Here is a 55,830-nt window from a genome sequence, read left to right on the forward strand (position 1 = left end):
CCGTCGACCTCTTGCATGCCATGCAAGCGCTCTCCCAGCTGAGCTATAGCCCCGTGCGTCAGGACGGGGCGCATATTAGGTTCGACCCGCTCCCCTGTCAACAGTATTTTTCAACGGAAGTGAATTTTTTTTGCCAGCAGAACAAACACTTAGGCAAACCGGCCGTTGATCGGGGTTTTCTCCGGGGCTGGGAGCAACGTTTTTTGTAGGAGCGGCTTCGGCCACGATCGCGCCCGCTCAAAAGCATCGCGGCTGAAGCCGCTCCTACAGGTCAGCGCATCAGCCGCATTGTCTCTTTCCCCCTGCGCAAGCTCTTGTATTCCTTGCATTTGTTAACCAACAGCAGGCTAGAATTGCGGCCTCACGCGCACGGATGCGCTCTCAGTCACGTTGTCGAGAGTTTCCATGCGCCTGCTGTTCGCCCTGCTGTTCATCGCCGTGCCTGTGCATTTCGCCCAGGCCGACGCCCCCCGCACCTTCGTCGAAGCCAAGAAGATCGCCTGGAAGCTATATGCCGAGCGACCGGTCGAGTTCTATTGCGGCTGCACCTACAAGGGCAATCGCGTCGATCTGGACAGCTGTGGCTACGAGCCGCGCAAGAACGCACAACGTGCCGGGCGCATCGAGTGGGAACACGTGGTACCGGCCTGGGTAATCGGCCACCAGCGCCAGTGCTGGCAGGACGGCGGGCGCAAGAACTGCACTGCCAACGACCCGGTGTTCAGCCGCGCCGAGGCCGACCTGCACAATCTGGTGCCGTCCATTGGCGAGGTGAACAGCGACCGCAGCAACTACGGCTTCGGCATGCTTACCCAGAAACCCCATCAGTACGGTGCCTGTCCGTTTGTGGTGGATTTCAAGCAGCGCACCGCCATGCCACCGGAGTCCACCCGGGGCGCCATCGCACGCATCTACCTGTACATGAGCGAGCGATACCACCTGCGCCTGTCGCGCCAGGATCAGCGCCTGTACGACATCTGGAACCGCCAGTATCCGGTGAGCGAATGGGAACAGTGGCGCAACCGCAAGATTGCCTGCGTGCAGGGCAACGCCAATCCCTATGTGGGCGAGGTGGACCTGTCCAGCTGCACACCGCTCGCCCGCCGCTGAGTTCGCCGCCGGGACAATTGTGATCGGCCAGGGCAGCAGGTAATGTCGGCGCCCTGACCGGGAGTCCCACATGATCTATCTGCTTGTCGTCACCCTGCTCTGGGCGGTTTCCTTCAACCTGATCGGCGCCTTCCTGGCCGGTCAGGTCGACAGCTATTTCGCGGTCCTGACCCGGGTGGTCCTGGCCGGCCTGGTGTTCCTGCCGCTCACCCGCTGGCGCGGCGTGCCGCCACCGTTCATCCGCGGCGTGATGCTGGTCGGCGCGCTGCAGTTCGGCATCACCTACCTCTGCCTGTACCTGAGCTTCAACGTCCTGACGGTGCCGGAGGTGCTGCTGTTCACCGTGCTCACGCCGCTGCACGTGACGCTGATCGACGACGCCCTGAACCGACGCTTCAATGGCTGGGCGCTGCTGGCCGCCGCCCTGGCGGTATTCGGTGCGGCACTGATCCGCTATGACGACGTCAGCGGCGATTTCCTGCTCGGCTTCTTCCTGCTGCAGATCGCCAACTTCACCTTCGCCACCGGCCAGGTGCTGTACAAGCGCCTGGTGGCCCGCCATCCCTGCGACGTGCCGCTGTTCCGGCGCTTCGGCTACTTCTTCCTCGGTGCGCTGATCATCGTGTTGCCGGCCTGGCTCCTGCTGGGCAATCCGCAGCGCCTGCCGACCACCGATGTGCAATGGGGCGTACTGGTGTGGATGGGCCTGCTGGCCACCGCGCTGGGCCAGTTCTGGTGGAACAAGGGCGCCACCCAGGTGGACGCCGGCACCCTGGCGGTGATGAACAACCTCAGCGTACCGGTGGGACTGCTGATCAACCTGCTCGTCTGGAACACCGAAGAAGACCTGCTGCGCCTGACGGTCGGCGGCCTGATCATCGTTGGCTCGCTGTGGGTGAACCGGCTGGGCCGCAAATCTGGAATGGCGGCGGCACAGCGCGCCTGACGGCCCGCACGGTGGGTCGATAAAGCGCGCCCCCTACCCCGGACGCATCCGTAGGGTGGACAACGTTTTTCTCGTCCACCACCGCGCCGGCACGGCGCGCCTCGCGGCACGCACGGTGGGTCGATGAAGCGCGACCCACCCTACGATCTGCGCCTGGCGCGGGCTCGCCAGACGGCGGCCGGAAAAACGCCGACCGCCCTACGACTCTCATTTCAGCTCGAAGGCATCCGCATCCCGCCAGGCCGGAAAGCGTTCGCGAAAGCGCGCCAACTTGTCCGCGTTCAGGCTGATCTGGAACACGCCGTCGCCCTCCTCCGCGTCCAGCAGGCTATCGCCGAGAAAATCCAGCACCTGGCTGTCGCCACTGTAGGGATAGCCATGCCCATCGGTGCCGACGCGGTTCACCGCCGCCACGTAGCAGAGGTTCTCGATGGCCCGCGCGGGCAGCAGGCGGTTCCAGGCGTTGCGCCGGGCCGCCGGCCAGTTGGCGGTGTAAAGCAAGAGATCGGTGCCCTGGGGATCGCGGCTCCACACCGGGAAGCGCAGGTCGTAGCAGATCAGCGGGCGCACCCGCCAACCCTTCAGCTCGAACAGCGCCTGCTCGCCACCCGGGGCGAAATGCTCGTGCTCGCCGGCCATGCGGAACAGGTGGCGCTTGTCGTAATGGCGCACCTGGCCATCCGGCTGCGCCCACAGCAGGCGGTTGCGGTAGCTGCCATCGGCCGCCTGGACAATCAGCGTGCCGGTGACCACCGCCTGCAGCCGCTCGGCCTGCTCCCGCAGCCAGGCATGGGTGGCGCCCTCCTCCGCTTCGGCCAGCGTCGCCGACTCCATGGAGAAGCCGGTGGTGAACATCTCCGGCAGGATGACCAGATCGGCACCGCGCGCCTGCTCCAGCAACTGCGCGAAGCGCTCACGGTTCGCCGGCGCGTCATGCCAGACCAGATCGGTCTGCACCAGGGCCAGGCGCAGGTCGGGTTTGTCACTCATGTCGAATCCTCACAACCATCGGTTCATACGGCACACAGCTTCTCGGCCGCCTGGCGCAGGGTTTCCTCGCGCTTGGCGAAGCAGAAGCGCACCAGGCGCAGATCCGCCGGCGGCGTCTGGTAGAACACCGACACTGGAATGCAGGCCACCCCGTGTTCGCGGGTCAGCCACTGGCTCATCGCCACATCATCCAGGTCCGGGCGAATCGCCGAATAGTCGGCCAGCTGGAAATAGGTGCTCGGCGTCGGCGTGAAGCGCAGGCGCGATTCGGCCAGCAGCCCGCAGAACAGGTCACGCTTGGCCTGGTAGAAATCCGGCAGCTCGTCGACATGCTGCGGATAGGCGGCCATGTAGTCGGCCAGCGCCCATTGCAGCGGCGTGACGCCGGTGAAGCTCACGTACTGGTGCACCTTGCGCAGCTCGGCGGTCAGCGCCGGCGGCGCTACCACATAGCCGGTCTTCCAGCCGGTGACGTGGTAGGTCTTGCCGAAGGAGCTGACCACTAAGGCGCGTGCATACAGCTCGTCGTGACGCAGCAGGCTGGCATGCTCGCGGCCGTCGAACACCAGGTGCTCGTAGACCTCGTCGCTGAGCAGGTAGATGTCCTCGCGACCGCGCAGCAGGCTGGCCAGGCGTTCCAGGTCGGCGCGTTCCAGCAGCGCACCGCTGGGATTGTGCGGGCTGTTGAGGATGATCAGCCGGGTGCGCGGCGTCAGTGCGTCCTGCAGGCGCTGCCAGTCGATGGCAAAGTCCGGCAGGCTGAGCGGCAGATGGACGCAGCGCCCGCCGGCCAGCTGCACCGAGGGCTCGTAACTGTCGTAGCAGGGATCGAAGACGATCACCTCGTCGCCGGGGCTCACCAGCGCCTGGATGGCACAGAAGATCGCCTGGGTCGCGCCGGGGGTGATGGTGATTTCGGTATCGGCATTGGCTTGGCGGCCGTACAGACGCGCCACCTTGGCCGCTACCCGCTCGCGCAGGGCCGGCAGGCCGGTCATCGGCGCGTACTGGTTGTGGCCGGCCATCACGTGGCGGCCGACCGCCTCGCGCAGCGCATCCGGCCCGTCGAAATCGGGGAAGCCCTGGGACAGGTTGATCGCCCCGACCTGCGTGGCAAGCTGGGACATGGTGGTGAAGATGGTGGTGCCGACGTGGGGCAGCTTGCTGTGGATCATGGGCTTCGACGCCAGGGAAACGGGGCGTCGAGCATAGAAGCGGGAAGCGGGAGGGTGCAAGCGGGAGGCATCTGCGAGGAACTCGTGGGAGCGAATTCATTCGCGAGCTTTTTGGAGCGGCCGGCTAGCTAGCTGAACCTGAATGAAAAGCTCGCGGACAAGTCCGCTCCCACCAAAGAACCGCACCGAAGCCGCTACTTCTTCTTGCGCTTCTTCTCGGCCTTCTTGTGGTGGGCCATCAGGCGGCGCTTCTTGTTCACCTGCCGGTCGGTGAGCTTGTTCTTCTTGCCCTCGAAGGGGTTTTCGCCGCCCTTGTACTCGATGCGGATCGGCGTACCCACCAGTTTGAGCACCTTGCGGAAGGTGTTTTCCAGGTAACGGGTGTAGGACTTGGGCACCGCTTCCACCTGGTTGCCGTGGATGACGATCAGTGGCGGGTTGGCGCCGCCCAGGTGGGCGTAGCGCAGCTTGATGCGGTGACCGTTGACCAGCGGCGGCTGATGCACCTGCACCGCGTCGGCGAGGATGTTGGTCAACCGGTTGGTGGGCCAACGGGTCACCGCCGAGTGGAAGGCGGCCTGCACGGATTTGTACAGATTGCCCACCCCGGTGCCATGCAGCGCGGAGATGAAGTGGATGTCGGCAAAGTCGACGAAGAACAGCCGGCGCTCCAGCTCTTTCTTCACGTAGTCGCGCTCGGAAGGCTCCATGCCGTCCCACTTGTTGAGCGCGATGACCAGCGCGCGGCCTGTTTCCAATACGAATCCCAGCAGGTTGAGGTCATGCTCGACCACGCCCTCGCGGGCATCCATCACGAACACCACCACGTTGGCGTCCTGGATGGCCTGCAGGGTCTTGACCACCGAGAACTTCTCGATAGCCTCGAAGATCTTGCCGCGCCGGCGCACGCCGGCGGTGTCGATCAGCGTGTACTTCTCGTCGTCACGCTCGAAGGGGATGTAGATGCTGTCCCGCGTGGTGCCGGCCTGGTCGTAGACCACCACCCGCTCCTCGCCGAGCATGCGGTTGACCAGGGTGGACTTGCCGACGTTGGGCCGGCCGATGATGGCGATCTTGATGCCATCCTTCTCGCTCGGGCCGGGAATGCGCGATGCCTCCTCGCCCTCGGCGACCTCTTCCTGCGCAACCGCTTCCAGCGCCTCGGCGTCTTCGTCCTTGGGGAACACACCCAGCACTTCTTCCAGCATCGGGTGAATGCCGCGGCCATGGGCTGCGGCAATCGGCAGTGCATCGCCCAGGCCCAGCGGGCTGAACTCGGCGCGCGCCAGATCGGGGTCGACGGTATCGACCTTGTTGGCAATCAGGAAGCTGCGTTTGTTGCGCTTGCGCAGGTGCTCGGCGATCAGCTCGTCCGCGGCGGTCAGTCCGGCGCGGGAGTCGACCAGGAACAGCACGGCGTCGGCTTCTTCGATGGCCAGCAGCGACTGCTCGGCCATCTTGGCGTCGATGCCTTCCTCGTCACCGGTAATGCCGCCGGTGTCGACGACGATATAGGTGCGGCCCTGCCACTTGGCCTCGCCGTACTGGCGATCACGGGTCAGGCCGGCGAATTCGGCGACGATGGCGTTGCGGGACTTGGTCAGGCGGTTGAACAGAGTCGACTTGCCCACGTTGGGGCGGCCGACCAGGGCAATTACGGGAACCATGCGGCTCTCCACTTTAAAAAATCAGAAAACACGAAGGCCGCTGCCCAGGCAGCGGCCGATCATTCGCAGCGACGACGCGCGGGTTCGCGCCCGGTCGCTATTCGATGGTCAGCGCCATCAGCTTGCCGCCATCGCCATAGACATACAGCCAGCCACCCACGGCGATCGGTCGGGCGCGCAGGCCGTCGCTGTCGACGCGGGTGCGGGCGACGAAGCGGCCATCCACCTGGCTGATCAGGTGCAGGTAACCCTCGTAGTCACCGAGCGCCACGTAGCTGGAAAACACCTCCGGGGCCGACAGCTGGCGACGGGCCAACTGGTCGTTGCTCCACAGCGCGGTGGTGGAGCGCTCGTCGATCCCCTCCACCGTGCCGTTGGCCTGGCTGAGGTATACGCTGCCGAAGCCCTGGGCAACACCGACCGAACTGGACGCTTCGCGCTGCCAGAGCACCCGGCCGCTGTTCAGGTCCAGCGCCGCCAGGCGCCCCTGGTAGCTGACCACGTACAAGGTGCTGCCGGAGACCAGCAACCCGCCGTCGATGTCGACGATACGCTCCAGTTCGGAACGCCCCTGGGGAACCGCAATCCGCTGCTCCCAGACCGGCAGACCACGACGCGCGTCAACGGCGATCACCTTGCCGGTGGACAAGCCGGCGATGGCCAACTGGTTGGTCAGCAGTGGCGCACCGGTGCCACGCAGGGTCAGTACCGCCGGCGAACTCTCGTAGATCCAGCGCTGCATGCCAGTCGTGGCATCCAGGCCGATCAGGCGATCGTCCTGGGTCTGCACCACCACCACGTCGCCGTTGGTGGCCGGAGCGGCCAGCACCTCGCTGGTGGCCTTGGCCTGCCAGCGTTGCTCGCCGCTGTCGGCGTCCAGGGCGATCACTTCGCCCTTCAGCGTACCGACCAGCACCAGGCCGAAGCCGGCGCCCACGCCGCCGGACACCGGCAGCTTGAGCTTCTTCTTCCACAGCACCTTGCCGGTCAGGCGATCCATGGCCTGCACCAGGCCGTCGGCGTCGGCGGCGAAGATGCGTTCGCCATCCACCGCCGGCACCAGACGATTGAAGAGGTCCCCCTGGCCGTCGCCAATCGAGCGGCTCCATTCCTTGCGCAGCTTGAGCTCCGCCGTGAAGTCCGGCAGATCGGCCGGCGGCAGCTCCTTCTTGCTCGAACTGCCGCAACCGGCCAGTACGGCCATGCTGAACAGCAGCGCCCAGGTCCAGGGGGTTCTCACGTCAGGCGTCTCCGTTGGCCAGGTCGTCCAGCTTGATCTGCAGGGTACCGGCGGCACCGTTGACCGGCAGCGCTTCCTTGGCCTTGGTATAGGCGGCGAAGGCCTCCTGCTTGCGGCCCAGTTGCAGCAGCAGGTCGCCACGCACTTCCTCACGGCCAGCCAGGTAGGCGGCATCGACCTTGCCATCCAGCAGGGCCAGACCTTCCTCGCCCTTGCCTTGAGCGCTCAGCACGCGGGCCAGGCGCTGACGGGCCAGCTCTTCCAGGTCGGCGCTGGCGGGTTTGTCCAGCACGGTACGCAGCTCGGCCGCGGCTTCGTCCAGCTGACCGGCCTCGACCGCCACCTTGGCGACGAACAGGCTGCCGAACTGGGCATAGTGCGTACCGCCGAAGTCGTTCTTCAGCTGGGCAGCCAGCTCGGCGACCCGCGCGGTGTCAGGCTTTTCACTGCCGAGCGCGGTTTCCACCAGTTGCTGATAGACCACCGAGGCGCCCTGCGCCTTGTTGGTCTGATGGTTCTGCCAGGCCTGCCAGCCAAATACCACGGCCAGGGCCAGCAGCCCGCCAGTAACCAGCGGCATGCCGTTGCGGCTCCACCACTCCTTCAGACGGGCGATCTGTTCGTCTTCGGTCATGCTCACACCGATTCTCCTTATGTGTCTCAGGCGCGCAGTTGCAGCGACGCGGCCAGGTGGCCGGCCAGTGCATCCCAGCCAATGCTCTGTTGTTCGCTGTCATCGCGCAGCGGCTTGACGCCCACCACGCGCTGCGCCAGTTCGTCCTCGCCCAGGATCAGGGCGAAATGCGCGCCGCTCTTGTCGGCCTTCTTGAACTGGCTCTTGAAGCTGCCGGCGCCGGCATTCACCAGTACGCGCAGGCCCGGCAGGGTATCACGCAAGCGCTCCGAGAGCTGCAGCGCGGCCAGCTCCGCCGCTTCGCCGAAGGCGCAGATATAGGCATGGGGCGCGCGCGACAGTTCCGCCGGCACCAGGCCGAGGGTTTCCAGCAGCAGGATCAGGCGTTCCACGCCCATGGCGAAACCGACACCCGGCGTCGGCTTGCCGCCGAACTGGGCGACCAGGCCGTCATAACGGCCACCGGCGCATACGGTGCCCTGGGCGCCCAGCTTGTCGGTGACCCACTCGAATACCGTGCGGCCGTAGTAATCCAGGCCACGCACCAGCTTGGGATTGATCTCGTAGGCGATGCCCACGGCGTCCAGGCGCGCCTTCAGACCTTCGAAGTGCGCGCGCGACTCGTCATCCAGGTAGTCCGCCAGGGTCGGCGCATCGGCCAGCAGGGCCTGGGTCTGGGCGTTCTTGCTGTCGAGGATGCGCAGCGGGTTGGTGGTCAGGCGACGCTGGCTGTCCTCGTCGAGCTGCTCGAAGCGCGCCTTGAGGTACTCGACCAGCGCGTCGCGGTAGCGGGCGCGGTCTTCGCTGGAACCCAGGCTGTTGAGCTGCAGGGTCACGGCATCGGCCATGCCCAGCTGCTTCCACAGGCGGGCAGTGAGGATGATCAGCTCGGCGTCGATGTCCGGACCCGGCTGATTGAACACTTCCACGCCGATCTGGTGGAACTGGCGGTAGCGTCCCTTCTGCGGCTTCTCGTAGCGGAACATCGGCCCCATGTACCAGAGCTTCTGCACCTGGCCGCCGCCGGACAGGCCATGCTCGAGCACGGCGCGCACGCAGCCGGCGGTGCCTTCCGGACGCAGGGTGAGGGATTCCTCGTTGCGATCCAGGAAGGTGTACATCTCCTTGTCCACCACGTCGGTGCCTTCGCCGATGCCGCGGGCGAACAGCTCGGTGTACTCGACGATGGGCAGGCGGATCTCGCTGTAGCCGTAGCTGTCCAGCAGCTCGGCGAAGGTGCCTTCCAGGTATCGCCACGCCGGGGTCTGCGCCGGCAGGATGTCGTTCATGCCACGGATGGCTTGCAGGGTCTTGCTCACGAAAATTCCTTAACTACTTCAGCTGCGCGCGATCACGGCGGCGTCGGCCGCCTGCTTTTCGGCGGCCTTGCGACGGATGAGCTGTTCCAGCTCGTCCACCAGATTGTCATTGGTCAGCTTCTGCGCCGGCTTGCCGTCGATGTAGACCAGATTGGGCGTGCCACCGGTGAGGCCGATGTGGGCCTCCTTGGCTTCGCCAGGCCCGTTCACCACGCAGCCGATCACCGCCACGTCCAGCGGCACCAGCAGGTCCTCGACGCGCTGCTCCAGCTCGTTCATGGTCTTCACCACATCGAAGTTCTGCCGCGAGCAGCTCGGGCAGGCGATGAAGTTGATGCCACGCGAGCGCAGGCGCAGGGACTTGAGGATGTCGAAGCCGACCTTGATCTCCTCCACCGGATCGGCGGCCAGGGAGATGCGGATGGTGTCGCCGATGCCTTCGGCCAGCAGCATGCCCAGACCGACTGCGGACTTCACGGTACCGGAGCGCAGGCCACCGGCCTCGGTGATGCCCAGGTGCAGCGGTTGGGTGATCTGCCTGGCGAGCAGGCGGTAGGCCTCCACGGCCATGAACACATCGGAGGCCTTGACACTGACCTTGAAGTCCTGGAAGTCCAGGCGGTCCAGGTGCTCCACATGGCGCAACGCGGATTCCAGCAGTGCTTGCGGGGTCGGCTCGCCGTATTTCTTCTGCAGGTCCTTCTCCAGCGAGCCGGCGTTGACGCCGATGCGGATCGGGATGCCCTTGTCGCGGGCGGCATCCACCACGGCGCGTACGCGGTCTTCGCGACCGATGTTGCCCGGGTTGATGCGCAGGCAGTCGACGCCCAGCTCAGCCACCCGCAGGGCGATCTGGTAGTCGAAGTGGATGTCGGCCACCAGCGGCACCTTGACCTGCTGCTTGATGCGCCCGAAGGCCTCGGCGGCGTCCATGTCCGGCACCGAGACGCGCACGATGTCGGCGCCGGCAGCTTCCAGGCGCTGGATCTGCGCCACGGTGGCGGCCACGTCGTGGGTGTCGGTGTTGGTCATGCTCTGCACCGCGATGGGTGCATCGCCGCCGACCGGGACCGAGCCGACCCAGATCTTGCGGGACACTCGGCGTTTGATGGGGGATTCGCTATGCATGGTGCTCGGCTCTATTCGCCCAGGCGCAGGTTGGCGGTCTGGGAACGGCGACCGCTGAGGTCGACAGGCTCCCCGTTGTAGGTGATCTGCGCGCCCTGCACGAAGCCCAGGCGCACCTGCATGGGTGCCGGGGCGCTCAGGTCCAGGCTTTCGCCCTTCTTCTTCAGCTGCGCGACATGCACCTTGCCGTTGGCATCGGTGACCTGCACCCAGCAATCTTCGATGAAGCTGATCTGCAGGCGACCTTCACCAGCGGCCGGCACGGGAGCAGCCACTGCGGCTTCGGCGGGCTCGCTGGGAGTGGGTTGCGCGACCATGGGCGTCTCGCCAGCAGCAGTGACACCCTCACCCTCCGGCAGGGCGGGCGGTGGCTCCAGCAGATCGATCGGCACCTGGGCCGCCTGTACGGCCTGATCCTCGGGTTCATCCAGAGTCAGCACCTCGGTGGAACCGTCGGCGGTGTCCACCTCGACGCGTTCGATCGGCGCGGTCGTGCGCGCCGGCGGCTCGCCGTAGCGTTCCTGCCACCAGAGCACGCCGATGCCGACCGCTACCAGCGACAGTGCGAACAGGCCGCCGCGCAGCACGTTGTGCGACAGGCGCGCCGGCTCCTGCACCTTGCTCAACCCCTGCGGCGTACTGGCCGCCGGCTGGGTGCCGGTGAACTGATCGAACTCGTGGGCCAGCTCGGTGGCATCCAGGCCCAGCAACTTCGCATAGGAACGGATATAGCCACGCGCGAAGGTGGCACCGGGCAGCTTGTCGAACAGGCCGTCCTCGATGTAACGCACGGCATCCTCGGAGAGGTGCAACTGCAGGGCCACTTCGGCCCTCGACCAGTGCCGGGCTTCCCGGGACTGGCGCAGGCGTTCGCCCGGGTTGACCGGAGTCGTCATCGCGGATTCGCTGTTCGACGTGTTCATTTGTACTCCGACAGGTAGAGCTGATATTCCCGCGATGCGGGGTACAGGCGTTTGAGTTGCAGGCCGTAGCTGGCGGCCTGGCCGGCGTTGCCGAACACCCTGGCCAGGCGAATGCCGAGCAGCAGACTACGGGCATTCTGCTCCGAGAGGCCAGTGAAACGCTCGTAATAGTTACGCGCGGCCACATAGTCCTTGCGGTTGTAGGACAACTCGGCCATCGAGAGCAAGGCCTGCGGGCGATTGGCATTCAGGCGCAGGGCGCGTTGGAAGTGCTCGGCGGCCTGGTCGTCGCGCTTGAGCGCCTGGGCGGTCAGCCCCAGGTTCTCGAATACGCGCGAACGCTCTCCGTAGAGCGTGTCCTCGCTGGCCTGGCGATAACGCTCATAGGCCTGCTCGTAGCGCTTCTGCTCGTACAGAAAGGTGCCGTAGTTGTTGAGGATGCGGGCATCCTTCGGACGCACGGCCAAGGCCTTGCGGTAGTGCTGGTCGGCCAGCGCCGGTTCCATCTGGGTCTGGAACACCAGGGCAAGGGCGGCATGGGCATCGGCGTGGTTCGGGTCGATCTCCAGCGCCTTGCTCAACGGTTCCTTGGCGCGCTCGCTGGCGCCCTTCTGCAGGTAGCCGATGCCCAGCTGGATATAGGCGTCGCGAGCCTGCTCGCGGCCCTGGGGGGTACTCAGCGGATTCATGCCGCTGGTGTGAGACATGCAGCCGGCCAGCAGGCCAGTCAGACAGATCATGGTCGCAAGGCGCAGACTCATGCGATGGCAACTCCCTTCAGATACGGCGGTCGGTTGCCGGCGCCTCACCCTTCGGCATTCAACTGGCGCACGGCAATGTAGCGTTCGCTGCGTCGGGTACGGTCCTGGACCTGCCCCACCAGCTGGCCGCACGCAGCGTCGATGTCGTCGCCCCGAGTGGTGCGCACGGTGACGTTGTAGCCGGCCTGCTGGAGAAGATCCTGGAAACGGCGGATGGCGTTGTTGCTCGGCCGCTCATAACCGGAATGCGGGAAGGGATTGAAGGGAATCAGGTTGATCTTGCAAGGCATGTCGGCGAGCAGCGCGATCATCTGCTCGGCGTGTTCGGGCTGATCGTTGACACCCTGGAGCAGGGTGTATTCGACCGTCAGGTAGCGCTTCTCGCCCAGCTTGTCGATGTAGCGTCGGCAGGCGGCCAGCACCACATCCAGCGGGTACTTCTTGTTGATCGGCACCAACTGGTTGCGCAGTTCGTCGTTGGGCGCGTGCAGCGACAGGGCCAGGGCCACGTCCGTCACTTCACCCAGCTTGTCGATCATCGGCGCCACGCCGGAGGTGGACAGCGTCACCTTGCGCTTGGAAATGCCGTAGCCGAGGTCGTCCATCATGATGCTCATGGCGGCGACCACATTGTCGAAGTTCAGCAGCGGCTCGCCCATGCCCATCATCACCACGTTGGTGATGGCGCGGTCGATCTTCGCCGGCACGGTGCCGAACGACTTGTTGGCGATCCACACCTGGCCGATGATCTCGGCGGCGGTCAGGTCGCTGTTGAATCCTTGCTTGCCGGTGGAGCAGAAGCTGCAATCCAGCGCGCAGCCGGCCTGGGAGGACACACACAGGGTGCCGCGCCCGTTCGCCGGGATGTATACGGTCTCGACGCAGCTGCCGGACGCCACGCGCACTACCCACTTGCGGGTGCCGTCGCTGGAAATGTCCTGGCTGACGATCTCGGGACCGCGAATCTCGGCACAGGCCCTGAGCTTTTCGCGCAGGGCCTTGCCGAGATTGGTCATGGCGTCGAAGTCATCGACGCCAAAGTGGTGAATCCACTTCATGACCTGGCCGGCCCGGAAGCGCTTCTCGCCGATGGACTCGAAGAACTGTTCCAGTTGCGGCTGGGTCAGGCCCAGCAGGTTCACGAGGCCGGTTTGAGCAGTCATGGATTCACCTATCTACCCGCTCGCTTAGCGAATGCGGTCGCACAGCTCGGTGGTGGAGAAGAAGTACGCGATTTCGCGGGCAGCGGAGGCTTCCGAGTCGGAACCGTGCACGGCGTTCTCGTCGATGGAAACGGCGAAGTCAGCACGGATGGTGCCGGCAGCAGCTTCCTTCGGGTTGGTGGCGCCCATCAGCTCGCGGTTCTTGGCAACGGCGTTTTCGCCTTCCAGCACCTGAACGATGACCGGACCGGAGGTCATGAAGGCAACCAGATCCTTGAAGAAGCCGCGCTCCTTGTGCTCGGCGTAGAAGCCGGCGGCTTCGCGCTCGGACAGCTGCACCATCTTGGAGGCGACGACGCGCAGGCCGGCCTTTTCGAAACGGGTGGTGATTTCACCGATGACGTTCTTGGCGACGGCATCCGGCTTGATGATGGAGAAGGTACGTTGAACGGCCATGGGATCACTCCAGAAGGCGGGGTTGGATGAAGCGGAAAAATGAAGGCGCACGATTATACGGATGAAGGCAGTCGCAGGCTATACGCGGTGCGGAGGCACCTGCCTGTGGGAGCGCATTCATTCGCGAGCGTTCAGATGGCCGGCCAGGGTGCAGTCTGTCCGGAAAAGCTCGCGGACAAGCCCGCTCCCACGGCGGAAACCGGCTCGATCAGTCGCGCTCTTCGATCCAGGCGGCCTGGATGGCTTCCAGCACCTTTTCGCCGGCACGCCCCGGCTCGTCGTCGAACTCGGGCAGCTCGGTCACCCAGCGATGCAGGTCGACGAAGTTCACGTAACGCGGGTCCACATCCGGCCTGGTTTCGGCCAGTTGAATGGCGATCTCCAGCACATCCACCCATTTCAGACTCATGGCTCAGTGTCCTTCCGAAACCTGGTTGATGGTGTACTTGGGAATCTCGACCACCAGGTCCTGGTTGTCCACCACGGCCTGGCAGGACAGGCGCGAGGTCGGCTCCAGACCCCAGGCCTTGTCGAGCATGTCGTCCTCCAGCTCGTCGGAGGCTTCAAGCGAGTTGAAGCCCTCGCGGATGACCACGTGACAGGTGGTGCAGGCACAGGATTTCTCGCAGGCGTGCTCGATCTCGATGCCGTTGCGCAGCGCCGCGTCCAGCACGGTTTCGCCTGGACTGGCCTCGATCACGGCGCCCTCGGGGCAATGTTCTGCGTGGGGCAGGAAAATGATCTGCGGCATGCGGTTATTCCTCGATATCGGTCAGGCTGCGCCCGGCCAGGGCCGCCTTCACGGAGGCATCCATGCGGCGCGCGGCAAAGGCGTCGGTGATTTGGGTCAGGCGTTTGGTCTGCTGTTCGATGGCGGCCAGGTCGCTGCTGTCCAGCAACCCTTGCAGGCGCTCCATCTCGGCGTCGATGACCAGGCGTTCGTCGGCATCCAGCAGGCGCTCGCCATCGGCCTGCAGGGCGGCCTGCACGGCCTCGATCAGGCGCCGCGCATCGACCTGGGCCTCGCGCAGCGCACGGGCCGCCATGTCGTCGCCGGCGTGTTCGAAGGAGTCCTTGAGCATGCGGGCAATCTCGCCATCGGTCAGCCCGTAGGACGGCTTGACCTGGATGCTCGCCTCGACCCCGGAGCTCAGCTCACGGGCGGACACGCTCAGCAGACCGTCGGCATCCACCTGGAAGGTCACGCGGATCTTTGCCGCGCCGGCCACCATGGGCGGAATGCCACGCAGCTCGAAGCGCGCCAGCGAGCGGCCGTCGCGCACCAGCTCGCGCTCGCCCTGCAGCACATGGATCATCATGGCCGTCTGGCCATCCTTGTACGTAGTGAACTCCTGGGCACGCGCCACCGGGATGGTGGTGTTGCGCGGAATCACCTTCTCCATCAGCCCACCCATGGTTTCCAGGCCGAGCGACAGCGGAATCACGTCCAGCAGCAGCAGCTCATCGCCGCCACGCTTGTTGCCAGCCAGCACATCAGCCTGGATGGCGGCACCCACGGCCACCACCTGGTCGGGATCGATATCGGTCAGCGGCTGGCGGCCGAACAGCTCGCCAACCGCCTCGCGCACGCGCGGCACGCGGGTAGACCCGCCGACCATGACCACGGCGGTGACGTCCTCGATGTCCAGCTCGGCATCGCGCACCGCGCGCCGGCAAGCCTTCAGGCTGCGCGCCAGCAATGGGTCGATCAGCGCGTTGAAGGTGTCGCGGCTCAGCTCGCCGCGCCACCCTTCGTGTTCCAGCGCGACGCTATCCTTGGCGCTCAAGGCTTCCTTGGCGGCGCAGGCCACACGCAACAGGCGGCGCTGGGCGCCCGGGTCCAGGTCGCTGGACAGGCCGGCCTGCTCGATGATCCAGCCGGCAATGGCATGGTCGAAGTCGTCGCCGCCCAGCGCGCTGTCGCCGCCGGTGGCCAGCACTTCGAAGACGCCGCGCGACAGGCGCAGGATGGAAATGTCGAAGGTACCGCCGCCCAGGTCGTAGATTGCGACGACACCTTCCGCCTGCTGATCCAGACCATAGGCCACGGCTGCCGCAGTGGGCTCGTTGAGCAGGCGCAGCACGGTGAGTCCGGCCAGCCGCGCGGCGTCCTTGGTCGCCTGCCGCTGGGCGTCGTCGAAATAGGCCGGCACGGTGATCACCGCACCCACCAGCTCGCCACCCAGGGATTCCTCACCGCGCTGGCGCAGCACGCGCAGGATATCCGCCGAGACTTCCACCGGGCTTTTCGGCCCCTGGACGGTCTCGATGAACGGCATGTGCGACTCGCCCTCGGAAAAACGGTAGGGCAACTGCTCGCCCAGCTGCTTGACGTCCTCGATACCGCGTCCCATAAGGCGCTTGACCGACATCACGGTGTTGAACGGATCGCTGGCCGCCGCGGCGCGGGCGTCATGGCCCACCTCGACGCGATCGGCGTGGTAACGCACCGCCGAGGGCAGCAAAAGCCGGCCTTCGGCGTCCGGCAAGGGTTCGGCGCGACCGCTGCGTACGCTGGCCACGAGGGAATTGGTAGTGCCCAGATCAATGCCCACCGCCAGGCGGCGCTGATGCGGTTGCGGGGTTTGTCCGGGTTCGGCGATCTGCAGTAAAACCATGCTTGCCTGCGTATCGAGGACCGCGCCAGTGCGCGGCCGGGTTAATCGTCGAGGCGCTCTTCCAGCTCGCGCACCTCATGGGAGAGCTTGTCGAGGAACTGCATGCGGCGTACCAGGCGCTCGGCCTGCTCGCGCTGCGCATTGTCGTTCCAGCAGGCGGCGAACTGGTCTTCCAGTTGCTGCTGTGCCTGCTTCAGGCGCTGCTTGAAGGTGGCCACACCGGCCAGGTCCAGGCTGTCGCTCAGGTCTTCCAGCTCTTCACGCCAGTGCATCTGCTGCAACAGGAACTGGGGGTCCTGCACAGTGGCTTCCAGCGGCAGCTCATGCCCGTCCAGCGCCAGCAGGTAACGCGCCCGGCGCGGCGCACTGCGCAGCACCTGGTACGCCTCGTTCAGCGCCGCGGAACGCTCAAGCGCCTGGCGCTGCTCGCGCTCGCCGGCATCGGCGAAACGGTCGGGATGGACCGCGCGGGCCAGTTCCCGATAGCGCGCGGCCAGCTCCTGCTGGTCGATGCGAAAGTCCGGCTGCAGCTCGAACAGGGCGAAGTGGCAGGGCGTACCCATGCTCACCTCAGACACTGAAGCTTTCGCCGCAGCCGCATTCGCCACGCACGTTGGGGTTGTTGAACTTGAAGCCTTCGTTCAGGCCTTCTTTGGTGAAGTCCAGCTCGGTGCCATCCAGGTAGACCAGGCTCTTCGGGTCGATGATGACGCGCACGCCATGGCTCTCGAACACCTGATCCTCGGGCTTCAGTTCGTCGACGAACTCCAGCACGTACGCCAGGCCGGAACAACCGGTGGTACGCACCCCCAGGCGGATGCCCACGCCCTTGCCGCGCCCATCCAGGGAACGCTGCACGTGGCGGGCCGCCGCTTCAGTCATGCTGATCGCCATGGCAACCTCCTCAGAGCAGACCCTTCTTGTGCTTGTAGTCGCGCACGGCCGCCTTGATGGCGTCCTCGGCGAGCACCGAGCAGTGGATCTTCACCGGCGGCAATGCCAGCTCTTCGGCGATCATGGTGTTCTTCAGCGCTTCGGCCTCGTCCAGGGTCTTGCCCTTCATCCATTCGGTGGCCAGGGAGCTGGAGGCGATGGCCGAGCCACAGCCATAGGTCTTGAACTTGGCGTCTTCGATGACGCCCGCCTCGTTGACCTTGATCTGCAGGCGCATCACGTCGCCACACGCCGGCGCGCCGACCATGCCGGTGCCGACATCGGGATCCTCGGCGTCGAACTTGCCGACGTTGCGCGGGTTTTCGTAGTGGTCGATGACCTTGTCACTGTAAGCCATGGTGCAACTCCTCTTGAATCACGTGCGGGCAGCGTCTTAATGCGCCTGCCATTCGACCTGGGTCAGGTCGACGCCCTCTTTGTACATGTCCCACAGCGGGGACAGCTCGCGCAGCTTGGCCACGGCCTGACGCACCTTCTGCGCGGCGTAGTCCACTTCTTCCTCGGTGGTGAAGCGGCCGAAGGTGAAGCGGATGGAGCTGTGGGCCAGCTCGTCGTTGCGTCCCAGGGCGCGCAGCACGTAGGACGGTTCCAGGGAGGCGGAGGTACAGGCGGAACCGGAGGAAACCGCCAGGTCCTTGAGCGCCATGATCAGCGACTCGCCTTCCACGTAGTTGAAGCTGAGGTTCAGGTTGTGCGGCACGCGGTGGGCCATGCTGCCGTTGATGTACAGCTCTTCCATGTCCTCGACCTGCTTGAGGAAGCGATCGCGCAGGGCCAGCACGTGGGCGGTGTCCTGGGCCATCTCTTCCCGGGCGATGCGGAACGCCTCGCCCATGCCGACGATCTGGTGAGTCGCCAGGGTGCCGGAACGCATCCCGCGCTCGTGACCGCCGCCGTGCATCTGGGCTTCCAGGCGCACCCGCGGCTTGCGGCGCACGTAGAGCGCGCCAATGCCCTTGGGACCGTAGGTCTTGTGGGCAGAGAAGCTCATCAGGTCGACCTTCATGGTTTCCAGGTCGATGGCCACCTTGCCGGTGGACTGGGCGGCGTCCACATGGAACAGGATGCCGCGAGCGCGGGTCAGCTCGCCGATGGCGGCGACGTCGTTGATGGTGCCGATCTCGTTGTTCACATGCATGATCGACACGAGGATGGTGTCGTCGCGCAGCGCCGCCTCGACCATGGCCGGGGTGATGATGCCGTCCTCACCCGGTTCCAGGTAGGTGACTTCGAAGCCTTCGCGCTCCAGCTGGCGGGTGGTGTCCAGCACCGCCTTGTGCTCGATCTTCGAGGTGACGATGTGCTTGCCCTTGCTGGCGTAGAAGTGCGCAACGCCCTTGATGGCCAGGTTGTCGGACTCGGTGGCGCCGGAGGTCCAGACGATCTCGCGGGGATCAGCATTGACCAGGTCGGCCACCTGGCGACGGGCATTTTCCACGGCTTCCTCGGCCTTCCAGCCGAAGACATGGGAGCGCGACGCCGGATTGCCGAAATTCCCTTCCTGGGTCAGGCAATCGCACATCAGCTTCGCCACACGGGGGTCTACCGGGGTGGTGGCGGAGTAATCGAGGTAAATCGGCAACTTCATTGACTCTCTCCTAACAGGCGGCGGCCCACTCATTCCACGGCGGACGCTTCAATCTTGTCGAGTTGCGGCTTCTTGCCGGTGGTGCAGCGCTGGTCCTGACGCCGGGATACTTCCTGCACCTCGCTGCGACCCACCAGGTCGGCCAGGCTGATGCCACTCAAAAATTCATGGATGCGCTCGCTCAGATCGCACCACAGGTGATGGGTAAGACAGGTGTCACCGGAGTGGCAGTCACCCAGGCCCTGGCAGCGCGTGGCATCCACCGATTCGTTGACGGCGTCGATCACTTCGGCGACCTGGATGTCGCGGGTGTCACGGGAAAGGTAGTAGCCGCCGCCGGGCCCACGGACACTGGTGACCAGCTCGTTGCGCCGCAGCTTGGCGAAGAGCTGTTCCAGGTAGGACAGGGAAATGCCCTGACGCTCGGAGATGTCGGCCAGGGAAACCGGCCCCTGCTGCGCATGCAGGGCCAGGTCGAGCATGGCGGTGACGGCGTAACGGCCTTTGGTGGTGAGTCGCATCGCGGGGTACCACAGGTTCGCTGGAATGGGCGCAAGTATCCAATTTCCGAGTATTTGAGTCAACTATAAGACCCATTGAAATACTCGGATTTACCAGCGGAAAGCGGCCGGCATGATAGCAGGCCGCTGCTGGCAGCGCATCAACCCTGGGCGCCAGGCTCCCGGCTCTCGCCGCGCATCTCTTCCTTGATCTCGACAAAATCCTCGTCACGCAGCGCCGGCAGCTCGCCGCAGCAGTAGCCAAGCGCCTTGAGGGCGCGGTTCATTTCCTCAAGACGGCCATCCACGGCATGCAGGTGATCCAGCAGTTGACCGATGGCCTTGGTGACCGGGTCCGGCATGTTTTCGCCGACCGCGTAGGCCTCGAATCCGTACTTCTCGGCGATGGCCTTGCGCTTGGCCTGCTCCTCGCCACTGGTCTTGACCACCACCCGCCCCGGGTTGCCGACCACCGTGACACCCGCTGGCACCGGCTTGGTGACCACCGCGTTGGAACCGACCTTGGCGCCAGCCCCCACGGTAAACGGCCCGAGGATCTTCGCCCCCGCGCCGACGATGACGCCGTCCTCCAGGGTGGGATGTCGCTTGCCCTTGTTCCAGCTGGTGCCGCCCAGGGTGACGCCATGGTAGAGGGTCACGTCGTCGCCGATCTCGGCGGTCTCGCCGATGACCACGCCCATGCCATGGTCGATGAAGAAGCGCCGGCCGATCTTCGCCCCCGGGTGGATCTCGATGCCGGTCAGCCAGCGCCCGAGGTGCGAGACCAACCGCGCCAGCAGGCGCCAATCCGCACGCCACAGCCGGTGTGCCAGCCGATGCATCCACACCGCGTGCAGGCCGGGGTAGCACAACAGCACCTCGAGCACGCTTCGGGCCGCCGGGTCGCGGCTGAACACGCTCCGGATATCCTCACGCATGCGATCAAACATCATCTGCTCTCCGCTTGTGGGGCTCGCCCCGCGCCACCTTCTGGGTCTCGGTGAGAATGCCGCGCAGGATATTCATCTCCAGCTTGCTGATGCCGCTGCGACCGTACAGCCGCCGCAGCCGGGCCATCAGATGGCGCGGCTTCTGCGGATCGAGGAAGCCGATTTCCACCAACGTCTGCTCGAGGTGTTCGAAATAACGTTCCAGCTCGTCCATGGTGACCGGCCGAGTATCCAGGATGGCCGTGGCTTCCACCTTTTCCATCTTGGTCGGCGCACCCTGGGCGGCCAGCCACGCCATGCGCACTTCGTAGGTCAGCACCTGCACCGCAGCCGCCAGGTTCAGCGAACCGAACTCCGGATCGGAGGGAATGTGCACGTGAAACTGGCAGCGCTGCAATTCCTCGTTGGTCAGGCCGGCGTATTCGCGACCGAATACCAGCGCCACCTCACCCCCCAGCGCCACCTGCTCAAGACTCTTGCTCGCGCACTCGCGCGGATCGAGCAGCGGCCAGGGAATGCGCCGGTCGCGCGCACTGGTGCCCAGCACCAGGCTACAACCGACCAGAGCCTCCTCGAGCGTGGACACCACCTGGGCATTGTCCAGCAGGTCATTGGCGCCGGATGCCCGCGCCAGCGCCTTGGGACTGGGAAACTCCTCGGGATCGACCAGCACCAGACGGGAAAGCCCCATGTTCTTCATGGCACGGGCCGCCCCGCCGATGTTGCCGGGATGGCTGGTATTGACCAGCACCACGCGGATGTTCTGTAGCACGCCCTGATCCACCTGAGAAAACGGAAGGGGCAGAATCTTAGCCGATGGCGGTTCCCGCTCGCCACGCAACATTGGCGATTCCCCCGGCGCCCTGCCCGCCACTGCGATACCCGACGGTCAATGCCACTCACGCGTCTGCCTGGCTTTCTGTTAGAATTCCCGGCTTTCTTTAACAGCCCAGGTGTTTCCCCCCATGCAGCCCATGCTGAACATCGCCTTGCGCGCTGCGCGCAGCGCCGGTGAACTGATCTTCCGCTCCATCGAACGCCTGGATGCCATCTCGGCCAACGAGAAGGAAGCCAAGGATTACGTCAGCGAAATCGACCTTGCCGCAGAACAATGCATCATCAACCTGCTGCGCAAGTCCTATCCGAACCACGGCTTCAAGGGCGAGGAAAGCGGCGAGATCGCCGGCACCGGCGAAGGCGCCGACTATCAGTGGATCATCGATCCGCTGGACGGCACCACCAACTTCCTGCGCGGCGTACCGCATTTCGCCGTCAGCATCGCCTGCAAGTACAAGGGTCGCCTGGAACACGCCGTGGTACTCGACCCGGTACGCCAGGAAGAATTCACCGCCAGCCGTGGCCGCGGTGCCGCGCTGAACGGCCGCCGCATCCGCGTCAGTAGCCGCAAGAGCCTGGAAGGCGCACTGCTGGGCACCGGCTTCCCGTTCCGCGACAGCCAGCTCGACCACCTGGACAACTACCTGGGCATGTTCCGCAGCCTGGTAGGCGACACCGCCGGTATCCGCCGCGCTGGCGCCGCCAGCCTGGACCTGGCCTACGTGGCTGCAGGCCGCTATGACGCCTTCTGGGAATTCGGCCTGTCCGAGTGGGACATGGCAGCCGGCGTGCTGCTGATTCAGGAAGCGGGCGGCTTGGTGAGCGACTTCACCGGTGGCCATGAGTTCCTCGACAAGGGCCACATCGTGGCGGGCAACACCAAGTGCTTCAAGGCAGTGCTCACCGCTATCCAGCCGCACCTGTGGCCGAGCCTCAAGCGCCAGCTGTGATGATCAGCCGAAAATGAAAAAAGCGCCCCAGGGCGCTTTTTTCATGTCTGCAGGTTCGATTACGGCTGCTCGGCGAGCACCAACTGGCCGTCGCGCACCGGAATCTGCGCCCCCGGATCGCGATCCATGCGCACGCGGCCGCGCTGACCACCCAGCTCATAGCTGACGTCGTAGCCAACTACCTTTTCGTGGGTATCCTGCACCGTCTCGCAGCGGGTTTCGGTGGTGGTGTAAGTGTCGCTGGCCTGCATGCGCTCCTGCGCCTTGTTGCCAACGTAGCCGCCGCCTACCGCACCGGCCACAGTGGCCAGCTTCTTGCCGCTCCCGCCACCGACCTGATTGCCCAGCAGACCGCCGACCACCGCTCCGATGGCGGTGCCAGCGATCTGGTGCTGATCCTGTACCGGTCGCTGATGGGTGACGGTGACGTCACGGCAGACCTGACGCGGGGTGCGCTGGGTTTCCTTCACCGGAGAAACGTCCAGCACGGTGGCGAACTTCGGCTCGCGATCTCCCGCCCATTGATAGGTCGCCAGCGCGCCGCCTGCCGTTACGCCAACGGCACCAAGCACCGCGCCGACGATCATCGATTTCTTCACAGCCACCTCCAATGCACACAGGTTCGAAAATCCGAGCCTTGGACAGAAGGTGGCTACGCCGGTTCAGGGCCTTTCGTCGACCGCCTCTTCGCTGGCCGGCGGAATCAGGTCCTCGCTGGTCAGCTTCAGCCAGACGAGCACCGTGGCGCCGATGTAAACCGACGAGTAGGTGCCCACCACCACGCCGATCAGCAGGGCAACGGCGAAACCGGCCAGTACGTCGCCACCCCAGACCAGCAGGGCGATCAGCGCCAGCGCGGTGGAGAACGAAGTGGCCATGGTGCGCAGCAGGGTCTGGGTGACCGAGATGTCGATGTTCTCGACCAGGCTGGTCTTGCGTAGCACCCGGAAGTTCTCGCGGATGCGGTCGTAGATGATGATGGTGTCGTTCAGCGAGTAGCCGATCATCGCCAGCACCGCAGCCAGCACCGTCAGGTCGAACGGCACTTCCAGCAGCGCCAGCAAACCCAGGGTGAGGATGGTGTCGTGGGCCAGCGAGGCGATGGCGCCCACGCCGAACTTCCACTGAAAGCGGAACGCCAGGTACACCAGGATGCCGCCGAGCGCCAGCAGCATGGCCAGACCGCCCTGGTCGCGCAGCTCCTCACCCACCTGCGGACCGACGAACTCGACACGCTTGATCTCGAAGCGCGCGGCCGGGTCGATGACACGCAGCGCTTCGCCCACCTTGGCGCCCAGCTGCGGGTCGTCGCCGGCCATGCGGATCAGCACGTCGGTGGTGGCGCCGAAGCTCTGCACCACCGCATCGGTGTAGCCCGCCTGCCCCAGTTCGCGCTTGATGCGCTCCAGGTCAGCCGGCTGCTCGTACTGCAGCTCGATCAGGGTGCCGCCGGTGAAGTCCAGGCCGAAGTTGAGACCCTTGACTGCCAGGGCAGCGATGCCCACGACGGTCAGGATCAGCGTGATGGCGAACGCAAGATTGCGGATCGCCATGAAGGGAATGGTTTTCTTGATCACGGCCTGGCCCTCAGATCCACAGTTTCTTCACGTTGCGACCGCCGAAGAGCAGGTTGACCTGGCCGCGCGTGAACATGATGGCGGTGAACATCGAGGTCAGGATGCCGAGCGACAGCGTGACCGCGAAGCCCTTGACCGGTCCGGTACCGAGTGCGAACAGGATGGCGCCGACCAGCAGGGTGGTCAGGTTACTGTCGATGATCGCCGTGTAGGCACGATCGAAGCCCTCATGAATGGCGCGCTGCACCGAAAGGCCATTCTTCAGTTCCTCGCGGATCCGCGAATAGATCAGCACGTTGGCGTCCACCGCCATACCCAGCGTCAGCACGATGCCGGCGATGCCCGGCAGGGTCAGCGTGGCGCCGATCACCGACATCAGGCCGACCAGCAGCACCAGGTTGAACGCCAGCGCGACGGTGGCCAGGATGCCGAAGAACTTGTAGACGAGGATGACGAACAGCGAGACCAGGATCAGCGCCCACCAGGTGGACTCGATACCCTTGGCGATGTTCTCGGCACCCAGGCTCGGGCCGATGGTGCGCTCCTCAGCGAAGTACATCGGCGCGGCCAGACCGCCGGCGCGCAGCAGTAGCGCCAGCTCGGAGGACTCGCCCTGACCGTCCAGGCCGGTAATGCGGAACTGACTGCCCAGGGCCGACTGAATGGTGGCCAGGGAAATGATCTTCTTCTCTTCACGGAAGCTCTGTACCGCCACTTCCTGTTCGACGCCGTCGACCAGCTCCTTGACATAGCGGGTCACCGGACGCTGCTCGATGAACAGCACCGCCATGCTGCGCCCGACGTTGTTGCGGGTGGCACGGTTCATCAGCTCGCCGCCGTGCCCGTCCAGACGAATGTTCACCTGCGGGCGACCGTTCTCGTCATAGCTGGCTTGCGCGTCGGTCACCTGGTCACCAGTGATGATCACGCTGCGCTCCAGCGCCACCGGAGCACGGCCTTCCTCGCGGAAATCGAAGGTCTCGGTGGTGGCGCGCGCGGCATCCGGCTCGGCAGCCAGACGGAACTCCAGGCTGGCCGTCTTGCCGAGAATCCGCTTGGCCTCGGCGGTGTCCTGCACACCCGGCAGCTCGACCACGATGCGATTGGCGCCCTGACGCTGCACCAACGGCTCGGCCACACCGAGCTCGTTGACGCGGTTGCGCACGGTGGTGAGGTTCTGCTTGATGGAGTATTCGCGGATATCGGCCAGGGTGGCTGGCGTCAGCGCGACATTGAGCACCTGCAGCTGGTTGCGCACGCTGCTGGTCAGCTCGAAATCGGTGAAGGTCTTGCGGATCAGGCTCTGGGCCCGGTCGAGACTTTCGCTGTCGGTGAAACCCAACTGGAAGGCATTGTCGCTGCCCGGCATGCTGCGATAGCGGATGCGCTCCTTGCGCAGCAGGCTCTTGACCTCGCCTTCATAGACTTTCAGGCGCGCGTCGATGGCCTTGTCCATGTCCACTTCCAGCAGGAAATGCACGCCGCCGGATAGGTCCAGACCCAGCTTCATCGGCGAGGCGCCAATGCTGCGCAGCCAGTCGGGCGTGGTGGGCGCCAGGTTGAGCGCGACCACGTACTCATCACCCAGGGTCTTGCGAACCACGTCCTTGGCAGGCAACTGGTCGCCGAGCCGGGTCAGGCGCAGCAGACCACCGCGCTCGGAGACTTCGCTCGCCTTGACCGTAATGCCCGCCGCGCGCAGCGCTTCGGCAGCCCGTTCGACCGTTACCTCATCGATACGCAGCGCCGTGCTGGTGCCGGTGATCTGGATCGAAGGGTCATCGGGATACAAATTGGGCGCGGAATACACCAGGCCTAGGGCCAGGACCGCGAGAATCAGCAGATATTTCCACAGGGGATATTTGTTCAGCATGACGCCGCCCGCTCAAAGAGCGGGGCGCCTAGGCGCCCCGCAAGAAAGTAACTCGTGAAGCCTGAACGGGCGGCTCAGCCTCCAGGAAGGCAGCGACAGATGCGAACAGTGCCGTTCCTGGCGGGTGCCACCCGACAGGATCAGATGGCCTTCAGCGTGCCCTTGGGCAGGGTCGCTACGATGGCGGCCTTCTGGAACTTCAACTCGACGTTGTCGGCCACTTCCAGCACCACGAAGTCATCGGCAACCTTGACCACCTTGCCGGTCATGCCGCCGCCGGTGACCACTTCGTCGCCCTTCTGCAGGCCGGCCAGCAGGTTCTTGTGCTCCTTGGCACGCTTGGCCTGGGGGCGCCAGATCATCAGGTAGAAGATGACCACGAAGCCCACGAGCATCAGAATGCCCATCATGTCGGAACCCGGAGCTGCAGCGCCCGGTGCGGCCTGGGCGTAGGCGGCGGGAATGAAAAAGCTCATGTAACACTCCTGTTGCAGGGATGGTTTCTACGGTTTCAATACGGATTCATTCAGTCCAGCGGCGGGGTTGGCAGACCGCGCCGGGCATAGAAGGCATCGACAAAGGCGGCCAATGTACCTTGTTGGATGGCGTCGCGTAAACCGGCCATCAGACGCTGGTAATAGCGCAGATTGTGGATGGTATTCAGCATGCTTCCGAGCATTTCCCCGCATTTGTCCAGGTGATGCAGGTAGGCGCGGGAGAAGTGTTTGCAGGTGTAACAGTCGCAACCCGGATCCAGCGGCGAGTCGTCATGGCGATGCACGGCGTTGCGGATCTTGACGATCCCGCCAGTGACGAACAGGTGGCCGTTGCGCGCGTTGCGGGTCGGCATCACGCAATCGAACATGTCCACGCCACGGCGCACGCCCTCGACCAGGTCTTCAGGCTTGCCGACGCCCATCAGGTAACGCGGCTTGTCGGCCGGCATGTGCGGCGGCAGGAAGTCCAGCACACGGATCATCTCCTCCTTCGGCTCGCCCACCGACAAGCCGCCGATGGCCAGGCCATCGAAGCCGATCTCCATCAGGCCCTCCAGCGAGCGCAGTCGCAGGTCTTCGTGCATGCCGCCCTGCACGATGCCGAACAACGCCGAGGGATTGTCGCCATGCGCCACCTTCGAGCGCTTGGCCCAGCGCAGCGAAAGCTCCATGGAGCGGCGCGCGGTGTCATGGTCCGCCGGGTACGGCGTGCACTCGTCGAAGATCATCACGATGTCCGAACCCAGGTCGCGCTGCACCTGCATCGACTCCTCGGGCCCCATGAACACCTTGGCGCCGTCCACCGGCGAGGAGAAATACACCCCCTCTTCCTTGATCTTGCGCATCTCGCCGAGGCTGAAAACCTGGAAACCGCCAGAGTCGGTGAGGATCGGTCCCTGCCATTGCATGAAATTGTGCAGATCACCGTGTGCCTTGATGACCTCGGTACCCGGACGCAGCCAGAGGTGGAAGGTGTTGCCGAGAATGATCTGCGCGCCGATGGCCTCGATATCGCGCGGCAGCATGCCCTTCACGGTGCCGTAGGTGCCCACCGGCATGAACGCCGGTGTTTCCACCGTGCCACGCGGGAAGGTCAGGCGCCCGCGCCGGGCCTTGCCCTCGGTGGCGAGCACGTCGAAGTTCATGTGACAGGTACGGGTCATGGGTGATCCTCGGGACCGCGCGGGGCGGGATTGCGGGTGATGAACATGGCATCACCGTAACTGAAGAAGCGATAGCCTTCTTCCACCGCCGCGCGGTAGGCCGCCATGGTTTCCGGATAGCCGGCAAAGGCGGAAACCAGCATCAGCAGGGTGGACTCCGGCAAGTGGAAATTGGTGACCAGGGCATCCACCACATGGAACGGCTTACCCGGGTACAGGAAGATGTCGGTGTCGCCACTGAACGGCTTGATCTTGCCCTCGCGCGCCGCGCTTTCCAGGGAACGCACGCTGGTGGTGCCCACGGCAATGACGCGACCGCCGCGCGCCTTGCAGGCGTTCACCGCGTCCACCACATCCTGACTGACCTCCAGCCATTCACGGTGCATATGGTGCTCCTCGATGCGCTCGACGCGCACCGGCTGGAAGGTGCCGGCTCCGACGTGCAGGGTCACGAAGGCGGTTTCCACGCCTTTCTCGCGAATCGCCTCGAGCAATGGCTCGTCGAAGTGCAGCCCGGCGGTCGGCGCGGCGACCGCGCCGGCACGCTCGGCGTACACCGTCTGGTAACGCTCGCGGTCGGCCGGGTCATCGGGCCGATCTATATAAGGAGGCAACGGCATGTGGCCAATCCGCTCCAGCAGCGGCAGCAGCGGCTGGTCGAAACATAGCTCGAACAGCGCGTCATGGCGCGCGAGCATCTCGGCCTCGCCGCCACCCTCAAGCAGAATGCGACTGCCGGGCTTGGGGGACTTGCTGGCGCGCACATGGGCCAGCGCACGGTGCTCGTCGAGCACCCGCTCGATGAGGATCTCCAATTGACCGCCGGTCGCCTTGCGCCCGAACAGGCGTGCGGGAATCACCCGGGTATTGTTGAACACCATCAGGTCGCCGGGACGCAGATAGCCAAGCAGGTCTGCGAACTGGCGATGAGCCAGGGCTCCACTCGGGCCATCCAGCACCAACAGGCGACTGGCGCGGCGCTGCGCGAGCGGATGGCGGGCGATCAAAGCATCGGGAAGGTCGAAATGAAAGTCGGAAACGCGCATGGTGAGGCCGTCTTGCAGGGGCGCAAAGCTTAACGGAAATGCCTGGAGCTGGCCATGCGAGCCGATTGACCGGCTGGCTTGGCCTCCCTATACTGCGCGCCCATTGCCTTGGTGGCGGAATGGTAGACGCAGCGGATTCAAAATCCGCCGTTGGCGACAACGTGAGAGTTCGAGTCTCTCCCAAGGCACCAGTCCGATAAGAAAATGCCCTTTTTCTATCCCCCGGCCGGGCCTGCCCGACCGTCCTTCCGCGTCAAGTCTCGACCCCGATACGACCGCCTCGACGGCCCAGTTGTAGCTTTTTCCCCGGAGCATTCCGGCCGTCGTCATAAAGGTGCCGAGCGGGGGGTTGGCATTTGCCCGAAACTTCCGTAGAGTGCGCTCACTGTTTGCATGGGTCGCTGTTGAATCGTGACCTGGTGCGGTAGATCTTGACGATTTGCTTCATCCCGCTCGACTTCTCTTATCTCCTGCAACCAGTTCCAGCTCCCTGTTGTCACAGGGACTGCCATCCACTCTAGTTTCAAGGAAATAAAGACATGTCGAATCGTCAAACCGGCACCGTCAAATGGTTCAACGATGAGAAGGGCTTCGGCTTCATCACCCCCGAAAGCGGTCCGGATCTGTTCGTGCACTTCCGTGCTATCGAAGGCAGCGGTTTCCGCAGCCTGAAGGAAGGCCAGAAGGTTACCTTCGAAGCCGTCCAGGGCCAGAAGGGCATGCAGGCTGACAAGGTCCAGGTTCTGGGCTAAGCAGCACGCAACACCCGAAGCCTCCGATGGAAACATCGGGGGCTTTTTTGTGCCCGCCGTAAACGCAGCCAAGCAGCCAGGCGACTCGCCATCGGGCGCCGACAGCCCCTAGAATGGCGGTCGCTTTTTCATCGACGAGCTTCCCATGGCAACTGCAAAACGCATGCTCCAGCCCAGCGGCGCGTTCCCGGCCGCCGGCTTCGGTCGCCGAATGGCCGCACTCTTCTACGATTTCCTGCTCTGCGTGGCCCTGGTGATGGTGGTCACCCTGCTCTACCAGCAAGGCGTGCTGCGCCTGATCCATGGCGGCGACCAGCTCAAGCTGCTGGCGGAAAGCGGCGGCTTGGACAACGATCCCCTGCTGGCCACGCTGCTGCTGTTCAGCCTGTTCGGCTTCTTCGCCAAGTTCTGGACCTGGAACGGCCAGACCCTCGGCATGCAGGTCTGGGGCATCCGCGTGCAGAACGCCGACGGCTCCGCCATCGATCTCTGGCAGGCGCTGCTGCGCTTCATCGTCGCCATCGGCTCCTGGTTGATCTTCGGCCTGGGCTTCATCTGGATGCTGTGGGACAAGCAGTCGCGCACCTGGCACGACATCTATTCGGAAAGCCGTGTGGTGCAACTGCCGAAGAACGCGCACAAGAAGTGAGGAACGCGGTCTTCCGCGCCCAGCCTCGCAGGGTGGTCAGCGCGCTACCTGGCCACCATCAAGCCGGGACGGCGCGCCTGGCGGCACGATGAAGCGCGATCCACCCTCCACCCAACCGCCCCACTGCAGCACGAACAACCCGAGGTTGGTGCTCAGCACCGCCATCAGCGTAGTCATCACGATGATCGCGGCCGCCAGTTGATAGTTGGAACCCACCGCCTTGGCCATCACGAAACTGGCGGCGGCAGTCGGACTGGCAAAGTAGAGAAACAGGATACCCAGCTCCGGCCCTCGAAAACCGAGCCACCAGGCACCCAGGGTGGACAACGCCGGCAGCCAGATCATCTTCATCAGACTGGCGCTCAGCGCGGTGGCGCCGCTTTCGCGCAACGAGGCCAGCGACAGCGTGGCGCCGATGCAGATCAGCGCCAGCGGCAGGCTCATCTGCGCGAAATACCCGGTGGAGGTCAGCAGCCAGTCCGGCAGCGGGATCCGCCAATAGGCGAATGGGATCGCCGCCAGCACGGCCAGCACCAACGGGTTACCGAGAATGCTCTTGGCGATGCTCCACGGATCGGTCTTGCTGCTCAGGCTGTAGAGCGCCAGCACCAGCGCCGAGAGCGCGTTGTAGCAGAGGATCACCAAGCCAGCGAGCACACCGCCCAGCGACAGGCCGAAGTCGCCGTACAGGCTGCTGGCCAGCGCCAGGCCGACGATGCCATTGTTGCCGCGAAACGCCCCCTGCACATAGACGCCGCGATCCGCATGCGGACAGCGCCAGATCGCCCATGCCCAGGCGAGCAGGAAGCCGCCTACCGTGGCGAGGGTGAAGTAGATCAGCAAGCGCGGCTGCAAGGCGGCACTCAGATCGGCGCGCAGGATGGCGAGGAACAGCAGCGCCGGCAGGGTGCCCTTGAAGACCAGACTGGAGGCGGTGTTGACGAAGGCGGTGTCGATCCAGCCGAGCCGCTTGAGCAGGACACCAAGGAACAGCATGGCGAAGACCGGGGCGGTCACCGCCAATGTTTGCTGAATGAGAGCGAGCACGACTACTACCTACTGCGACAGCGAGAAGGCCGCATGGTAACGCGGCGCCCCGCCGCTCGCGAAGCGGGGCGCCGGGAAAGCTCAGCGGCGGACCGGGCGCTTCTGCAGCTTGCGCTGCAAGGTGCGGCGGTGCATGCCCAGTGCGCGGGCGGTGGCCGAAATGTTGCCCTGGTGCTCGGCCAGCACGCGCTGGATGTGCTCCCACTGCAGGCGGTCGACCGACATGGGGTTTTCCGGCACCAGCGAACTGAGCTCCACGTGCTCGGACATCAGCGCCGCCAGCACATCGTCGGCATCCGCCGGCTTGCACAGGTAGTTGCAGGCGCCACGCTTGATGGCCTCCACAGCGGTGGCGATGCTCGAATAGCCGGTAAGGATCAGCACGCGCATCTCGCTGTCCAGATCCAGCAGCTTGGGCAACAGGGCAAGCCCCGAGTCGCCTTCCATCTTCAGGTCCAGGACCGCGTAGTCGGGGCTGTCGCGCGTCGCGATCATCAGCCCTTCCTCGGCACTGGAAGCCACGCTGACACGCAGCCCGCGACGCTCCATGGAACGCGCCATCACCCGGGTGAAGGTCGCATCGTCATCCACCAGCAACAGATGAGGCTGCTCATCTCCCTCGAACAGGACTTCTTCAGACATGCAGGCTCCTTGGCTGCGGCATGGTCAATCAATGCAAACCGTAGAGGCGCGGTAAACGCAGCTCGGTGAGCGTACCACCCTCTTCGTGGTTATACAGTTTTACGGTTCCGCCGGCACGCGTCACGCTGGCCTGACTGAGGAACAGGCCCAGGCCGAACCCCTTCCCCTTGGTGGTGAAGAACGGCTTGCCGAGCTGCTCGGCAATCGCCAGCGGCACGCCGGCTCCGTGATCTCGAATGGTCACCTTGATCCATTGGTGGTCCCAGTCCAGACGGATGGCGAGGTTGTCCGGCGAGGCATCGGCAGCATTGTTCAGCAGATTGAGCAACGCCTGGGTCAGTTCGGCCGGCGGCATCAGGCTCGGCGGCGTCCCCTTGCCGGTGCACTCATAGCGATAAGTGGCTTCGGGGCGCATCAGGTGCCAGCGCTCCAGCGCTGCTTCCAGCCATTCCCGCACGGTCTGCTCGACGATCTCCTGGCGCCGCTGCGCCTCGGCGGCGCGCACCAGGCTCTGCAGCGTGCCCTTGCAGAGCATCACCTGATCCTGCAGCACCTTGAGGTCATCCTGCAGGGACGGCTGCCCCTGGCAATCCTGGATGAGGTCCTTGAGCAGCACGCTCATGGTCGCCAGCGGCGTACCCAGCTCATGGGCCGCGCCGGCGGCCTGGGTGGCCACCGCCAGCAACTGCTGGTCACGCATGTCAGCCTCGCGGCGCTGCGCCTGCAGCTGTTCCTGGAAACGCAGCGCCTCGGCCATGCGCGCCACGAACACCGTGATCAGCAGGGCGGCGAGCGCGAAGCTCAGCCACATGCCGTACACCATGATTTCCGCCGGCAGGGTGACCAGCAGGGTCAGCGGATGATGGGTAAACAGCAGCAGGCTGTAGCTGGTCAGCGCCAGGGCGGACAGTACCAGCGTGTACAACCAGGGCAGGGTCGCCGCAGCGATGGTCAGCGGCACCAGGTAATAGGAAACGAAGGGGTTGCTGGACCCCCCGGAGAAGTACAGCAGCACGCTGTGAATGACCAGGTCGCAGGCCAGCTGCACGGCATACTCCTGCTCGGTCACCGGCCATTGCTGGCGCAGCCGCAGGGCCGTGAACAGACACAGCAGCGTGGAGATGCCCAGGATGATGGCCAACGCCAGCCAGGGCAGCACCACCACCCCGGACAGCCAGGCAACGCCTACGGAAGCGGCCTGGGCAGACAGCACCAGGACACGGATAAGAACCAGCCGGCCCAGGTTCTGGCGGTTGGCGGAAAGCAGGAAAAGTGGGGCTCGCATAGTGGCTCCGGGCAGTTGCCCGAGTATAACCAGCGACTTTTCCACGCCGCTGCGGCATAGCGCCGCAAGCGCAGCCGCGCCACCCTTGCGCGCAGCGGTTGTTCGGGCCAAAGTCTCAGGCCCCGCGGCTGTGCCGGCGACCTCCGGCCCCGCACTGTCAGGAGTCATCATGTCCCGCTTGCCTCACCTGTCCCTGCTTGCCCTGTTTGCCTGTGCCAGCCTGCCCGCGCTGGCCGAGGAACCCCGCTACAACCAGGTCTCCCTGCGCAGCGAAGTCAGCCAGGAAGTCAGCCATGATCGTATGCACGTGACACTGTACACCGAGTCCCAGGACAGCGATCCCGCCCGTCTCGCCCAGAACGTCAGTGAAACCCTCAACGCCGCGATCCGCCAGGCGCGCCAGGCCAAGGGCGTGACCGTCAGCCAGGGCAGCCGCAGCAGCTACCCGGTATACGAGGAAAAGAGCCAGAAGATCCGCGCCTGGCGCGAGCGCGCCGAGCTGCGCCTGGAGAGCGCCGACTTCCCCGCCCTTTCACAACTGACCGGCGAACTGCTGAAGACCCTGAGCATGGGCGGCATGAGCTTCAGCGTTTCCGACGCACTGCGCAAACGCCACGAGGATGAGCTGCTGCGGGAGGCCGTGCAATCCTTCGGCGCACGCGCCAGGCTGACCAGCGAGGCGCTGGGCGGCACCGGCTACCGGCTGGTCAACCTCAACTTGCACAGCAACGGTTTCCCGCAACCGGTGTACCGCGCGCCGGCCAAGATGATGATGGAAGCCGCCAGCGACAGCATCGCGCCGCAGGTGGAAGCCGGCACCACCCGCATCAGCATCCAGGCCGACGGCACGATCGAAGTGACCATGCCCTGAGACGGAACGGCAGCTAGCGAAAGAACCGATAGAACTCGCGTAATTCGCGCTGCACATCTTCAAGCGACACGGGCTCAAAGCGCAGCGAGGTGTGCGCCGTGCACTGCGCCAGCCGCCCAAGGTCCAGCGGGTGCACCCAACCCAGCACCGCATAGCCGCCCATGGTCTGCCGATCGGCCATCAGCACGATCGGCTGACCATCCGGCGGTAACTGGATCGTGCCGGTGACCACACCCTGCGACCATTCCCAAGCGCTGGCCGCCAGGGGCTCGCCCTCCAGTCGCATGCCCATACGATCAGCGCGCGGACTGAGCGTCCACGACTGCGCAAATAGTCCGGCCAGCGCCGCTTCGTGGCCAGGCGCCGCCATCACCCGCAACTCGCACGCCTGGCCATAGTCCGGTCGGAAGCGCCAGGGCACGCTGCGCCCGCCGCTCGACCGCGCCGGCCGGCAGCCCAGCGTGTCTCCGCGCAGCAAGGGCCGGCCATCCCCGCGCACACCGCCGAGCCCCTCGCGCAGGTGTGCCGCCACACTGCCCAGCACCGGCCGGGCCAGAAAACCACCGGCCGCAGCCAGATAGCAACGTTGCCCCTGCCGCGCATAACCCAGACGCACGACCTGCCCAGCCTGCACCGGGAAGCTCGACCAGCCGGGCCGCGGCTTGCCGTCCACGCACACGTCGATCTGGGCGCCACAGACTGCCAGCCAGGTATCCAGCGTCGCCAGAAACTCCAGCCCGCCCAGCGCCACCTCCAGCAACGGCGCGCCCCAGGGATTGCCCAGCAGGCGGTTGGCCCAAGCCGCCGCCTGGATATCCAACGGACCGCCCGGTGACACACCCAGATGCTGCCAGCCGAAGCGCCCGCCATCCTGCAACACGCTCAGCGCGCCGGGGCGCATGACGCGCAAGCCGTTCATGGGGCCACCGCGCCAACGGACACGAAGCGCACCCGGTCGCCTACCCGCAACGGACAGGGCGGGTCGCGTCGCGCGTCGAACAACCGCCACGAACAGCGCCCAATCAGGTGCCAGCCGCCCGGCGACGCTTGCGGATAGATCGCCGTCTGCCGTTCGGCGATGGCCAGACTGCCGGCCGGCACCCGCGTGCGGGGTGTGGCCCGGCGCGGCAGGGCCAGGCGCGGGTCCAGCTCGCCGAGGTAGGCGAATCCCGGGGCGAAGCCGATGGCGCCGACGCGGTACTCGCGTCCGCTGTGCAGCGCGATCACCTGCGCCACGCTCAACCCACAGGCCTGCGCCACCCACGGCAGGTCCTCGCCGTCGTAACTGACGGGAATTTCATGCAAACGGGTCGATTGGGCAACGCCAACCGCACGCTCCCAGGCCGCCAGCACGGGCTGCAGACGCGCGCACAACTGCGCATGGTCGGTGCGCAGCAGGTCGTAATGCAGCAGTAGCGTGGTCCACCCCGGCACCAGGTCCACCACCAGCGGGCCCAGTTCGGCGTGGATGCGATCGACCAGCGCGGCCAGCCGCGCAGGCAGTCCGGCGTTCGGCTGCTCGGCCAGCGTCAACAGCAGCGCCTCGGCGCCGGCCGGCTCGCAGCGGATCATGCCGCGTCAAGCAGCGCGCGCAGCCGACGCAGCACGCCCAGGGATTCCGGATTGTCGCCATGCACGCACAGACTGTCGGCCTGCAGGCGTATCGGCTTGCCGTCGATATCGGCAAACGGCTGCCGCCGGGCGATGGCCAGTGCCTGGCCGAGAATCCGCTCCGGATCCTGGTGCACGGCCCCGGCCACACGACGCGGCGCCAGCTGGCCGTCAGCCTGATAGGCGCGGTCGGCGAAGGCTTCGAAGAGCAGCGGCACACCGGCCGCCTCGGCCAGACGCGCCTCGCGGCAATTGTCGGGCAACGCCAGCACCATCAGTGGCAAGCCGGACCGGAAACTGCGACAGGCGTCGAGCACCGCCTCTAGCAACGCATCGTTACGCACCAGATCGTTGTACAGCGCGCCATGAGGCTTCACGTACGCGACCTGCGTGCCCGCCGCCCGGCAGAACGCTTCCAGCGCACCGAGCTGGTAAAGCACCAGTGCGCGCACCTCTTCCGGCGAGCAGCTCAGCGAGCGGCGACCGAAACCCTGCAGGTCGGGATAGGCCGGGTGGGCACCGATGCTCACGCCATGCCGCACCGCCAGCGCCACGCTGCGCTGCATGGTCAACGGATCACCCGCGTGATAGCCGCAGGCCAGGTTGGCCTGATCGATCAGCGGCATGGCCAGCGCATCGTTGCCCATGGTCCAGGCACCGAAGCTTTCACCCATGTCGCAATTAAGCAGCAGCGTTGCCTTGTTCATGCCCGCAAGCTTCCGGGTTTGCCCCCGCGACCGCAAGCCCGGACGCCCCGCCGCAGCGCGAATCAGGCTTAGACAGTTTCGCAATTGAAAATACTTCTCAAGCTAATCGCAAATCATTATCATGCGCCGCATCTGCCTTTACGAAACCTTTACCGCCCCACAAGGAGAGTTTCCGATGTCGCTGCCCTTTGCCCGCACCGCGCTGGCCACCGCCCTGCTGAGCGCCAGCGCTGCTGTATTCGCCCAGGATCCGCTGGTCCTCGGCGATACCGTTGTCAGTGCTGCCGGTTATGAGCAGAAGATTACCGAGGCACCTGCCAGCATCAGCGTGATCAGCCAAGAAGATCTACGCCAGAAGCAGTTCGCCAACCTCGCTGAAGCGCTGGGTGACGTGGAAGGCGTGGACATCGGCCAGGGCACCGGCAAGACCGGCGGCCTGAACATCAGCATTCGCGGCATGCCCAGCGACTACACGCTTATCCTCATCGATGGCCGCCGCCAGAAGGCGGCGGGCAACGTAACGCCCAACGGTTTCAACGAGACCGGCACCAGCTTCATGCCCCCAATGTCAGCCATTGAGCGCATTGAGGTCATACGCGGCCCGATGTCCACCCTGTACGGATCGGACGCCATGGGCGGGGTTATCAACATCATCACCAAGAAGGTCGCCAAGGAATGGGGCGGCTCGATCACCGCCGAGCACACCCTGCAGGAAGATGGCGATTACGGCGATGCCAGCAAGGTCAGCCTCTATACCAACGGCCCGCTGGTCGACGGCCTGCTCGGCCTGGCGCTGCGCGGCAGCTTCTATGATCGTGAAGCCTCCGACCTGAAGTTCAATGACGGCAGTACCGTGTCAAAACGAGGCGTCTCCCCGGTGGAAGGCAACAACGCCAACATTGGGGCGCGCCTGACCCTTACCCCCCATGAAGACCACGACTTTGCTCTGGACTTCGACAAGGGCCGCCAGGTCTACAACAACGACGAGTGCCAGCTCGGAAATCTGGATGGCTGGGGCTCGGGCAATGCCACCACCGGTTGCGCCACGCCCCGGCCCACTCAGGCCAACGGCTACCAGGACGAGCTGCGCTTCGAGCGCCAGCAATTCGCGCTGACCCACACCGGCCGCTTCGCCATCGGCACCCTGGACAGCAGCCTGATGCACAACACCACCGAAACCGTCGGGCGCACCATTCCCGGCGGCACCTTCGGACGTCCCGGCTTCAAGCCCATCGGCACCTCCTACGACAACTACCCCTCCATCGTGGTCGGGAATGATCGTGAGCTGGAGACCACCAACCTCATTCTGGACACCAAGCTGGTCGCCCCCATTGGCGATAGCCACATCCTCACCAGCGGTGCTCAGTGGTGGAACGCGGAGATGACCGACGGCCTGGCCTCCGAGGAGTTCGAGCAGACCACCTGGTCGCTGTTCACCGAGGACGAGTGGCGCCTGCGCGACAACCTGGCGCTGACCGTCGGTGCGCGCTACGACCACCACGACGCCTTCGGCGGCCATGTCAGTCCACGCGCCTATCTGGTCTGGAACACCACCGAAAACTGGACACTGAAGGGTGGCGTGAGCCGTGGTTACAAAACCCCGGACCTCAACGACCTGCATGACGGTATCAACGGCGTCGGCGGCCAGGGCTCGACCATCAGCATCGGCAACCCAGACCTGAAGCCGGAAGTCAGTACCAGCACCGAGTTCGGCGTCTACTACGACAACCTTGTCGGTTTCAACGCCAACGCCACGCTGTTCCACAACCAGTTCGACGACAAGATCGCCAGCGGCTCGCCGGTTGCCGATCCGCTTTGTGCCAGCAATACGGACGGCACCTGCACGCCGAAGATCAACGTCGACGAGGCCGTCACCCAGGGCCTGGAACTGGCTGCGAGCTGGCAGTTCGCCCCGCGCTGGACGCTGAGCGGCAACTACACCTACACAGACAGCGAGCAAAAAAGCGGGGAGAACAAGGGCTACAAGCTGACCCAGACCCCGGAGCATCTGCTGAACGCCAAGCTAGCCTGGAATACCACCGATCGCCTGACTCTGTGGCTGAAAAGCGAGTACCGTGGCGAGCGCGCCCGCTTCAGCGACAAGTACGCCAACCTGAGCGCCCAGAACAAGGCACTCTACGACGCCGTCGGCGATATCGAGGCCTATAGCGTGTTCCACCTGGGCGGCTCCTACAAAGCGACCCAGAATCTGACGCTGAACGCCAGCATTTCCAACCTGCTGGACACGGATTTCCTGGAAGGCGACACCTACGTCTACAACGGGCAAACCTACTGGGCATCCAGCTACACCCAGTCCGCTGCCGGCACCAGCGGCGTGCTAGAGGAAGGTCGGCGCCTGTGGCTCTCCGCCACGGTCGACTTCTAAGTCAGCACCCAAAGGCCCGCCCCTTCCAAGGGCGGGCCTTTTTGCGAATGTATGTTATTGGTAAATCCCTAACATCTACGGCCCGAAGCGCCTTAGAATCCCGCCCCATTCCTACTGGCCTTGTGCCGCAACCTATTACCGGAACCAGTCTCCCATGCGTCTCTGGCTCGGCACCCTCCGCCAATGGCACTGGATCAGCTCGGCGCTCTGCCTGGCCGGCATGCTGCTGTTCGCCATCACCGGCATCACCCTGAACCATGCCGGACAGATCGAAGGCAAGGCGCAGGTCTCCAGCAGGATCGAGCAGTTGCCCGAATCCCTGCAGGAGCGCCTGCTGGCGGACACGCCGGCAGACGGCATGCCGGCCGAGTTGACCGCGTGGCTGGGAGACCGCCTCGGCATCCGCCTGGCCGGGCGCGAGGCCGAATGGTCGGAGGGCGAGCTGTACGTCGGCCTCCCGCGCCCCGGCGGCGATGCCTGGCTGAGCCTGGACCTGACCTCCGGCGAGCTGGAGTACGAAGTCACCGATCGCGGCTGGATCGCCTATTTCAATGACCTGCACAAGGGCCGCCACACCGGCACGGCCTGGAGCTGGTTCATCGATCTGTTCGCCGTGGCCTGCGTGGTCTTCTGTGTCACGGGACTGTTGTTGCTGCACCGCCATGCCGCAGGTCGCCCCTCCACCTGGCCGCTCACCGCGCTGGGTGTGGTGATTCCCGTGCTGCTGGCCCTGCTGTTCATTCATTAAGGAAACCGCTATGCGCAAGCACCTGCTGCCTCTGGTTGTTCTGCTCAGCCCAGCCGCCTTCGCGGCCGACCTGGACATCAGCGTGGAAATCCCGCGCCTGGACGTCGCCGAGTACCACCGCCCCTACGTGGCCCTGTGGCTGGAAAAGCCGGACCAGAGCCACGTGGCCAACCTGGCCGTGTGGTACGACCTGAAGATGAAGGACAAGGAAGGCGAGAAGTGGCTCAAGGACCTGCGCCAGTGGTGGCGGCGCAGCGGGCGCAGCCTGGAAATGCCGGTCGACGGCGTCTCGGCCGCTACCCGTGCCGTTGGCACTCACCAGCTGAGCTACAAGGGCAGCGACGCGCCGCTGAAAGCCCTGCCGTCCGGCGAATACAACCTGGTGGTGGAAGCCGCCCGTGAAGTGGGTGGTCGCGAGCTGCTGCGCGTGCCCTTCACCTGGCCGCAGGCTTCGACCGCCAGCGCACAGGGCGCCAGCGAGCTGGGCGCCATCTCCCTTACCGTCAAACCCTAAGGAAGCCGAACATGAATCGCACGCTGAAATGGACCGCCCTGACGCTGGCCGTCACCCTGCCCCTGTCCGCCCAGGCCCACCGGGCCTGGATGCTGCCGTCGGCCACCGTGCTGTCGGGTGAGGCCCCCTGGGTGACCGTGGACGCCGCCGTGTCCAACGACCTGTTCTATTTCGAGCACTTCCCCCTGCAGCTCGAAGGTATCGGCAAGCCGCTGGCCCTGCCCGCCCGCGGCCCGCAGGCCGCACCGGCTGCTGGGCAAGCTGACCAGCCGGCCGCGCCGGCGCCGATGCGCCGCCCGGCCAACACGCTGGTCGTGACCGCGCCGGACGGCAGTGAAGTGCAGGCGCAGAACGGCGCTGTCGGCCGCTACCGCACCACCTTCGATGTGCAGCTCACCCAGAAGGGCACCTACAAGCTGGCCGTGGTCAGCCAGGGCCTGATGGCCTCCTGGAAGGAAAACGGTGTCGCCCACCGCTGGATGGGCAAGCTGGAGGACCTGGAAAAGAGCCTCCCGGCCAAGGCCGAGGAACTGCGCGTAACCCAGGGCAGCAACCGCATGGAGGTTTTCGTCACCTCCGGCGATACCACCACCAGCGTGCTCAAGCCCACCAAGGCCGGCCTGGAAATGGTGCCGGTCACCCACCCCAACGACCTGTTCGCCGGTGAAACAGCCACCTTCGACTTCCTGCTCGACGGCAAGCCGGCGGCGGATGTGGACGTGACGGTGATTCCCGGCGGCAACCGCTACCGCGACGCTACCGGCGAGTTGAACCTGAAGACCGACAGCAAGGGGCGTTTGACCGTGACCTGGCCGGCGCCGGGCATGTACTGGCTGGAAGCCGAGCTGCGCACCGACAAGGGCGTGAAGAAGCCGGTCACCGAGCGTCGCGCCTCCTACAGCGCCACCCTGGAAGTGCTGGCGCCCTGAGACACCGGTGTCTGGCCTCGTAGGGTGGTCAATGTTTTCCATTGGCCACCAACGCGCCGGCCAGCCCGGCGCGCCTGGCGGCGCGCATGGTGGCTCGATACAGCGCGAACCACCCTACGATCGCGCCTGGCGCTTGGCGAAGCTTAGGGTGGTCGTCCTTTTCCTTGGCCGCCCCGCCCTTGCCCACCGGAACCCTGACATGCGCGCCACCCCGAATACCCCGCTCGCCTACTGGCCACTCGCGGCCTGCCTGCTGCTGGCTGCGCTGTTGTTTGCCTGGCAGCCGTCGCGCGAGCTGTCCGCCGCCCTGGTAGCCGCGGCCTGGCTCGGCCTGTGCGGCCTGGCCTGGCGGCGCGCACGTGTACCACCTGCCCTCCCCGCAGCAGACAGCCTGCTGGTTGCCTATGCCAGCCAGGGTGGCCAGGCGCGGCGGATTGCCGAACGCAGCGCGGAGCAACTCACCCTGGGTGGATTGCCGGCGGCCGCCGTGTCGCTGGATGCGCTGACGTCCGAGGCTCTCGCCTGCCAGCGCCGCCTGCTGCTGGTGCTGTCCACCTATGGCGAGGGCGAGGCACCGGACAATGGCGCGCGCTTCCTGCGCCTGCTGGATAGCCTGGCGCCGCTGCATGATCTGGAGTACGCCCTGCTGGGCCTGGGCGACAGCGACTACCGGCAGTTCTGCGGCTTCGCCCGCGCCGTGGATGACCGCCTGCGCCAGCGGCAGGCCATCCCGCTGTTCGAGCGGCTGGAGGCGGATCGGCTGGCACCGGCCACGCTGAGCCGCTGGCAGTGGCAGCTGGCCCAGCTGAGCGGCCAGCCGGATTACGCGGAATGGGCTGCTCCCGAGTTCAGCCCCTGTCGGCTGGTCGAACGCAGCTGCCTGAACCCCGGCAGCCAGGGTGCGCCGGTCTACCGCATCCGCCTGGAGCCCCTGGACGGCCCCGCCCACTGGCAGGCCGGCGACATCGCCGAGATCGCGCCACGCCTGCCGGTGGCGACCATCCGCCAGAAGCTGCGCGCGCTGCAGCTGGGCGAGCCGGACGGCGCGCTCCTCGACGAACTGGCCAGTCGCCGCTGGCCAGCGGATCACCATGCCCTGGCAGGAATGAATGTGGATCAGTTGCTGGAACAACTCCCGCGCCTGAACCACCGCGACTACTCCATCGCCTCGCTGCCCGCCGACGGCGGCGTGGAGCTGCTGGTACGCCTGACCCACACCCCGGACGGCTGCCCGGGCCTGGGCTCCGGCTGGCTGTGCCGGCACGCCGAAGTCGGCGAGTGCATCGATCTGCGCCTGCGCGCCAACCCGTCCTTCCAACTGCCGGCGGCCTGCGGCCCGCTGATCATGATCGGCAACGGCACCGGCCTGGCCGGCTTGCACGCTCACCTGCGCGAGCGCGAAGCCCTGGGCCAGCACGGTCACTGGCTGCTGTACGGCGAGCGCAACGCGGCCCATGACAGCCTGCTGGCACAGGAGCTGGAAGGATGGCTGGCCAGCGGTCATCTGGCCCGGCTGGACCGGGTGTTCTCGCGGGACCAGGCCGAACGCCGCTACGTGCAGCACGTGCTGCGTGACCAGGCCGAGACGCTGCGCCAGTGGCTCGCCAATGGCGCCAGCCTGCTGATCTGCGGCAGCCTGGAGGGCATGGGCCGCGAGGTGGATGCCCTGCTGCGCGGGTTGCTCGGCGCGGAACGGGTCGATGAGCTGGCCAGGAATGGACGGTATAGGCGGGATCTGTATTGAAGGGTTTGAAGCCCTGATCCACTAGCCCGCCGGCCATTATTCTGTGGGAGCGGACTTGTCCGCGAGCTTTCTAGCAGGCCCCACCAAGAAGCTCGCGAACAGGTTCGCTCCCGCCAGCGGGGAGCGAACTGTCCGCGGCGGGACTCAGATGTAGTAGGCCTTCAGCGGCGGGAAGCCGTTGAATTCCACCGCGCTGTAGCTGGTGGTGTAGGCGCCGGTGGAGAACCAGTACAGGCGGTCACCGCTGGACAGGTTCAGCGGCAGGCCGTACTTGTAGTTCTCGTACATGATGTCGGCGCTGTCGCAGGTCGGGCCGGCGATGATGACTTCTTCCATCTCGCCCTTCTTCTCGGTCCAGATCGGGAACTTGATGGACTCGTCCATGGTTTCGATCAGGCCGGAGAACTTGCCCACGTCGGTGTACACCCAGCGCTCCACGGCGGTGCGCGACTTGCGCGCCACCAGCACCACTTCGCTGACCAGGATGCCGGCGTTGGCGATCAGCGAACGGCCCGGCTCGAGGATGATTTCCGGCAGCTCGTCACCGAAGTCTTCCTTGAGGAAGCGGGTGATTTCCTCGGCGTAGGTCTGCAGGTCGTTGGTCTTGGCGATGTAGTTGGCCGGGAAACCGCCGCCCATGTTGATCATCTTCAGGGTGATGCCGTCCTCTTCCTTGAGACGCTCGAAGATCACCTTGACCTTGGCGATGGCGGCGTCCCACACGTCGATGTCGCGCTGCTGCGAGCCGACGTGGAAGGAAATGCCGTAGGGCTCCAGCTTGAGCTGCTTGGCCAGGATCAGCAGGTCCAGCGCCATGTCCGGGTTGCAGCCGAACTTGCGCGAGAGCGGCCAGTCGGCGGAGTTGGAACCCTCGGTGAGAATGCGCACATAGATCTTCGAGCCCGGCGCCGCCTTGGCGATGTTGCGCAGGTCGGCTTCCGAGTCGGTGGCGAACAGGCGCACGCCCTTCTCGTAGAAGTAGCGGATGTCGCGCGCCTTCTTGATGGTGTTGCCGTAGCTGATGCGGTCGGCACTCACACCGGCCTTCATCACCTTGTCCAGCTCGTAGATGGAGGCGATGTCGAAGTTCGAGCCCTTGTCGCGCAGCAGCTCGGTGATCTCGGTGGCCGGGTTGGCCTTCACCGCGTAGTAGATCTTGGCGAACGGGAAGCAGCTGACCAGTTGGTCGTAGGAATCGGCTATGGTCTGCTTGTCGATGACGACAAACGGGGTTTCCTGCTGGTCGGCGAACGCCTTCATCTTCTGGAATGTGGCGCGCGGGTAATAGTCTTCGACCTTGATCGACATGCGTTGGGACTCCAAATGGCAAAACAAACAGAACAAATGTGTGGAATGGCCTCAGAGGCCGCGAACGCCGGACAGTTTCCCCACTTTGGTTCGCCTACTTCCCAAGGCATGTCGCCGAGAATTGCCGCGCGGGGCGCCGCAACCTCTCGTCGTCAGTACTTGAGCCGGATGGATCGTTTCCAGCATGGGCGTTCGGGCGCGCACTTTAGGACCAAGGCGGGCCGAGATCAATCGAAAATTGCCCAGGGGTGGCCACGCTTTTTCGATTGTCAAGTTTTCTCCACAAAGCGGCCGGAATGCTGCACAAACGAGCGTATGGCCGACGATCACGACGCCCACGCAACGCGCCGTTTGCCGCTATAATCGCGCCCTTTTCTGACAGACCGACTCACACGTCGACGGGTTCCTTTCCGATGACCACTCAGGCCGCCGAAGTCGCGAAGCGCCGCACGTTCGCGATCATCTCCCACCCCGACGCGGGTAAGACCACCATCACCGAAAAGCTGCTGCTGATGGGCAAGGCCATCGAAGTGGCCGGCACCGTGAAGTCGCGCAAGTCCGACCGCCATGCCACCTCCGACTGGATGGAGATGGAAAAGCAGCGCGGCATCTCCATCACCACCTCGGTGATGCAGTTCCCCTACCGCGAGCACATGATCAACCTGCTCGACACCCCCGGCCACGAGGATTTCTCGGAAGACACCTACCGCACCCTGACTGCCGTGGACAGCGCGCTGATGGTGCTTGACGGCGGTAAAGGCGTCGAGCCGCGCACCATCGCGCTGATGGACGTCTGCCGCCTGCGCGACACGCCGATCGTCAGCTTCATCAACAAGCTCGACCGCGACATCCGCGACCCCATCGAGCTGCTCGACGAAATCGAGGCGGTGCTGAAGATCAAGGCCGCGCCGGTCACCTGGCCGATTGGCTGCTACCGCGACTTCAAGGGCGTGTATCACCTCAAGGGCGACTACATCATCGTCTACACCCCGGGCCACGGCCACGAGCGCACCGAGGTGAAGATCATCGAGAAGCTCGATTCCGCCGAGGCGCGCGCGCACCTGGGCGACGAGTACGAGCGCTTCATCGAGCAGCTGGAACTGGTGCAGGGCGCCTGCCATGAGTTCGACCAGGAGGAGTTCCTCAAGGGCCAGCTGACCCCGGTGTTCTTCGGTACCGCGCTGGGCAACTTCGGTGTCGACCATGTGCTCGACGCCATCGTCGACTGGGCACCCATGCCGCTGGCGCGCACCGCCAATGAGCGCGTGGTCGAGCCGGTCGAGGAGAAGTTCACCGGCTTCGTGTTCAAGATCCAGGCGAACATGGACCCGAAGCACCGCGACCGCATCGCCTTCATGCGCATCTGCTCGGGCAAGTACGAAAAGGGTATGAAGCTGCGCCATGCCCGCCTGGGCAAGGATGTACGCATCGCCGACGCGCTGACCTTCTTCTCCAGCGAACGCGAGATGCTCGAAGAAGCCTGGGCCGGCGACATCATCGGCCTGCACAACCACGGCACCATCCAGATCGGCGACACCTTCACCGAAGGTGAGAGCCTGGGCTTCACCGGCATTCCGCACTTCGCGCCGGAACTCTTCCGCCGCGTGCGCCTGAAGGACCCGCTGAAGTCCAAGCAGCTGCGCCAGGGCCTGCAGGAACTCGCCGAGGAAGGCGCCACCCAGGTGTTCTTCCCCGAGCGCAACAACGACATCATCCTCGGCGCCGTGGGCGTGCTGCAGTTCGACGTGGTCGCCAGCCGCCTGAAGGAGGAATACAAGGTCGAGTGCGCCTACGAGGCCATCAATGTCTGGTCGGCACGCTGGATCGAGTGCCGCGACGAGAAGAAGCTCAAGGAGTTCAAGGACAAGGCGTTCGAGAACCTGGCCATCGACGGCGGCGGTCACCTGACCTACCTGGCGCCGACCCGCGTGAACCTGAGCCTGATGGAAGAGCGCTGGCCGGACGTTAAATTCCGCGCCACCCGCGAGCATCACTAGGACGAATGGTCGACGGTAGGGCGGTCGGCGTCTTTCCGGCCGCCGGCGCGAGCCGCGCGGTGGCCAACGCCGTGCGTTGACCACCCTACATCTGCGGGCGTCACAGGCTCCCTAGGTCTCCTGCAGATCTGCGCACCTCACGCACAGCGAGGCCATAGGCAAGGCCTCCAGGCGCGCCTCGCCGATGGGCTCGCCACAGCGCGAGCATTCACCGTAGCTGCCCTCCTCCAGACGTTCCAGCGCGCGGTTCACTTCCCGCAGTCCCACCTCGGCTTCCAGCAACAGCCCCCGCAGCACATCATCGTTCTGCCGCTCCTGAGCCTGCTCGGCGAAATCGGGGTCGCGCTGGCTGGCCAGGTCACGGCGGATCGCCTCGGCGCGGGTGCGGTATTCCTCCGCCAGTTGCTGCAGTCGCTCGCTGGGTTCGACGCTATTCATGCTTGGAACTCCTGTCAGGGTGATCGCTGAAGTGTGGTCGCTCTTGGCCGCGTATGTGGTGACATCGATCAGCACAGCGAACCGCCTTGCACGCCAGAACTTGAACTAGGCTGTTCCCATAGCCTTTCAGCGCAAGGACTGCCATGCCCAGGGCGATTCGGATATTCGTGCGCGGCGTCGACGCCATCACCCGCTTCGTCGGGCGCTGCGCCATGTATCTGATCTTCGCCATCATCGGCGTGCTGTTCTATTCCATCTTCAGCAAGTCGTTCGCCAACCCGGCGATCTGGACCCTGGAAATGGCGCAATTTCTGATGGTCGCCTACTTCCTGCTAGGTGGCGCCTACGCCCTGCAACAGGGCGAGCATGTGCGCATGGACCTGTTCTACAGCCGCTGGTCGCCGCGCACCCGCGCCATCGTCGACCTGTGCACCGTGGGCCTGCTGCTGGTGTACCTGGGCTTCCTGCTCTACGGCGGCCTTTCCTCGACCCTCTACGCCCTGGAATACAACGAGACCAGCTACTCCGCCTGGTCGCCGCGCATGGCGCCGATCAAGGTCATCATGTGCCTGGGCGTCCTGCTGATGCTGCTGCAGGTGCTGGCCACCTTCTTCAAGGACCTCGCCACCGCGCGCGGGGAGACGCTGTAGATGGCCTACGAACACATCGCCCTGCTGATGTTCTCCTCGATGATGGTGCTGCTGATCACCGGCAAGCGGGTGTTCGGCGCCATCGGCTTCGTCGCGGTGGTGGCGGCCTTCTGGCTGTGGGGCCAGGGCGGTTCGGAGATGGCCTTCAGCGCGGCCATGAAACTGATGAAGTGGTATCCGCTGCTGACCCTGCCGCTGTTCGTGTACATGGGCTACATGCTCTCCGAGTCCGGGCTGGCCGAAGACCTGTACCGCATGTTCCATATCTGGATGGGGCCACTGCCCGGCGGCCTGGCGCTGGGCACCCTCGGCCTGATGGTGGCCATCTCGGCGATGAACGGCCTGAGCGTCGCCGGCATGGCCATCGGCGCCAGCATCGCCCTACCGGAACTGCTTCGCCGCGGCTACGACAAGCTGATGGTCACCGGCGTGGTGCAGGCCGGCAGCTCGCTGGGCATCCTGGTGCCGCCCAGCGTGGTGCTGGTGCTCTACGGCATGATCGCCCGCCAGCCGGTCAGCCAGCTGTGGCTGGCCGGCGTGTTCCCCGGCCTGCTGATGGCCGGTCTGTTCGCCCTCTACGTGGTACTGCGCTGCCGTTTCAATCCACGCCTCGGCCCACCGATGGCCGCCGAGGAACGCCGCACCATTACCCGCCGCGAGAAACTCGCTTCGCTGCGCGCCGGCATCGCCCCGCTGTTCATCTTCTTCAGCATGACCGGGCTGTTCCTGCTCGGTTTCACCAGCCTGGTGGAAAGCGCGGCGGTCGGCGCGGTGGCCGCCACCCTGGTGGCGCTGTTCAAGCGCCGGCTCAGCGCTGCCGTGCTGGAAAGCACCCTGCGCAAGAGCCTGGGCATCACCTGCATGTTCATGTGGATCATCCTCGCCGCCCTGTGCTTCGGCGCGGTGTTCGACGGCCTCGGCGCGGTGGCGGCCATCGAGAACCTGTTCGTGGAAAGCCTGCACCTGAGCCCCTGGCAGATCCTGGTGCTCATGCAGCTGTCCTTCATCGTCATGGGCATGTTCCTCGACGACACCGCCATGCTGGTGATCGTCGCGCCGCTGTACATCCCGCTGGTCGGCGCGCTGGGCTTCGACCTGGTGTGGTACGGCGTGCTCTACACCATCACCTGCCAGATCGCCTACCTGACCCCGCCGTTCGGCTACAACCTGTTCCTGATGCGCGCCATGGCGCCACCCGGCATCGACCTGGGCGACATCTACCGCTCGGTCCTGCCCTTCGTGCTGGTGATGCTGCTGGCCCTGGCGCTGGTGATGGTCTTTCCGCAGATCGCCCTGTGGCTGCCGCAATGGTACGCGGCCTCGGGAGGTGGCGACCTGTAACGAAACGCGGCTGCGCGCCGCGCCTGCAGTTGGAGTTGTTGCACCCCACTTTCCGGAGAACGCCATGACAACACGACGCAGTTTCCTCACCGGCGCCAGCGTACTGGCCGGCACCGCCGCCCTGGGCTCGGCGCACATCTATGCCCAGGAGCCGAAGAAGATCACCTGGCGCCTGCAGACCTACGCCGGTCCGGCGCTGGGCGAGCACGTCATCAAGCCGTCCATCGAGGCCTTCAACAAGGCCGCCAACGGCGAAATGGAGATCAAGCTGTACTACGCCGACCAGCTGGTGCCCACCGGCGAGCTGTTCCGCGCCATGCAGCGCGGCACCATCGACGCGGTGCAGAGCGACGACGACTCCATCGCCGCACCGGTGGACGTCTCGGTGTTCGGCGGCTACTTCCCGTTCGCCACCCGCCACAGCCTCGACGTGCCGGCGCTGTTCCACAACTGGGGGCTGAACGAGATCTGGGCCGAGGCCTATGGCGAGGTGCAGGGCGTCACCTGGCTGGGCAGCGGCGCCTGGGACCCCTGCCACTTCGCCACCCGCGAACCGATCCGCCGCCTGGCCGACCTCAAGGGCAAGCGCATCTTCACCTTCCCCACCGCCGGCAAGTTCCTCACCCGCTTCGGGGTGATCCCGGTGACGCTGCCCTGGGAAGACGTCGAGGTGGCATTGCAGACCGGCGAGCTGGACGGCATTGCCTGGTCGGGCATCACCGAGGACTACACGGTGGGCTGGGCCAACGTCACCAAATACTTCCTCACCAACAACATTTCCGGCGCCTGGATCGGCTCCTACTTCGCCAACTCGGCCAAGTGGAACGAAGTGCCCGAGCACCTCAAGACCCTGTTCCGCCTGTGCATGGACAGCTCGCACTACTACCGCCAGCACTGGTACTGGGCCGGCGAGGCGCGCCTGCGGGTGGAAGGCCAGAAGCTGGAGCTGACCTCCATCCCCGCCGAGGAATGGAAGACCGTGGAGGACGAGGCGCAGAAGTTCTGGGACGAGATCGCCAAGACCAGCCCGCGCTGCGCCCGGGTGGTGGAGATCTTCAAGCAATACAACGCGCTGATGGCCAAGGCCGGTACGCCGTACCGATAGCCGCCACGGTGCTGGGCACTCAACCACTTCCGCAGCCGGGGGGCCGCATGCTCGATCCACGCAACGTGAAGACCGTCGAAGACGCCAGGCGCATCGTCGAGGAGCGCGGCCTCAGCCACGTCAAGGTGGGGCTGTTCGACATCGATGGGGTGATGCGCGGCAAGTACATCAACCGCAGCAAGTTCTTCTCGGCGCTGGAGCACGGCAGCGGCTTCTGCAACGTGGTGCTGGGCTGGGACGTCAAGGACAAGCTCTACGACAACACCACCTACACCGGCTGGCACACCGCCTACCCGGATGCGCCGGTGCGCATCCTGCCGTCCAGCTGCCGGGAAATCCCCTTCGAGAACGGCATGCTGCTGTTCCTCGGCGAATTCGCCGAGCAGGCCGAGGCCGTCTGCCCGCGCAACACGCTGTTGCGGGTGATCCAGCGCTGCCAGGCGATGGGTTTCGATCCCCTCGCCGCGCTGGAATACGAGTTCTTCCTGTTCGACGAAACACCACACTCGGTGCGCAACAAGGGCTTTCGCAACCTCAAGCCGCTGACCCCGGACTGGTTCGGCTACTCGACCATCCGCAACTCGGTGCATGCCGAGCTGTACCACGAGATCCTCGACCTGGGTCAGCGCATGGACTTCCCCATCGAGGGACTGCATTCGGAGACAGGGCCCGGGGTGGTCGAGGCGGCCCTTGCCGTGGATCACGCCGAGGCCGCCGCCGACAAGGCGGCGCTGTTCAAGACCTTCATGAAGGTGCTGGCCCAGCGGCGCGGCTGCATGGCTACCTTCATGGCCAAGTGGTCGGAGCACTACCCCGGGCAGAGCGGGCATATCCACCTGTCGCTGCGCGAGCAGGCCAGCCAGCAGTCGGCGTTCCATGATCCGGCCGCCCCCCATGGCATGAGCACCCTGCAACGCCAGTTCATCGCCGGCCAGCAGCGGCTGATGCCGGAATTCCTCAGCCTGCTGGCGCCGACGGTGAACAGCTACCGGCGGCTCGTTCCCGGTTACTGGGCGCCCACCGACGCCACCTGGGGCGTGGAGAACCGCACCACCGCGCTGCGGGTGATTCCCGGCGGGGCCAAGTCGCAGCGCGTGGAGTACCGCCTGGGCGCGGCGGACGCCAATCCCTACCTGGCGCTGGCCGCCGCGCTGGGCTCGGGGCTGTACGGCATCCAGCAGGGCTGGGAACCCACCGCGCCAATCAGCGGCAACGCCTACGCGGTCGAACATCCGGCCGAGCTGGCCTTGCCGCACACCCTGTGGGACGCAGCGCAGCGCCTGAAAGCCTCCCAGGCCGCCCGCGAGCTGTTCGGCGACGCCTTCGTCGAACATTTCGCCGCGACCCGCGAATGGGAGGAACGCGAGTTCCGCAAACATGTCAGCGATTGGGAGCTGGACCGCTACTTTGAAATCATCTGATCGCCACGAGCCCCTTCCATGAAAACATTGCAATGCGTGTCCCCCATCGACGAATCCGTGTATGTGGAACGTCCCCTGGCCGAGGCACGCGACATCGCCGCCGCCCTGGAGCGTGCCGAAGCCACGTGCGCCAGCTGGAAGGCCACGCCGCTACCCGAGCGGATCGCGCTGACCCGTGAGGCGCTGCGGCTGTTCGCCGCCCGCGAGGACCAGCTCGCCGAGGAGCTGTGCTGGATGATGGGTCGCCCGATCCGCTACGCCCCCGGCGAGATTCGCGGCTTCGTCGAGCGCGCCAGCCACATGGCGGATAACGCCGAGCAGGCGCTGGCCGATATCCGCCTGCCGGAGAAACCCGGTTTCACGCGCTTCATCCGCCGCGAGCCGCGCGGCCCGCTGCTGGTCATCGCGCCCTGGAACTACCCGTACCTGACCGCGGTAAACGCCGTGGCGCCGGCGCTGCTGGCCGGCAATCCGGTGCTGCTCAAGCACTCGGCGCAGACGCCGCTGTGCGCCGAACGCATGGTCGAGGCGTTCCAGGAGGCGGGCGTGCCCTCGGGGGTCTTCCAATTCCTGCACCTGGATCACGCCGACACCGAGCGGCTGATCCAGGCGCCGCAGATCCGCCACGTGGCCTTCACCGGCTCGGTGGCCGGCGGCGCGATGGTCGAAAAGGCGGCGGCGGGACGCTTCATCGCCACCGGCCTGGAGCTGGGCGGCAAGGACCCGGCCTATGTGCGCGCCGATGCCGACCTGGCCCATGCGGTGGAAACCTGCGTGGACGGTGCCTTCTTCAACTCCGGCCAGTCCTGCTGTGCCATCGAGCGCATCTACGTGCACGAGGCGCTGTACGACGACTTCCTGGAACGCGCCATCGCCCTCACCCGCCACTACCGGCTGGGCCGCCCGGACACGCCCAAGACCAGCCTGGGCCCGCTGGTGCGCCCGGCGGCGGCGGATTTCGTGCGCGGGCAGATCGCCGAGGCAGTGGCCGAAGGCGCCATCGCCCATATCGACCCCGCCGACTTCGACCTGGACTGCCCCGGCACGCCCTACCTGGCGCCGCAGATTCTCAGCAACGTACACCACGGCATGCGCCTGATGCGCGAGGAAACCTTCGGTCCGGCGGTGGGCATCCAGAAGGTGCGCGACGACGAGGAAGCCCTGGCGCTGATGAACGACAGCGTCTACGGCCTGACGGCGGCGATCTTCAGCCGCGACGTTGACACCGCCCTGGCGCTGGGCGACCGCCTGGAGGCCGGCACGGTATTCCTCAACCGCTGCGATTACCTGGATCCCGGACTGGCCTGGACCGGCGTCAAGCAGTCCGGGCGCGGCTGCACGCTATCGGCGCTTGGCTACGAGCAGCTGACCCAGCCCAAGTCCTTCCACTTCAAGATCGAGACCTGAGCCATGGACGCATCGCGCTACCGGATGAACTGGAATTACCCGACCGCCATCCGCGTCGGTCCCGGCCGTTTGGCCGAGCTGCCGGAGGCCTGCCGCGAGCTGGGCATGCATGCGCCGCTGCTGGTCACCGACCCCGGGCTGGCTGGCCTGCCGATGGTCGAACAGGCCCTGGCGGGATGCCGGGCCTTCGGGCTGCGCCCGGGGTTGTTCTCGGCCATCAAGGGCAACCCGACAGGGCAGAACGTGGGCGACGGCGTGGCCGCCTTCAAGGCCGGACGCCACGACGGGGTGATCGCCTTCGGCGGCGGCTCGGCGCTGGATGCCGGCAAGGCGGTGGCGCTGATGGTCGGCCAGGACCGGCCGCTGTGGGATTTCGAGGATGTGGGCGATAACTACCAGCGCGTCAACGTGACCCGCATGGCGCCGGTGGTGGCGGTGCCGACTACCGCCGGCACCGGCTCTGAGGTCGGCCGCGTGGCGGTGATCACTGACGAGCAGGCGCAGCTCAAGCGGCTGATCTTCCATCCGCGGCTGCTGCCGGCCATCGTGATCCTCGACCCCGAGCTGTGCCTGGGCCTGCCGCCCAAGGTGACCGCCGCCACCGGCATGGATGCGCTGTCCCATTGCCTGGAAGCCTACTGCTCGCCGCTGTTCCATCCGATGGCCGAAGGCATCGCCCTGCAGGGCATGCGCCTGATCCATGACTACCTGCCACAGGCGGTGGCCAATGGCAGCGACCCGGAGGCACGCCTGCACATGCTGGTCGCCTCGACCATGGGTGCCACCGCCTTCCAGCGCGGCCTGGGCGCCATGCACGCGCTGGCCCATCCGCTCGGCGCGCTGTACGACTGCCACCACGGCCTGCTCAACGCCATCCTCATGCCCTACGTGCTGGAGGCTAACCGCACCGCCATCGAACGGCCGCTGTCGCACTTGGGCCGCTACCTGGGCCTGGCGCGCTGCGATGCCCAGGGGGTGCTCGAATGGATTCTGCGCCTGCGCGAAGAGATCGGCATTCCCCACAGCCTGGCCGAGATCGGCCTGGACGACAGCCAGGCCGAGCGCATCGCGCAGATGGCCGAACTCGATCCGTCGGCAGCCACCAACCCGATCGCCTTCACCCGCGCGGAATATCGGCAGCTGTTCGAGCGGGCGCTGCGCGGGAGCTTGTGAATCACCGTGTGCCGTCAATGGCGGGCAAGCGGATAATTTCCAGCCTGCGCCGAGCGAACCCACGCCCGGTGCGAGCCGCCCGGACGCACTGCGACGCCGACCCCTCCGTGCATTGATGCAGAACAGAATGACTGTTGCATCAGCCTCTCTATAATCGCCTCCCTGCAAAATGGAGGCACTATGACATCACGCGCATTACTGAGCCAAGTCGCCCTCAGGGAACGCTTGCGCCAGCTTGACCACGGCGAACTTCGCAGCTCGGGCTACTGGCTGACCAATTTCCTGATGGTAATTTCCACTGTGCTGGGCGTTTATCTGGCCGCGAAGGTGGGCCTGCAGCAGGCAATCACCTTCGACGAGATCAGCGACCTGAAGTACAGCTACAACCTGCAAACCGCCCTGGCGGACGAACTGGCCGAGAATGCGGCGGTGCTGCGCCAATACAACAGCAGCTACCTGTCCCGAGCGCTGCCGCAAGAGGAGCTGCTGCGCAACAACCCCGGCATCAGCCATTTCGTCTGGGACACCATGAAGTCCTCACCCCAGTCCCTGGAAACCCCTGGCTACTTTCTCAACGAAATCCAGCGCTTCTACCGTGCCTCCCAGCGCATCATCACCGCGCGCGAGCGACACCAGTACAGCGCCCTGCAGGCCAGTCAGCTATTGACCGAGCAGTTGGATTACCTCGGGCATCAGGTCTTGCCCCGCCTGCGCAACAACATCGCGCGTCTCCGCCAGGCCCTGGAAGCACTCGACGTTCAGGTTGCCGAGGAGATTCGGCATGCGCCGTAAGGTTTGCCCGCACTGCACGACAGCCTTTCTCACCCCGACGCGGTATCAGGACACCGATATCGAGCTGTGCCAGACCTGCGGCGGTCTGTGGTTCGAAAAACAGGCACTTAACGAGCTGCTTGCCGAACAGACAGCGGACGCCGGAATGGACTACACGCAACGCCTGGGCAACAAGGTGGGACCGACCGATCTCAAGTGCCCGGACTGCCGCGGCGCTCTCAAGCACTACCATCTGCTGCAGGATTTCACGCTGGAAGTAGATGTCTGCGCGAAGTGCGAAGGCGTCTGGGTGGAGCATGACGAGGTCGAAGCCGTACAACATTCCCCGCGCCTTCAGGGCGCGCTTGCGCGGGTCAACAAGAAAACCCACGCCGGCACCTGGCTGTTCCAGTTCTTTTCACACCTGCCCGTGGAATACAACATCCCGCCGCACCGCACCCCCTGGGTGACCTGGGCATTGATGCTGCTCAACGTCCTCATCTTCGCCAGCTACGCCGCCTATCCGGTGCTGGCCGAAAACACCATCGCCCAGTTCGCCAGCCGCCCCGACCTGATCAGCCGGGGCGACCACCTGTGGGGCTTGCTGACCTCGACTTTCCTGCACGGCAACCTGATCCACCTGGCCGGCAACATGTACTTTCTCTGGCTGACCGGCGACAACCTCGAGGAAGCCCTGGGTCACTGGCGTTTCCTGGCCCTGTACCTGCTGTGCGGAATCGGTGCCTCCGCGGTGTCGCTGTTCTTCAACTGGGGCAGCGACATTCCCAGCCTGGGTGCCAGCGGCGCCATTGCCGGCCTGTTCGCCATGTATGGCCTGTGGTTCCGCCATGCCAGCCTGACGTTCATGGTGATCATCTACCAGGTCAAACTGGCGCCGATGTACTACATGCTCATCTGGCTGGGCCTGAACTTCCTCGGCATGCTGATCGGTGAAGACGGTGTCGATTACTGGGGCCACATTGGCGGCTTCGCTGTCGGCATGATCATCGCGCTGCTGCTGCACCGCTGGGTCATCGAGCACAACCCGCTGGTCCGACTGATGTCCTCCCCGCACGCCCGCCTCGTGCGCTGAGCATGAAAAAAGGCCCGTGCATCGCTGCACGGGCCTTTTCGCTTACCGGCGGGGAGTGGCGATCAGACCACGCCCTGGGCCAGCATGGCGTCGGCAACCTTCACGAAGCCGGCGATGTTGGCGCCCTTCACGTAGTTGACGAAGCCGTTCTCTTCGCGGCCGTAGCTCACGCAGGCGTGGTGGATGGACTGCATGATGGCATGCAGGCGCTCGTCCACTTCACCGGCGGTCCAGGACAGACGCATGGCGTTCTGGGTCATTTCCAGGCCCGAGGTGGCCACGCCGCCGGCGTTGGAAGCCTTGCCCGGCGCGTAGAGGATGCCGGCCTCGATGAACAGGTCCACGGCTTCCAGGGTCGAAGGCATGTTGGCGCCTTCGGCGACGCAGAAGCAGCCATTCTTCAGCAGGGTGCGGGCGTCGTTGGCGTCCAGTTCGTTCTGGGTGGCGCACGGCAGGGCGATGTCGCACGGCAGGTTCCACGGGCGCTGGTCGGCCAGGAACTGCAGACCGAAGTGTTCGGCCATTTCGCGAATGCGACCACGACGGACGTTCTTCAGGTCCATCAGGTAGTCCCACTGCTCGTCGGTCAGGCCGGCCTCGGCATACAGGGTGCCTTCGGAGTCGGACAGCGAGATCACGCTGCCGCCCAGGTCCATGACCTTGCGCGCCGCGTACTGGGCAACGTTGCCGGAGCCGGAGATGGCCACGCGCTTGCCGTCCATGCCGCCCTTGTCCTGGTCCTTGAGCATTTCCTCGGCGAAGTACACGCAGCCGAAGCCGGTGGCTTCCGGACGGATCAGGCTGCCGCCGTAGCTGATGCCCTTGCCGGTGAACACGGAGGTCGCCTCGTTGGCCAGGCGCTTGTACTGGCCGTACAGGTAGCCGATTTCACGCGCGCCCACGCCGATGTCGCCGGCCGGCACGTCAGTGTCGGCGCCGATGTGGCGGTACAGCTCGGTCATGAAGGACTGGCAGAAGCGCATCACTTCATTGTTGCTCTTGCCCTTCGGGTCGAAGTCCGAACCGCCCTTGCCGCCGCCCATGGGCAGGGTGGTCAGGGAGTTCTTGAAGACCTGCTCGAAGGCCAGGAACTTCAGCACGCCCAGGTTCACCGAGGGGTGGAAGCGCAGGCCGCCCTTGTACGGGCCGATAGCACTGCTCATCTGGACGCGGAAA

General features: G+C 65.3%; 57 protein-coding genes and 1 tRNA gene (1 of these 58 only partly in view). 22 read left to right on the top strand and 36 right to left on the bottom strand.

The genetic code is table 11. The annotated features are described in order from the left end of the window. The 3 genes from AS93_RS20975 to AS93_RS0104745 form a co-directional block, all read left to right on the top strand. Positions 1-209: hypothetical protein (locus AS93_RS20975; protein ID WP_037008527.1), on the top strand; the 209-nt coding region annotated here is incomplete at its 5' end. A gap of 196 nt (positions 210-405) precedes the next feature. Beyond that, positions 406-1,110: an endonuclease I family protein gene (locus AS93_RS0104740; RefSeq protein WP_027589531.1), complete on the top strand. Its 705-nt coding sequence runs from the start codon at positions 406-408 to the stop codon at positions 1,108-1,110. A 70-nt stretch (positions 1,111-1,180) separates the two neighbouring features. Next, positions 1,181-2,056, top strand: a complete 876-nt coding sequence (locus AS93_RS0104745; protein WP_027589532.1) for a carboxylate/amino acid/amine transporter — start codon at positions 1,181-1,183, stop codon at positions 2,054-2,056. A 207-nt stretch (positions 2,057-2,263) separates the two neighbouring features. Here AS93_RS0104745 and AS93_RS0104750 read toward each other — a convergent pair whose 3' ends face one another. From AS93_RS0104750 to trmJ, 21 genes are all read right to left on the bottom strand, one after another. Then, the gene (locus tag AS93_RS0104750; RefSeq protein ID WP_027589533.1) at positions 2,264-3,046 is read right to left on the bottom strand and encodes an amidohydrolase; all 783 of its coding nucleotides are present in this window, start codon (positions 3,044-3,046) and stop codon (positions 2,264-2,266) included. Between the two features lie 23 nt (positions 3,047-3,069). After that, entirely contained in the window at positions 3,070-4,221 is a 1,152-nt protein-coding gene (locus tag AS93_RS0104755) for a pyridoxal phosphate-dependent aminotransferase (protein ID WP_027589534.1), read from the bottom strand. A 194-nt stretch (positions 4,222-4,415) separates the two neighbouring features. Then, positions 4,416-5,888 carry a ribosome biogenesis GTPase Der gene (der, locus tag AS93_RS0104760; RefSeq protein ID WP_027589535.1) on the bottom strand — a complete coding sequence of 491 codons (1,473 nt, stop codon included), beginning with the start codon at positions 5,886-5,888 and terminating at the stop codon, positions 4,416-4,418. A 97-nt stretch (positions 5,889-5,985) separates the two neighbouring features. Then, positions 5,986-7,128, bottom strand: coding sequence for an outer membrane protein assembly factor BamB (gene bamB / locus AS93_RS0104765; RefSeq protein WP_037008531.1), 1,143 nt, complete (start codon positions 7,126-7,128; stop codon positions 5,986-5,988). Position 7,129: 1 nt separating this feature from the next. After that, positions 7,130-7,762, bottom strand: coding sequence for a YfgM family protein (locus tag AS93_RS20980; RefSeq protein ID WP_037008533.1), 633 nt, complete (start codon positions 7,760-7,762; stop codon positions 7,130-7,132). A gap of 26 nt (positions 7,763-7,788) precedes the next feature. Then, positions 7,789-9,081: a histidine--tRNA ligase gene (hisS, locus tag AS93_RS0104775; RefSeq protein WP_027589538.1), complete on the bottom strand. Its 1,293-nt coding sequence runs from the start codon at positions 9,079-9,081 to the stop codon at positions 7,789-7,791. Between the two features lie 18 nt (positions 9,082-9,099). Further along, a complete protein-coding gene (ispG, locus tag AS93_RS0104780; RefSeq protein WP_027589539.1) occupies positions 9,100-10,209 on the bottom strand; it encodes a flavodoxin-dependent (E)-4-hydroxy-3-methylbut-2-enyl-diphosphate synthase in 1,110 nt (369 codons plus the stop codon). An 11-nt stretch (positions 10,210-10,220) separates the two neighbouring features. Continuing rightward, positions 10,221-11,132 carry a RodZ family helix-turn-helix domain-containing protein gene (locus AS93_RS0104785; RefSeq protein WP_027589540.1) on the bottom strand — a complete coding sequence of 304 codons (912 nt, stop codon included), beginning with the start codon at positions 11,130-11,132 and terminating at the stop codon, positions 10,221-10,223. Then, entirely contained in the window at positions 11,129-11,893 is a 765-nt protein-coding gene (pilW, locus tag AS93_RS0104790) for a type IV pilus biogenesis/stability protein PilW (RefSeq protein WP_027589541.1), read from the bottom strand. The genes AS93_RS0104785 and pilW overlap by 4 nt, the downstream gene beginning before the upstream one ends. A gap of 44 nt (positions 11,894-11,937) precedes the next feature. Further along, positions 11,938-13,056 (bottom strand): 23S rRNA (adenine(2503)-C(2))-methyltransferase RlmN, encoded by a 1,119-nt coding sequence (gene rlmN / locus AS93_RS0104795; RefSeq protein ID WP_027589542.1) that lies wholly within the window; start codon positions 13,054-13,056, stop codon positions 11,938-11,940. A 24-nt stretch (positions 13,057-13,080) separates the two neighbouring features. Then, the gene (ndk, locus tag AS93_RS0104800) at positions 13,081-13,512 is read right to left on the bottom strand and encodes a nucleoside-diphosphate kinase (RefSeq protein WP_027589543.1); all 432 of its coding nucleotides are present in this window, start codon (positions 13,510-13,512) and stop codon (positions 13,081-13,083) included. A 208-nt stretch (positions 13,513-13,720) separates the two neighbouring features. Then, positions 13,721-13,921 carry a Fe-S cluster assembly protein IscX gene (iscX, locus tag AS93_RS0104805; protein WP_027589544.1) on the bottom strand — a complete coding sequence of 67 codons (201 nt, stop codon included), beginning with the start codon at positions 13,919-13,921 and terminating at the stop codon, positions 13,721-13,723. 3 nt (positions 13,922-13,924) lie between these two features. Further along, entirely contained in the window at positions 13,925-14,263 is a 339-nt protein-coding gene (fdx, locus tag AS93_RS0104810; RefSeq protein ID WP_027589545.1) for an ISC system 2Fe-2S type ferredoxin, read from the bottom strand. Between the two features lie 4 nt (positions 14,264-14,267). Beyond that, positions 14,268-16,130, bottom strand: a complete 1,863-nt coding sequence (gene hscA / locus AS93_RS0104815) for a Fe-S protein assembly chaperone HscA (protein WP_027589546.1) — start codon at positions 16,128-16,130, stop codon at positions 14,268-14,270. Between the two features lie 41 nt (positions 16,131-16,171). Further along, positions 16,172-16,693 carry a co-chaperone HscB gene (hscB, locus tag AS93_RS0104820; protein ID WP_027589547.1) on the bottom strand — a complete coding sequence of 174 codons (522 nt, stop codon included), beginning with the start codon at positions 16,691-16,693 and terminating at the stop codon, positions 16,172-16,174. Positions 16,694-16,700: 7 nt separating this feature from the next. Further along, on the bottom strand, positions 16,701-17,024 hold the full coding sequence (iscA, locus tag AS93_RS0104825) for an iron-sulfur cluster assembly protein IscA (RefSeq protein WP_027589548.1): 324 nt from the start codon (positions 17,022-17,024) through the stop codon (positions 16,701-16,703). Positions 17,025-17,034: 10 nt separating this feature from the next. Next, positions 17,035-17,421: a Fe-S cluster assembly scaffold IscU gene (iscU, locus tag AS93_RS0104830; RefSeq protein WP_027589549.1), complete on the bottom strand. Its 387-nt coding sequence runs from the start codon at positions 17,419-17,421 to the stop codon at positions 17,035-17,037. 36 nt (positions 17,422-17,457) lie between these two features. After that, a complete protein-coding gene (locus AS93_RS0104835) occupies positions 17,458-18,672 on the bottom strand; it encodes an IscS subfamily cysteine desulfurase (RefSeq protein ID WP_027589550.1) in 1,215 nt (404 codons plus the stop codon). Positions 18,673-18,701: 29 nt separating this feature from the next. Beyond that, a complete protein-coding gene (iscR, locus tag AS93_RS0104840) occupies positions 18,702-19,193 on the bottom strand; it encodes a Fe-S cluster assembly transcriptional regulator IscR (protein ID WP_027589551.1) in 492 nt (163 codons plus the stop codon). Between the two features lie 140 nt (positions 19,194-19,333). Further along, positions 19,334-20,122 carry a serine O-acetyltransferase gene (cysE, locus tag AS93_RS0104845; RefSeq protein WP_027589552.1) on the bottom strand — a complete coding sequence of 263 codons (789 nt, stop codon included), beginning with the start codon at positions 20,120-20,122 and terminating at the stop codon, positions 19,334-19,336. Next, entirely contained in the window at positions 20,115-20,894 is a 780-nt protein-coding gene (gene trmJ, locus AS93_RS0104850; RefSeq protein ID WP_027589553.1) for a tRNA (cytosine(32)/uridine(32)-2'-O)-methyltransferase TrmJ, read from the bottom strand. The genes cysE and trmJ overlap by 8 nt, the downstream gene beginning before the upstream one ends. 193 nt (positions 20,895-21,087) lie before the next feature. Between trmJ and suhB the strand changes: the two genes are divergently transcribed. Beyond that, complete coding sequence (suhB, locus tag AS93_RS0104855; protein ID WP_027589554.1) at positions 21,088-21,909, top strand: inositol-phosphate phosphatase; 822 nt, start codon at positions 21,088-21,090, stop codon at positions 21,907-21,909. 59 nt (positions 21,910-21,968) lie between these two features. On the opposite strand, the gene AS93_RS0104860 is transcribed toward suhB, so the two are convergent. The 6 genes from AS93_RS0104860 to queA all read right to left on the bottom strand — a co-directional run bounded on the left by AS93_RS0104860 (position 21,969) and on the right by queA (position 28,065). After that, positions 21,969-22,508 (bottom strand): glycine zipper 2TM domain-containing protein, encoded by a 540-nt coding sequence (locus AS93_RS0104860; RefSeq protein ID WP_027589555.1) that lies wholly within the window; start codon positions 22,506-22,508, stop codon positions 21,969-21,971. 63 nt (positions 22,509-22,571) lie between these two features. Continuing rightward, positions 22,572-23,483, bottom strand: coding sequence for a protein translocase subunit SecF (gene secF / locus AS93_RS0104865; RefSeq protein ID WP_027589556.1), 912 nt, complete (start codon positions 23,481-23,483; stop codon positions 22,572-22,574). A gap of 13 nt (positions 23,484-23,496) precedes the next feature. After that, complete coding sequence (secD, locus tag AS93_RS0104870) at positions 23,497-25,359, bottom strand: protein translocase subunit SecD (RefSeq protein ID WP_027589557.1); 1,863 nt, start codon at positions 25,357-25,359, stop codon at positions 23,497-23,499. Positions 25,360-25,499: 140 nt separating this feature from the next. Continuing rightward, the gene (gene yajC, locus AS93_RS0104875) at positions 25,500-25,835 is read right to left on the bottom strand and encodes a preprotein translocase subunit YajC (protein WP_027589558.1); all 336 of its coding nucleotides are present in this window, start codon (positions 25,833-25,835) and stop codon (positions 25,500-25,502) included. 50 nt (positions 25,836-25,885) lie between these two features. After that, positions 25,886-27,001 carry a tRNA guanosine(34) transglycosylase Tgt gene (gene tgt, locus AS93_RS0104880; RefSeq protein WP_027589559.1) on the bottom strand — a complete coding sequence of 372 codons (1,116 nt, stop codon included), beginning with the start codon at positions 26,999-27,001 and terminating at the stop codon, positions 25,886-25,888. Positions 27,002-27,015: 14 nt separating this feature from the next. Then, the gene (queA, locus tag AS93_RS0104885) at positions 27,016-28,065 is read right to left on the bottom strand and encodes a tRNA preQ1(34) S-adenosylmethionine ribosyltransferase-isomerase QueA (RefSeq protein WP_027589560.1); all 1,050 of its coding nucleotides are present in this window, start codon (positions 28,063-28,065) and stop codon (positions 27,016-27,018) included. A 105-nt stretch (positions 28,066-28,170) separates the two neighbouring features. Between queA and AS93_RS0104890 the strand changes: the two genes are divergently transcribed. The 3 genes from AS93_RS0104890 to AS93_RS0104900 all read left to right on the top strand — a co-directional run bounded on the left by AS93_RS0104890 (position 28,171) and on the right by AS93_RS0104900 (position 29,466). Then, positions 28,171-28,256, top strand: a tRNA-Leu gene (locus AS93_RS0104890). Between the two features lie 348 nt (positions 28,257-28,604). Further along, the gene (locus AS93_RS0104895) at positions 28,605-28,817 is read left to right on the top strand and encodes a cold-shock protein (RefSeq protein ID WP_021700367.1); all 213 of its coding nucleotides are present in this window, start codon (positions 28,605-28,607) and stop codon (positions 28,815-28,817) included. A gap of 145 nt (positions 28,818-28,962) precedes the next feature. Next, positions 28,963-29,466, top strand: coding sequence for an RDD family protein (locus tag AS93_RS0104900; protein WP_037008539.1), 504 nt, complete (start codon positions 28,963-28,965; stop codon positions 29,464-29,466). Positions 29,467-29,502: 36 nt separating this feature from the next. On the opposite strand, the gene AS93_RS18730 is transcribed toward AS93_RS0104900, so the two are convergent. The 3 genes from AS93_RS18730 to AS93_RS0104915 form a co-directional block, all read right to left on the bottom strand. Beyond that, complete coding sequence (locus AS93_RS18730) at positions 29,503-30,513, bottom strand: AEC family transporter (RefSeq protein ID WP_081798219.1); 1,011 nt, start codon at positions 30,511-30,513, stop codon at positions 29,503-29,505. Positions 30,514-30,594: 81 nt separating this feature from the next. Continuing rightward, on the bottom strand, positions 30,595-31,155 hold the full coding sequence (locus tag AS93_RS0104910) for a response regulator transcription factor (protein ID WP_027589562.1): 561 nt from the start codon (positions 31,153-31,155) through the stop codon (positions 30,595-30,597). A gap of 28 nt (positions 31,156-31,183) precedes the next feature. Then, complete coding sequence (locus AS93_RS0104915) at positions 31,184-32,440, bottom strand: ATP-binding protein (protein WP_027589563.1); 1,257 nt, start codon at positions 32,438-32,440, stop codon at positions 31,184-31,186. A 169-nt stretch (positions 32,441-32,609) separates the two neighbouring features. On the opposite strand from AS93_RS0104915, the gene AS93_RS0104920 reads away from it, so the two are divergent. Then, positions 32,610-33,311, top strand: coding sequence for an SIMPL domain-containing protein (locus AS93_RS0104920; protein ID WP_037008541.1), 702 nt, complete (start codon positions 32,610-32,612; stop codon positions 33,309-33,311). 13 nt (positions 33,312-33,324) lie between these two features. Here the strand turns inward: AS93_RS0104920 and AS93_RS0104925 are convergent, their stop codons facing one another. The 3 genes from AS93_RS0104925 to AS93_RS0104935 are packed head-to-tail and all read right to left on the bottom strand — an operon-like array spanning position 33,325 to position 35,629. After that, a complete protein-coding gene (locus AS93_RS0104925) occupies positions 33,325-34,230 on the bottom strand; it encodes a biotin-dependent carboxyltransferase family protein (protein WP_027589565.1) in 906 nt (301 codons plus the stop codon). Next, positions 34,227-34,883 (bottom strand): 5-oxoprolinase subunit PxpB, encoded by a 657-nt coding sequence (gene pxpB, locus AS93_RS0104930; protein WP_027589566.1) that lies wholly within the window; start codon positions 34,881-34,883, stop codon positions 34,227-34,229. The genes AS93_RS0104925 and pxpB overlap by 4 nt, the downstream gene beginning before the upstream one ends. Next, positions 34,880-35,629 carry a 5-oxoprolinase subunit PxpA gene (locus AS93_RS0104935; RefSeq protein ID WP_027589567.1) on the bottom strand — a complete coding sequence of 250 codons (750 nt, stop codon included), beginning with the start codon at positions 35,627-35,629 and terminating at the stop codon, positions 34,880-34,882. Before AS93_RS0104935 ends, pxpB begins: the two co-directional genes overlap by 4 nt. A 175-nt stretch (positions 35,630-35,804) precedes the next feature. Between AS93_RS0104935 and AS93_RS0104940 the strand changes: the two genes are divergently transcribed. The 5 genes from AS93_RS0104940 (at position 35,805) to AS93_RS0104960 (ending at position 41,950) form a co-directional block, all read left to right on the top strand. Then, positions 35,805-38,015, top strand: coding sequence for a TonB-dependent receptor (locus tag AS93_RS0104940; protein WP_027589568.1), 2,211 nt, complete (start codon positions 35,805-35,807; stop codon positions 38,013-38,015). Between the two features lie 97 nt (positions 38,016-38,112). Then, positions 38,113-38,763, top strand: a complete 651-nt coding sequence (locus AS93_RS0104945; RefSeq protein ID WP_256214699.1) for a PepSY-associated TM helix domain-containing protein — start codon at positions 38,113-38,115, stop codon at positions 38,761-38,763. 10 nt (positions 38,764-38,773) lie between these two features. Continuing rightward, a complete protein-coding gene (locus tag AS93_RS0104950) occupies positions 38,774-39,277 on the top strand; it encodes a DUF2271 domain-containing protein (RefSeq protein ID WP_027589570.1) in 504 nt (167 codons plus the stop codon). Positions 39,278-39,288: 11 nt separating this feature from the next. Then, the gene (locus AS93_RS0104955; protein ID WP_027589571.1) at positions 39,289-40,206 is read left to right on the top strand and encodes a DUF4198 domain-containing protein; all 918 of its coding nucleotides are present in this window, start codon (positions 39,289-39,291) and stop codon (positions 40,204-40,206) included. 199 nt (positions 40,207-40,405) lie between these two features. Further along, positions 40,406-41,950: a sulfite reductase subunit alpha gene (locus tag AS93_RS0104960; protein WP_027589572.1), complete on the top strand. Its 1,545-nt coding sequence runs from the start codon at positions 40,406-40,408 to the stop codon at positions 41,948-41,950. A 144-nt stretch (positions 41,951-42,094) separates the two neighbouring features. Here the strand turns inward: AS93_RS0104960 and AS93_RS0104965 are convergent, their stop codons facing one another. Beyond that, a complete protein-coding gene (locus AS93_RS0104965) occupies positions 42,095-43,258 on the bottom strand; it encodes a type III PLP-dependent enzyme (RefSeq protein ID WP_027589573.1) in 1,164 nt (387 codons plus the stop codon). Between the two features lie 413 nt (positions 43,259-43,671). Here AS93_RS0104965 and AS93_RS0104970 point away from each other — a divergent pair, with 413 nt between their 5' ends. Next, on the top strand, positions 43,672-45,255 hold the full coding sequence (locus AS93_RS0104970) for a peptide chain release factor 3 (protein ID WP_027589574.1): 1,584 nt from the start codon (positions 43,672-43,674) through the stop codon (positions 45,253-45,255). A 111-nt stretch (positions 45,256-45,366) separates the two neighbouring features. Here AS93_RS0104970 and AS93_RS0104975 read toward each other — a convergent pair whose 3' ends face one another. Continuing rightward, on the bottom strand, positions 45,367-45,693 hold the full coding sequence (locus tag AS93_RS0104975) for a TraR/DksA family transcriptional regulator (RefSeq protein ID WP_027589575.1): 327 nt from the start codon (positions 45,691-45,693) through the stop codon (positions 45,367-45,369). 143 nt (positions 45,694-45,836) lie between these two features. Here AS93_RS0104975 and AS93_RS0104980 point away from each other — a divergent pair, with 143 nt between their 5' ends. From AS93_RS0104980 to AS93_RS0105015, 8 genes are all read left to right on the top strand, one after another. Further along, entirely contained in the window at positions 45,837-46,343 is a 507-nt protein-coding gene (locus tag AS93_RS0104980) for a TRAP transporter small permease subunit (protein ID WP_027589576.1), read from the top strand. Beyond that, positions 46,344-47,684 carry a TRAP transporter large permease subunit gene (locus AS93_RS0104985; RefSeq protein ID WP_027589577.1) on the top strand — a complete coding sequence of 447 codons (1,341 nt, stop codon included), beginning with the start codon at positions 46,344-46,346 and terminating at the stop codon, positions 47,682-47,684. 64 nt (positions 47,685-47,748) lie between these two features. Continuing rightward, complete coding sequence (locus AS93_RS0104990) at positions 47,749-48,789, top strand: TRAP transporter substrate-binding protein (protein WP_027589578.1); 1,041 nt, start codon at positions 47,749-47,751, stop codon at positions 48,787-48,789. A gap of 47 nt (positions 48,790-48,836) precedes the next feature. Continuing rightward, complete coding sequence (locus AS93_RS0104995; protein ID WP_027589579.1) at positions 48,837-50,210, top strand: glutamine synthetase; 1,374 nt, start codon at positions 48,837-48,839, stop codon at positions 50,208-50,210. A gap of 18 nt (positions 50,211-50,228) precedes the next feature. Further along, positions 50,229-51,617: an aldehyde dehydrogenase family protein gene (locus tag AS93_RS0105000; RefSeq protein ID WP_027589580.1), complete on the top strand. Its 1,389-nt coding sequence runs from the start codon at positions 50,229-50,231 to the stop codon at positions 51,615-51,617. A 3-nt stretch (positions 51,618-51,620) separates the two neighbouring features. Next, entirely contained in the window at positions 51,621-52,790 is a 1,170-nt protein-coding gene (locus AS93_RS0105005) for an iron-containing alcohol dehydrogenase (protein WP_027589581.1), read from the top strand. A gap of 180 nt (positions 52,791-52,970) precedes the next feature. Further along, positions 52,971-53,582, top strand: coding sequence for a hypothetical protein (locus AS93_RS0105010; protein WP_155956106.1), 612 nt, complete (start codon positions 52,971-52,973; stop codon positions 53,580-53,582). Next, positions 53,572-54,654: a rhomboid family intramembrane serine protease gene (locus tag AS93_RS0105015; protein ID WP_027589583.1), complete on the top strand. Its 1,083-nt coding sequence runs from the start codon at positions 53,572-53,574 to the stop codon at positions 54,652-54,654. The genes AS93_RS0105010 and AS93_RS0105015 overlap by 11 nt, the downstream gene beginning before the upstream one ends. A 62-nt stretch (positions 54,655-54,716) precedes the next feature. Here the strand turns inward: AS93_RS0105015 and gdhA are convergent, their stop codons facing one another. Then, a protein-coding gene (gene gdhA, locus AS93_RS0105020) for an NADP-specific glutamate dehydrogenase (protein ID WP_027589584.1) crosses the window boundary here: on the bottom strand, positions 54,717-55,830 show its 3' portion. The gene runs 230 nt beyond the window's last position; only the last 1,114 of its 1,344 coding nucleotides appear in the window; its start codon lies beyond the right edge, outside the window; its stop codon occupies positions 54,717-54,719.

The organism is Pseudomonas sp. RL (genome assembly GCF_000647775.1).
Taxonomy (GTDB): domain Bacteria; phylum Pseudomonadota; class Gammaproteobacteria; order Pseudomonadales; family Pseudomonadaceae; genus Serpens; species Serpens flexibilis.

Excerpts from the sequence above, each read along its gene's own strand:
- AS93_RS0104740 (WP_027589531.1), top strand. The coding sequence starts at position 406 with ATGCGCCTGCTGTTCGCCCTGCTGTTCATCGCCGTGCCTGTGCATTTC.
- AS93_RS0104745 (WP_027589532.1), top strand. The coding sequence starts at position 1,181 with ATGATCTATCTGCTTGTCGTCACCCTGCTCTGGGCGGTTTCCTTCAAC.
- AS93_RS0104750 (WP_027589533.1), bottom strand. The coding sequence starts at position 3,046 with ATGAGTGACAAACCCGACCTGCGCCTGGCCCTGGTGCAGACCGATCTG.
- AS93_RS0104755 (WP_027589534.1), bottom strand. The coding sequence starts at position 4,221 with ATGATCCACAGCAAGCTGCCCCACGTCGGCACCACCATCTTCACCACC.
- der (WP_027589535.1), bottom strand. The coding sequence starts at position 5,888 with ATGGTTCCCGTAATTGCCCTGGTCGGCCGCCCCAACGTGGGCAAGTCG.
- AS93_RS20980 (WP_037008533.1), bottom strand. The coding sequence starts at position 7,762 with ATGACCGAAGACGAACAGATCGCCCGTCTGAAGGAGTGGTGGAGCCGC.
- ispG (WP_027589539.1), bottom strand. The coding sequence starts at position 10,209 with ATGCATAGCGAATCCCCCATCAAACGCCGAGTGTCCCGCAAGATCTGG.
- AS93_RS0104785 (WP_027589540.1), bottom strand. The coding sequence starts at position 11,132 with ATGAACACGTCGAACAGCGAATCCGCGATGACGACTCCGGTCAACCCG.
- pilW (WP_027589541.1), bottom strand. The coding sequence starts at position 11,893 with ATGAGTCTGCGCCTTGCGACCATGATCTGTCTGACTGGCCTGCTGGCC.
- rlmN (WP_027589542.1), bottom strand. The coding sequence starts at position 13,056 with ATGACTGCTCAAACCGGCCTCGTGAACCTGCTGGGCCTGACCCAGCCG.
- ndk (WP_027589543.1), bottom strand. The coding sequence starts at position 13,512 with ATGGCCGTTCAACGTACCTTCTCCATCATCAAGCCGGATGCCGTCGCC.
- iscX (WP_027589544.1), bottom strand. The coding sequence starts at position 13,921 with ATGAGTCTGAAATGGGTGGATGTGCTGGAGATCGCCATTCAACTGGCC.
- fdx (WP_027589545.1), bottom strand. The coding sequence starts at position 14,263 with ATGCCGCAGATCATTTTCCTGCCCCACGCAGAACATTGCCCCGAGGGC.
- hscA (WP_027589546.1), bottom strand. The coding sequence starts at position 16,130 with ATGGTTTTACTGCAGATCGCCGAACCCGGACAAACCCCGCAACCGCAT.
- hscB (WP_027589547.1), bottom strand. The coding sequence starts at position 16,693 with ATGGGTACGCCCTGCCACTTCGCCCTGTTCGAGCTGCAGCCGGACTTT.
- iscA (WP_027589548.1), bottom strand. The coding sequence starts at position 17,024 with ATGGCGATCAGCATGACTGAAGCGGCGGCCCGCCACGTGCAGCGTTCC.
- iscU (WP_027589549.1), bottom strand. The coding sequence starts at position 17,421 with ATGGCTTACAGTGACAAGGTCATCGACCACTACGAAAACCCGCGCAAC.
- AS93_RS0104835 (WP_027589550.1), bottom strand. The coding sequence starts at position 18,672 with ATGAAGTTGCCGATTTACCTCGATTACTCCGCCACCACCCCGGTAGAC.
- iscR (WP_027589551.1), bottom strand. The coding sequence starts at position 19,193 with ATGCGACTCACCACCAAAGGCCGTTACGCCGTCACCGCCATGCTCGAC.
- cysE (WP_027589552.1), bottom strand. The coding sequence starts at position 20,122 with ATGTTTGATCGCATGCGTGAGGATATCCGGAGCGTGTTCAGCCGCGAC.
- suhB (WP_027589554.1), top strand. The coding sequence starts at position 21,088 with ATGCAGCCCATGCTGAACATCGCCTTGCGCGCTGCGCGCAGCGCCGGT.
- secD (WP_027589557.1), bottom strand. The coding sequence starts at position 25,359 with ATGCTGAACAAATATCCCCTGTGGAAATATCTGCTGATTCTCGCGGTC.
- yajC (WP_027589558.1), bottom strand. The coding sequence starts at position 25,835 with ATGAGCTTTTTCATTCCCGCCGCCTACGCCCAGGCCGCACCGGGCGCT.
- tgt (WP_027589559.1), bottom strand. The coding sequence starts at position 27,001 with ATGAACTTCGACGTGCTCGCCACCGAGGGCAAGGCCCGGCGCGGGCGC.
- queA (WP_027589560.1), bottom strand. The coding sequence starts at position 28,065 with ATGCGCGTTTCCGACTTTCATTTCGACCTTCCCGATGCTTTGATCGCC.
- AS93_RS0104895 (WP_021700367.1), top strand. The coding sequence starts at position 28,605 with ATGTCGAATCGTCAAACCGGCACCGTCAAATGGTTCAACGATGAGAAG.
- AS93_RS0104900 (WP_037008539.1), top strand. The coding sequence starts at position 28,963 with ATGGCAACTGCAAAACGCATGCTCCAGCCCAGCGGCGCGTTCCCGGCC.
- AS93_RS0104910 (WP_027589562.1), bottom strand. The coding sequence starts at position 31,155 with ATGTCTGAAGAAGTCCTGTTCGAGGGAGATGAGCAGCCTCATCTGTTG.
- AS93_RS0104915 (WP_027589563.1), bottom strand. The coding sequence starts at position 32,440 with ATGCGAGCCCCACTTTTCCTGCTTTCCGCCAACCGCCAGAACCTGGGC.
- AS93_RS0104920 (WP_037008541.1), top strand. The coding sequence starts at position 32,610 with ATGTCCCGCTTGCCTCACCTGTCCCTGCTTGCCCTGTTTGCCTGTGCC.
- AS93_RS0104925 (WP_027589565.1), bottom strand. The coding sequence starts at position 34,230 with ATGAACGGCTTGCGCGTCATGCGCCCCGGCGCGCTGAGCGTGTTGCAG.
- pxpB (WP_027589566.1), bottom strand. The coding sequence starts at position 34,883 with ATGATCCGCTGCGAGCCGGCCGGCGCCGAGGCGCTGCTGTTGACGCTG.
- AS93_RS0104935 (WP_027589567.1), bottom strand. The coding sequence starts at position 35,629 with ATGAACAAGGCAACGCTGCTGCTTAATTGCGACATGGGTGAAAGCTTC.
- AS93_RS0104940 (WP_027589568.1), top strand. The coding sequence starts at position 35,805 with ATGTCGCTGCCCTTTGCCCGCACCGCGCTGGCCACCGCCCTGCTGAGC.
- AS93_RS0104950 (WP_027589570.1), top strand. The coding sequence starts at position 38,774 with ATGCGCAAGCACCTGCTGCCTCTGGTTGTTCTGCTCAGCCCAGCCGCC.
- AS93_RS0104955 (WP_027589571.1), top strand. The coding sequence starts at position 39,289 with ATGAATCGCACGCTGAAATGGACCGCCCTGACGCTGGCCGTCACCCTG.
- AS93_RS0104960 (WP_027589572.1), top strand. The coding sequence starts at position 40,406 with ATGCGCGCCACCCCGAATACCCCGCTCGCCTACTGGCCACTCGCGGCC.
- AS93_RS0104965 (WP_027589573.1), bottom strand. The coding sequence starts at position 43,258 with ATGTCGATCAAGGTCGAAGACTATTACCCGCGCGCCACATTCCAGAAG.
- AS93_RS0104970 (WP_027589574.1), top strand. The coding sequence starts at position 43,672 with ATGACCACTCAGGCCGCCGAAGTCGCGAAGCGCCGCACGTTCGCGATC.
- AS93_RS0104975 (WP_027589575.1), bottom strand. The coding sequence starts at position 45,693 with ATGAATAGCGTCGAACCCAGCGAGCGACTGCAGCAACTGGCGGAGGAA.
- AS93_RS0104980 (WP_027589576.1), top strand. The coding sequence starts at position 45,837 with ATGCCCAGGGCGATTCGGATATTCGTGCGCGGCGTCGACGCCATCACC.
- AS93_RS0104985 (WP_027589577.1), top strand. The coding sequence starts at position 46,344 with ATGGCCTACGAACACATCGCCCTGCTGATGTTCTCCTCGATGATGGTG.
- AS93_RS0104990 (WP_027589578.1), top strand. The coding sequence starts at position 47,749 with ATGACAACACGACGCAGTTTCCTCACCGGCGCCAGCGTACTGGCCGGC.
- AS93_RS0104995 (WP_027589579.1), top strand. The coding sequence starts at position 48,837 with ATGCTCGATCCACGCAACGTGAAGACCGTCGAAGACGCCAGGCGCATC.
- AS93_RS0105000 (WP_027589580.1), top strand. The coding sequence starts at position 50,229 with ATGAAAACATTGCAATGCGTGTCCCCCATCGACGAATCCGTGTATGTG.
- AS93_RS0105005 (WP_027589581.1), top strand. The coding sequence starts at position 51,621 with ATGGACGCATCGCGCTACCGGATGAACTGGAATTACCCGACCGCCATC.
- AS93_RS0105010 (WP_155956106.1), top strand. The coding sequence starts at position 52,971 with ATGACATCACGCGCATTACTGAGCCAAGTCGCCCTCAGGGAACGCTTG.
- AS93_RS0105015 (WP_027589583.1), top strand. The coding sequence starts at position 53,572 with ATGCGCCGTAAGGTTTGCCCGCACTGCACGACAGCCTTTCTCACCCCG.